Origin of the sequence: Pseudarthrobacter sp. C1 (assembly GCF_034720455.1) — a bacterium.
Taxonomy (GTDB): Bacteria; Actinomycetota; Actinomycetes; order Actinomycetales; family Micrococcaceae; genus Arthrobacter.
This window is the reverse complement of record NZ_JAYESK010000007.1, coordinates 114,369-170,455: the sequence shown is the minus strand read 5'-3', so window position 1 is coordinate 170,455 and position 56,087 is coordinate 114,369. Positions and strand designations below refer to the sequence as shown.

The 56,087-nt window shown below is 66.5% G+C and carries 56 protein-coding genes, 3 tRNA genes and 1 riboswitch (2 of these 60 cut by a window edge); of the genes, 40 read left to right on the top strand and 19 right to left on the bottom strand.

From position 1 onward, the window contains the following. From U7114_RS13680 to U7114_RS13665, 4 genes are all read left to right on the top strand, one after another. Positions 1-182, top strand: the 3' portion of a protein-coding gene (locus U7114_RS13680; RefSeq protein ID WP_323057646.1) for a bifunctional o-acetylhomoserine/o-acetylserine sulfhydrylase. It extends 1,144 nt beyond the left edge of the window; 182 of the gene's 1,326 nt are visible here — the last part of the coding sequence; the start codon falls outside the window, past its left edge; the stop codon is at positions 180-182. Between the two features lie 98 nt (positions 183-280). After that, positions 281-396: riboswitch (SAM riboswitch) on the top strand. A 12-nt stretch (positions 397-408) separates the two neighbouring features. Then, positions 409-1,524, top strand: a complete 1,116-nt coding sequence (gene metX / locus U7114_RS13675) for a homoserine O-acetyltransferase MetX (protein ID WP_157238647.1) — start codon at positions 409-411, stop codon at positions 1,522-1,524. Positions 1,525-1,704: 180 nt separating this feature from the next. Then, on the top strand, positions 1,705-3,087 hold the full coding sequence (locus U7114_RS13670; protein WP_157238646.1) for an MFS transporter: 1,383 nt from the start codon (positions 1,705-1,707) through the stop codon (positions 3,085-3,087). A gap of 98 nt (positions 3,088-3,185) precedes the next feature. After that, complete coding sequence (locus U7114_RS13665; protein WP_323057645.1) at positions 3,186-4,304, top strand: zinc-dependent alcohol dehydrogenase family protein; 1,119 nt, start codon at positions 3,186-3,188, stop codon at positions 4,302-4,304. 38 nt (positions 4,305-4,342) lie between these two features. Here the strand turns inward: U7114_RS13665 and U7114_RS13660 are convergent, their stop codons facing one another. After that, positions 4,343-5,266 carry a LysR family transcriptional regulator gene (locus U7114_RS13660; RefSeq protein ID WP_157238644.1) on the bottom strand — a complete coding sequence of 308 codons (924 nt, stop codon included), beginning with the start codon at positions 5,264-5,266 and terminating at the stop codon, positions 4,343-4,345. Between the two features lie 114 nt (positions 5,267-5,380). On the opposite strand from U7114_RS13660, the gene mmsB reads away from it, so the two are divergent. Together mmsB and U7114_RS13650 are read left to right on the top strand one after the other, a co-directional pair. Continuing rightward, positions 5,381-6,283, top strand: coding sequence for a 3-hydroxyisobutyrate dehydrogenase (gene mmsB, locus U7114_RS13655; RefSeq protein ID WP_157238643.1), 903 nt, complete (start codon positions 5,381-5,383; stop codon positions 6,281-6,283). 12 nt (positions 6,284-6,295) lie between these two features. Continuing rightward, the gene (locus U7114_RS13650; protein WP_323057644.1) at positions 6,296-7,780 is read left to right on the top strand and encodes a CoA-acylating methylmalonate-semialdehyde dehydrogenase; all 1,485 of its coding nucleotides are present in this window, start codon (positions 6,296-6,298) and stop codon (positions 7,778-7,780) included. 97 nt (positions 7,781-7,877) lie between these two features. On the opposite strand, the gene U7114_RS13645 is transcribed toward U7114_RS13650, so the two are convergent. The 4 genes from U7114_RS13645 to U7114_RS13630 form a co-directional block, all read right to left on the bottom strand. Then, complete coding sequence (locus U7114_RS13645) at positions 7,878-8,108, bottom strand: hypothetical protein (RefSeq protein WP_323057643.1); 231 nt, start codon at positions 8,106-8,108, stop codon at positions 7,878-7,880. A 400-nt stretch (positions 8,109-8,508) separates the two neighbouring features. Beyond that, entirely contained in the window at positions 8,509-9,027 is a 519-nt protein-coding gene (locus U7114_RS13640; RefSeq protein ID WP_321215805.1) for a hypothetical protein, read from the bottom strand. Between the two features lie 13 nt (positions 9,028-9,040). Beyond that, positions 9,041-9,376 (bottom strand): DNA glycosylase AlkZ-like family protein, encoded by a 336-nt coding sequence (locus U7114_RS13635; RefSeq protein WP_323057665.1) that lies wholly within the window; start codon positions 9,374-9,376, stop codon positions 9,041-9,043. A 105-nt stretch (positions 9,377-9,481) separates the two neighbouring features. Further along, the gene (locus U7114_RS13630) at positions 9,482-10,279 is read right to left on the bottom strand and encodes an SGNH/GDSL hydrolase family protein (protein ID WP_231754950.1); all 798 of its coding nucleotides are present in this window, start codon (positions 10,277-10,279) and stop codon (positions 9,482-9,484) included. Between the two features lie 151 nt (positions 10,280-10,430). Here U7114_RS13630 and U7114_RS13625 point away from each other — a divergent pair, with 151 nt between their 5' ends. Then, entirely contained in the window at positions 10,431-11,081 is a 651-nt protein-coding gene (locus U7114_RS13625) for an alpha/beta hydrolase-fold protein (RefSeq protein WP_321215808.1), read from the top strand. 42 nt (positions 11,082-11,123) lie between these two features. On the opposite strand, the gene U7114_RS13620 is transcribed toward U7114_RS13625, so the two are convergent. Continuing rightward, entirely contained in the window at positions 11,124-11,351 is a 228-nt protein-coding gene (locus U7114_RS13620) for an RNA-binding S4 domain-containing protein (RefSeq protein ID WP_139028643.1), read from the bottom strand. Between the two features lie 33 nt (positions 11,352-11,384). Between U7114_RS13620 and U7114_RS13615 the strand changes: the two genes are divergently transcribed. From U7114_RS13615 to U7114_RS13605, 3 genes are all read left to right on the top strand, one after another. Next, positions 11,385-12,383, top strand: a complete 999-nt coding sequence (locus tag U7114_RS13615) for a DMT family transporter (protein ID WP_323057642.1) — start codon at positions 11,385-11,387, stop codon at positions 12,381-12,383. A 144-nt stretch (positions 12,384-12,527) separates the two neighbouring features. Next, positions 12,528-13,913: a glycine--tRNA ligase gene (locus U7114_RS13610; RefSeq protein ID WP_323057641.1), complete on the top strand. Its 1,386-nt coding sequence runs from the start codon at positions 12,528-12,530 to the stop codon at positions 13,911-13,913. 2 nt (positions 13,914-13,915) lie between these two features. Continuing rightward, a complete protein-coding gene (locus U7114_RS13605) occupies positions 13,916-14,950 on the top strand; it encodes a GNAT family N-acetyltransferase (protein ID WP_157238637.1) in 1,035 nt (344 codons plus the stop codon). A 76-nt stretch (positions 14,951-15,026) separates the two neighbouring features. Here U7114_RS13605 and U7114_RS13600 read toward each other — a convergent pair whose 3' ends face one another. Both U7114_RS13600 and U7114_RS13595 read right to left on the bottom strand, forming a co-directional pair. After that, positions 15,027-15,851 carry a lysophospholipid acyltransferase family protein gene (locus tag U7114_RS13600; RefSeq protein ID WP_323057640.1) on the bottom strand — a complete coding sequence of 275 codons (825 nt, stop codon included), beginning with the start codon at positions 15,849-15,851 and terminating at the stop codon, positions 15,027-15,029. Between the two features lie 8 nt (positions 15,852-15,859). After that, positions 15,860-16,615 carry an alpha/beta hydrolase gene (locus tag U7114_RS13595; RefSeq protein ID WP_157238635.1) on the bottom strand — a complete coding sequence of 252 codons (756 nt, stop codon included), beginning with the start codon at positions 16,613-16,615 and terminating at the stop codon, positions 15,860-15,862. Between the two features lie 142 nt (positions 16,616-16,757). Here U7114_RS13595 and U7114_RS13590 point away from each other — a divergent pair, with 142 nt between their 5' ends. The 6 genes from U7114_RS13590 to U7114_RS13565 all read left to right on the top strand — a co-directional run bounded on the left by U7114_RS13590 (position 16,758) and on the right by U7114_RS13565 (position 23,063). Continuing rightward, positions 16,758-18,209 carry a YibE/F family protein gene (locus tag U7114_RS13590; protein WP_157242589.1) on the top strand — a complete coding sequence of 484 codons (1,452 nt, stop codon included), beginning with the start codon at positions 16,758-16,760 and terminating at the stop codon, positions 18,207-18,209. Positions 18,210-18,264: 55 nt separating this feature from the next. Further along, a complete protein-coding gene (gene dusB, locus U7114_RS13585; protein WP_321215811.1) occupies positions 18,265-19,443 on the top strand; it encodes a tRNA dihydrouridine synthase DusB in 1,179 nt (392 codons plus the stop codon). Further along, positions 19,427-20,725 carry a deoxyguanosinetriphosphate triphosphohydrolase gene (locus U7114_RS13580; protein WP_157238634.1) on the top strand — a complete coding sequence of 433 codons (1,299 nt, stop codon included), beginning with the start codon at positions 19,427-19,429 and terminating at the stop codon, positions 20,723-20,725. The genes dusB and U7114_RS13580 overlap by 17 nt, the downstream gene beginning before the upstream one ends. 52 nt (positions 20,726-20,777) lie before the next feature. Next, entirely contained in the window at positions 20,778-22,718 is a 1,941-nt protein-coding gene (gene dnaG / locus U7114_RS13575) for a DNA primase (RefSeq protein ID WP_323057639.1), read from the top strand. A gap of 71 nt (positions 22,719-22,789) precedes the next feature. Then, a tRNA-Asn gene (locus U7114_RS13570) sits at positions 22,790-22,862 on the top strand. A gap of 125 nt (positions 22,863-22,987) precedes the next feature. Further along, positions 22,988-23,063, top strand: a tRNA-Asn gene (locus tag U7114_RS13565). A gap of 50 nt (positions 23,064-23,113) precedes the next feature. Here the strand turns inward: U7114_RS13565 and U7114_RS13560 are convergent. The 3 genes from U7114_RS13560 to U7114_RS13550 all read right to left on the bottom strand — a co-directional run bounded on the left by U7114_RS13560 (position 23,114) and on the right by U7114_RS13550 (position 25,027). Next, positions 23,114-23,521: a hypothetical protein gene (locus U7114_RS13560; protein WP_321215813.1), complete on the bottom strand. Its 408-nt coding sequence runs from the start codon at positions 23,519-23,521 to the stop codon at positions 23,114-23,116. Positions 23,522-23,601: 80 nt separating this feature from the next. After that, on the bottom strand, positions 23,602-23,793 hold the full coding sequence (locus U7114_RS13555) for a hypothetical protein (RefSeq protein WP_157238632.1): 192 nt from the start codon (positions 23,791-23,793) through the stop codon (positions 23,602-23,604). Between the two features lie 4 nt (positions 23,794-23,797). Continuing rightward, positions 23,798-25,027, bottom strand: coding sequence for a multidrug effflux MFS transporter (locus tag U7114_RS13550; protein WP_370460766.1), 1,230 nt, complete (start codon positions 25,025-25,027; stop codon positions 23,798-23,800). Between the two features lie 170 nt (positions 25,028-25,197). On the opposite strand from U7114_RS13550, the gene U7114_RS13545 reads away from it, so the two are divergent. From U7114_RS13545 to U7114_RS13520, 6 genes are all read left to right on the top strand, one after another. After that, on the top strand, positions 25,198-26,049 hold the full coding sequence (locus U7114_RS13545; RefSeq protein WP_321215815.1) for a phage holin family protein: 852 nt from the start codon (positions 25,198-25,200) through the stop codon (positions 26,047-26,049). 95 nt (positions 26,050-26,144) lie between these two features. Then, a complete protein-coding gene (locus U7114_RS13540; protein ID WP_323057638.1) occupies positions 26,145-26,768 on the top strand; it encodes a CDP-alcohol phosphatidyltransferase family protein in 624 nt (207 codons plus the stop codon). Beyond that, on the top strand, positions 26,768-27,676 hold the full coding sequence (locus tag U7114_RS13535; RefSeq protein ID WP_157238629.1) for a DMT family transporter: 909 nt from the start codon (positions 26,768-26,770) through the stop codon (positions 27,674-27,676). Before U7114_RS13540 ends, U7114_RS13535 begins: the two co-directional genes overlap by 1 nt. A 166-nt stretch (positions 27,677-27,842) precedes the next feature. Further along, the gene (locus U7114_RS13530; RefSeq protein WP_323057637.1) at positions 27,843-29,039 is read left to right on the top strand and encodes a glycosyltransferase; all 1,197 of its coding nucleotides are present in this window, start codon (positions 27,843-27,845) and stop codon (positions 29,037-29,039) included. Positions 29,040-29,115: 76 nt separating this feature from the next. After that, a tRNA-Ile gene (locus tag U7114_RS13525) sits at positions 29,116-29,189 on the top strand. A 145-nt stretch (positions 29,190-29,334) separates the two neighbouring features. Then, a complete protein-coding gene (locus U7114_RS13520) occupies positions 29,335-30,525 on the top strand; it encodes an acyl-CoA dehydrogenase family protein (RefSeq protein ID WP_157238628.1) in 1,191 nt (396 codons plus the stop codon). A gap of 36 nt (positions 30,526-30,561) precedes the next feature. Here U7114_RS13520 and U7114_RS13515 read toward each other — a convergent pair whose 3' ends face one another. Continuing rightward, positions 30,562-31,131, bottom strand: a complete 570-nt coding sequence (locus tag U7114_RS13515; RefSeq protein ID WP_323057636.1) for a M23 family metallopeptidase — start codon at positions 31,129-31,131, stop codon at positions 30,562-30,564. 470 nt (positions 31,132-31,601) lie between these two features. On the opposite strand from U7114_RS13515, the gene rpsB reads away from it, so the two are divergent. From rpsB to U7114_RS13485, 6 genes are all read left to right on the top strand, one after another. Beyond that, entirely contained in the window at positions 31,602-32,495 is an 894-nt protein-coding gene (gene rpsB, locus U7114_RS13510; protein WP_157238627.1) for a 30S ribosomal protein S2, read from the top strand. 129 nt (positions 32,496-32,624) lie between these two features. After that, positions 32,625-33,461 (top strand): translation elongation factor Ts, encoded by an 837-nt coding sequence (tsf, locus tag U7114_RS13505; protein ID WP_157238626.1) that lies wholly within the window; start codon positions 32,625-32,627, stop codon positions 33,459-33,461. A gap of 141 nt (positions 33,462-33,602) precedes the next feature. Next, positions 33,603-34,340, top strand: a complete 738-nt coding sequence (gene pyrH / locus U7114_RS13500) for a UMP kinase (protein WP_013600472.1) — start codon at positions 33,603-33,605, stop codon at positions 34,338-34,340. Between the two features lie 129 nt (positions 34,341-34,469). Beyond that, a complete protein-coding gene (gene frr, locus U7114_RS13495; RefSeq protein ID WP_321215821.1) occupies positions 34,470-35,027 on the top strand; it encodes a ribosome recycling factor in 558 nt (185 codons plus the stop codon). Then, positions 35,027-35,950, top strand: coding sequence for a phosphatidate cytidylyltransferase (locus U7114_RS13490; RefSeq protein ID WP_157238625.1), 924 nt, complete (start codon positions 35,027-35,029; stop codon positions 35,948-35,950). Before frr ends, U7114_RS13490 begins: the two co-directional genes overlap by 1 nt. Positions 35,951-36,040: 90 nt before the next feature. Continuing rightward, complete coding sequence (locus U7114_RS13485; RefSeq protein WP_323057635.1) at positions 36,041-36,625, top strand: DivIVA domain-containing protein; 585 nt, start codon at positions 36,041-36,043, stop codon at positions 36,623-36,625. Between the two features lie 40 nt (positions 36,626-36,665). Here the strand turns inward: U7114_RS13485 and U7114_RS13480 are convergent, their stop codons facing one another. The 4 genes from U7114_RS13480 to U7114_RS13465 all read right to left on the bottom strand — a co-directional run bounded on the left by U7114_RS13480 (position 36,666) and on the right by U7114_RS13465 (position 40,466). Then, positions 36,666-38,132: a cation acetate symporter gene (locus U7114_RS13480; RefSeq protein WP_323057634.1), complete on the bottom strand. Its 1,467-nt coding sequence runs from the start codon at positions 38,130-38,132 to the stop codon at positions 36,666-36,668. Between the two features lie 7 nt (positions 38,133-38,139). After that, a complete protein-coding gene (locus tag U7114_RS13475) occupies positions 38,140-38,490 on the bottom strand; it encodes a DUF485 domain-containing protein (RefSeq protein WP_157238624.1) in 351 nt (116 codons plus the stop codon). Beyond that, a complete protein-coding gene (locus U7114_RS13470; protein WP_157238623.1) occupies positions 38,487-39,203 on the bottom strand; it encodes a LytR/AlgR family response regulator transcription factor in 717 nt (238 codons plus the stop codon). The genes U7114_RS13475 and U7114_RS13470 overlap by 4 nt, the downstream gene beginning before the upstream one ends. A 66-nt stretch (positions 39,204-39,269) precedes the next feature. Beyond that, positions 39,270-40,466 (bottom strand): sensor histidine kinase, encoded by a 1,197-nt coding sequence (locus tag U7114_RS13465; RefSeq protein ID WP_323057633.1) that lies wholly within the window; start codon positions 40,464-40,466, stop codon positions 39,270-39,272. A gap of 183 nt (positions 40,467-40,649) precedes the next feature. On the opposite strand from U7114_RS13465, the gene U7114_RS13460 reads away from it, so the two are divergent. Then, a complete protein-coding gene (locus U7114_RS13460) occupies positions 40,650-41,030 on the top strand; it encodes a DUF485 domain-containing protein (RefSeq protein ID WP_321215826.1) in 381 nt (126 codons plus the stop codon). After that, a complete protein-coding gene (locus tag U7114_RS13455) occupies positions 41,027-42,643 on the top strand; it encodes a cation acetate symporter (RefSeq protein WP_157238620.1) in 1,617 nt (538 codons plus the stop codon). Before U7114_RS13460 ends, U7114_RS13455 begins: the two co-directional genes overlap by 4 nt. Positions 42,644-42,760: 117 nt before the next feature. Here U7114_RS13455 and U7114_RS13450 read toward each other — a convergent pair whose 3' ends face one another. Both U7114_RS13450 and U7114_RS13445 read right to left on the bottom strand, forming a co-directional pair. Beyond that, complete coding sequence (locus tag U7114_RS13450) at positions 42,761-43,318, bottom strand: hypothetical protein (RefSeq protein ID WP_197432392.1); 558 nt, start codon at positions 43,316-43,318, stop codon at positions 42,761-42,763. A 161-nt stretch (positions 43,319-43,479) separates the two neighbouring features. After that, entirely contained in the window at positions 43,480-43,953 is a 474-nt protein-coding gene (locus U7114_RS13445; protein WP_157238619.1) for an Lrp/AsnC family transcriptional regulator, read from the bottom strand. A gap of 194 nt (positions 43,954-44,147) precedes the next feature. Between U7114_RS13445 and pdhA the strand changes: the two genes are divergently transcribed. From pdhA to U7114_RS13430, 3 genes are read left to right on the top strand one after another with little or no spacing between them, the layout of a single operon-like run. Next, positions 44,148-45,317: a pyruvate dehydrogenase (acetyl-transferring) E1 component subunit alpha gene (gene pdhA, locus U7114_RS13440; protein ID WP_323057632.1), complete on the top strand. Its 1,170-nt coding sequence runs from the start codon at positions 44,148-44,150 to the stop codon at positions 45,315-45,317. Continuing rightward, the gene (locus U7114_RS13435) at positions 45,317-46,327 is read left to right on the top strand and encodes an alpha-ketoacid dehydrogenase subunit beta (protein ID WP_157238618.1); all 1,011 of its coding nucleotides are present in this window, start codon (positions 45,317-45,319) and stop codon (positions 46,325-46,327) included. Before pdhA ends, U7114_RS13435 begins: the two co-directional genes overlap by 1 nt. A gap of 8 nt (positions 46,328-46,335) precedes the next feature. Next, the gene (locus tag U7114_RS13430; protein ID WP_323057631.1) at positions 46,336-47,739 is read left to right on the top strand and encodes a dihydrolipoamide acetyltransferase family protein; all 1,404 of its coding nucleotides are present in this window, start codon (positions 46,336-46,338) and stop codon (positions 47,737-47,739) included. A 46-nt stretch (positions 47,740-47,785) separates the two neighbouring features. Here the strand turns inward: U7114_RS13430 and U7114_RS13425 are convergent, their stop codons facing one another. Next, positions 47,786-48,469, bottom strand: coding sequence for a TetR/AcrR family transcriptional regulator (locus tag U7114_RS13425; protein WP_321216235.1), 684 nt, complete (start codon positions 48,467-48,469; stop codon positions 47,786-47,788). Between the two features lie 211 nt (positions 48,470-48,680). Here U7114_RS13425 and U7114_RS13420 point away from each other — a divergent pair, with 211 nt between their 5' ends. The 7 genes in view from U7114_RS13420 to U7114_RS13390 are tightly spaced (at most 20 nt apart) and all read left to right on the top strand, a layout consistent with a single transcriptional unit that may run on beyond the window. Further along, positions 48,681-50,288, top strand: a complete 1,608-nt coding sequence (locus tag U7114_RS13420) for a carboxyl transferase domain-containing protein (RefSeq protein WP_157238616.1) — start codon at positions 48,681-48,683, stop codon at positions 50,286-50,288. Positions 50,289-50,296: 8 nt separating this feature from the next. After that, a complete protein-coding gene (locus tag U7114_RS13415; protein WP_323057630.1) occupies positions 50,297-52,447 on the top strand; it encodes an acetyl/propionyl/methylcrotonyl-CoA carboxylase subunit alpha in 2,151 nt (716 codons plus the stop codon). Between the two features lie 2 nt (positions 52,448-52,449). After that, positions 52,450-53,625: an acyl-CoA dehydrogenase family protein gene (locus U7114_RS13410; RefSeq protein WP_157238614.1), complete on the top strand. Its 1,176-nt coding sequence runs from the start codon at positions 52,450-52,452 to the stop codon at positions 53,623-53,625. 20 nt (positions 53,626-53,645) lie between these two features. After that, positions 53,646-54,455 (top strand): CoA transferase subunit A, encoded by an 810-nt coding sequence (locus U7114_RS13405; RefSeq protein ID WP_323057629.1) that lies wholly within the window; start codon positions 53,646-53,648, stop codon positions 54,453-54,455. A gap of 2 nt (positions 54,456-54,457) precedes the next feature. Continuing rightward, entirely contained in the window at positions 54,458-55,225 is a 768-nt protein-coding gene (locus tag U7114_RS13400) for a CoA transferase subunit B (protein ID WP_157238612.1), read from the top strand. After that, on the top strand, positions 55,222-55,776 hold the full coding sequence (locus U7114_RS13395) for a MaoC family dehydratase (RefSeq protein ID WP_323057628.1): 555 nt from the start codon (positions 55,222-55,224) through the stop codon (positions 55,774-55,776). The genes U7114_RS13400 and U7114_RS13395 overlap by 4 nt, the downstream gene beginning before the upstream one ends. Further along, a protein-coding gene (locus U7114_RS13390; RefSeq protein ID WP_323057627.1) for a CoA ester lyase crosses the window boundary here: on the top strand, positions 55,773-56,087 show its 5' end (the start). It continues 525 nt past the right edge of the window; the window shows 315 of its 840 coding nt (coding positions 1-315); it begins with the start codon at positions 55,773-55,775; the stop codon falls past the right edge of the window. The genes U7114_RS13395 and U7114_RS13390 overlap by 4 nt, the downstream gene beginning before the upstream one ends.

The window sequence follows — 56,087 nt, the reverse complement described above, 5'->3', positions numbered from 1 at the left end:
TCCGCTCCCTTGTCATCCACCCGGCGTCGACCACCCACAGCCAGCTTTCCCCGGAGCAGCAGGCCGTCGCCGGCGTGACCCCCGGCCTGGTCCGGTTGTCGGTGGGAATCGAACACATCGATGACATCCTGGCGGACCTCGAAGCGGGCTTTCGGGCAGCAAAGGACGCGACCGGGGCCTAGCCGGACGCACAAAGAACCCGAGACGGCGGCACGCCGGGGAAGTCACAACCAGTCACACTCTTGGCAGCAGGCGGGGCCTGTTTCGTACACTCGTACCAGGTCATGAGTGCCAGTGACAGCCCCGGCTTGCTGGCCGGCAACCCTCCTTCCGCGGTGGGGTGCCCCGGGTGAAGACCTGGCCTGCCGGTCATTCGACGGCGGGCAAGCGCGTAGAAGAGGTCTTGCCATGACGGTTACCGTCACCCGAACCACCGTCCCCGAGCACGGAATTGTCCGCTATGCCTCCATTGGGGGGCTGGAACTTGAAGCCGGGGGATACCTCCCGGACGTCACGCTGGCCTACGAAACCTGGGGCACGCTCAACGCCGATGCCAGCAATGCCATCCTGATCGAGCACGCCCTGACCGGCAGCACCCACGTGACCCGCGGCGACACGGACGAAGAAGGCTGGTGGGAACAGCTGGCCGGTCCCGGCGCTCCCGTGGACACGGACAAGTTCTTCGTGGTGTCCGTCAATATCGTGGGCGGCTGCTACGGCTCCACGGGGCCGTCGTCGGCCGCCCCGGATGGAACCCCCTGGGGCTCCCGCTTCCCCCTGGTTACCCTGCGGGACAGTACGGTGGCGGAGGCCCGGCTGGCTGACCAGCTGGGCATCAACAGCTGGTTCGCGGTCCTGGGCGGATCCATGGGCGGCGCCCGCGCCCTTGAGTGGGCCGTGACCTACCCCGAGAGGGTGCAGCGCTGCGCCGTCATCTCGGTGGGCGCCGCGAGCACGGCAGAACAGATCGCCTTCGCGCAGGCCCAGACCCTGGCCATCCGGCAGGACCCCCACTTCAACGGCGGCGACTACTACGGCGGGCCCTGCCCCGAAGCCGGGCTGGCACTTGCCCGGCGCATCGCCCACATCACCTACCGGTCCGCCGCTGAACTGGAGGGCCGCTTCGGCCGGGAACCCCAGGCGCCGGAGTCGCCCCTGAAGGGTGAGGCGCTGGCCGCCCGCGGCCGTTACCAGGTGGAAAGCTACCTGGATCACCAGGGCAGCAAGCTCGTGAAGCGCTTCGACGCAAACAGCTATATCGCCCTCACCGAGGCGCTGATGAGCCATGACATCTGCCGGGACCGGGGGACCCTGACCGAGACCCTGGCGAGATCCACCGCCAGGTTCTTCGTGGCCGCCGTGGATTCGGACCGGCTGTATTTCCCGTCCCAGTCCCGCGAACTTGCCGCGGCCCTGCCGGGAGAAGTGGACGTGCATGTCATTGAGGCGCCGATCGGCCATGACGGCTTCCTGACGGAAATAGGCCAGCTGGGCCATCAGCTTCGGGTGCACCTCTCGGCCTAAGGCCGCCCTCGCAGGCACACTTTTGTGCATTTATGCAGATAGCCTCTGCATGATTCGCCGTTGAGCTTGGCGTTCAGGCGGACCATACTCGTTGGGACCCGGCGGTTCGTGGCCAAAATCACACGTCTCCGCCACAGACTGTCCCAGTGGTGTCGAAGAAGACGCCGAAGGAGTTCATCAATGAGTACGGAAAAGTCCGCCGCGCGGCGGCCCGAGGAAACCGACGTCAAGGCCACAGGCCTGAAGAAAGTCGTCACGGCCTCCATGGCCGGCACCGTGGTTGAGTGGTACGAGTTCTTTCTCTACGCCTCCGCCGCCACGCTGGTGTTCGGCAAGATGTTCTTCCCGAACTCCGGAACCGAGCTGGACGGCATCATCGCAGCCTTCGTCACCTACGCCGTCGGCTTCGTTGCCCGACCCATCGGCGGCATCGTCTTCGGCCACTTCGGCGACAAATTCGGCCGCAAGCAGTTGCTGCAGCTGAGCATCATCCTGGTGGGTGTTGCCACCTTCCTCATGGGCTGCCTGCCGACCTTTGCGCAGATCGGCTACTGGGCACCGGCGCTGCTGGTGTTCCTGCGCTTCGTCCAGGGCTTCGCGGTGGGCGGCGAATGGGGCGGCGCCGTGCTCCTCGTCGCCGAGCACAGCCCGAACAAGTCCCGCGGTTTCTGGTCAAGCTGGCCGCAGTCCGCTGTCCCCATGGGCAACCTGCTCGCCACCGCCGTGCTGTTCACCCTGTCCTCCACCCTCTCCCAGGAAGCCTTCCTCGGCTGGGGCTGGCGCGTAGCCTTCTGGCTCTCCGCAGTGATCGTGATCATCGGCTACTACATCCGCACCAAGGTCCAGGACGCTCCGATCTTCCTCGAGGCCCGCAAGGAAGTCACGGTCGAGAACAAGGGCTACGGTGTTGCCGAAGTCTTCCGTCGGTACCCGCGCGGCGTCTTCACCGCCATGGGCCTGCGCTTCGCGGAGAACATCCTCTACTACCTTGTGGTCACGTTCTCCATCACCTACCTGAAGGTGGTTGTGCAGACGGACACCTCCCGTATCCTGCTCCTCCTCCTGGTGGCGCACTTCATCCACTTCTGCTCAGTCCCGCTGGTGGGCAAGATGTCCGATGCCCTGGGACGCCGCCCGGTGTACATGGCCGGTGCAATCCTCGCCGGAACCTGGGGCTTCTTCGCGTTCCCCATGATGGACACCGGCAATGACATGGTTATCCTGGCGGCCATCACCATCGGCCTGCTGTTCCACGCCCTCATGTACGCCGGGCAGCCGTCCATCATGGCGGAGATGTTCCCCACCCGGATGCGGTATTCGGGCGTTTCCCTGGGCTACCAGGTGACCTCCATCGTGGCCGGCTCGCTCGCGCCGATCATCGCCAGCTCGCTGCTGGGCAGCTTCGGTTCGTCCGTTCCGGTGGCTTTCTACCTCCTGGGCGCCTGTGTGGTGACCGCTATTTCGGTGTACTTCCTCAAGGAAACCCGCGGCATCTCGCTTCATGATGTCGACGCCGCCGACGCCCAGGGCACCGCCGATCTTCTGGCCGCCGCCAAGAAGTAGGCACGGCCAAACGACAAACAGAGCAACCCGACTGCCCGGACCTGCGGCCACGCAGGCCCGGGCAGCTGCCTGTCCACCAACATAAAGTCAGGAACACCATGCGAGCAGCAGTCCTCTATTCCACAGTTCCTCCTGGCACCAGCTATGCCGAAGCGCAGCCCCTGGTGGTGCAGGACCTCGACCGGCCCGAACCCCGGGCCGGTGAATTGGGCGTCACCATCACCTACTCAAGCCTGTGCCACTCGGACCTGTCCGTGGTGGACGGATCCCGCGTCAGGCCGCTTCCCATGGCGTTGGGGCATGAGGCGGTGGGACGGGTTGCCACGGTTGGTGAGGGCGTCACGGACGTTTCCCCCGGCGACCATGTGGTCCTCGTCTTCGTCCCCAGCTGCGGTGCCTGCCGTGCCTGCCGGGCGGGGCGGCCCGCGCTCTGCCACCGGGCCGCCGAGGTCAACGGCTCCGGTGACCTTTTGCACGGCGAGGCGCTGCTGCGCACGCCCGCGGGGGAGCGGATCAACCACCACCTGGGGGTTTCGGCTTTCGCCGATTACGCCGTGGTGGCGCGGGAGTCAGTGGTGGTCATCGCCGACGACGTCCCGGACACCGTGGCGGCGATGTTCGGTTGCGCCGTGCTCACCGGGATGGGAGCTGTCCTGAACACCGCGGCCGTCCAGCCGGGCCAGGCCGTGGCTGTTTTTGGCCTCGGAGCCGTGGGACTTTCGGCCGTCATGGCCGCGTCGCTCGCCGGAGCGTCCGCCGTGATCGCCATCGATCCCAACGTGGGCAAGCACGGGCTCGCCCTGAAATGCGGCGCAACCGCCGTGGGGACCCCCGACGACGCCCCCCGGCTGATTGCCGAAGCCACCGGTGACGGCGTGGACACCGCCGTCGAAGCCGTGGGATCAGCGCGGGTCATCGCATCGTGCCTGGAGCACGTGACGCGCGGCGGCGCCGTGGTCTCCGTAGGGCTGCCGCACCCCACCGCAGAATTGACGGTACCCGCGCTCCAGTTCGCGGGGGCGGGCAAGCGGCTGCTCGGTTCCTACATGGGCGACGCCGTGCCCGGCCGGGACATTCCCCTGTACCTCGAGTATTGGCGCGAGGGCAGGCTCCCCGTTGAGCTGCTGCACACCGACACAAGGCCACTGGCGGAGATCAACGAAGGCCTCGATGCGCTCGCCGCCGGGCAGGTGGTCAGGCGGCTTTTCCAGGCGTGAAGCCGGCCTGGCTGCCTTCAGGCCAGGCTGCCAACAGCCTAGGCTGCCAGCAGGTCCTGGCGTTCCGCCACCTCATGCTGAAGTGCACCGATCACGGCCTGCACCCGGGCGGACCGCAGCGATTCCGGCCGGGCCACCGCCCAGATGGGGACCTGGCGCTGGAACGCTTCGGGGAGCACCGGAACGAACTCCGGGTTGTGCGCCACCATGAAGTTCGGAAGCAGCCCGATGCCTGCGCCGCGGCGCACCGCCTCAACCTGGGCAAAGATACTCGTTGCCTGGAAGCTGGACTTCGGCATCGGCAGCTGCGAGGACCGGTGGCCCAGTTCGGCAACCTGGAGGGCCGACTCGACGTAGGAGACGAAGCCGTGCTGCCCCACGCCGTCGGGCGTCTCCGGCAGGCCGCGCGCGGCCGCGTAGGCGGGGCTGGCGTAGAGCCTGAGGAAGTAGTTGGTCAGGAAGATGGCCTGGGCGTTGCTTACGTCGGTGCGGCCCACCACCACCTCCAGGTCCACACCGGAGCGGTTCTGGCTGACCTTGCGCGTGGCGCTCAGCATCTCCACATCCAGCATCGGGTGCCGCTGCTGGAGCCGGACCAGCGCTGGCGTGACGAATTCGGCGCCGAAACCGTCGGAGGTGCTGATGCGCACCATGCCGGACAGGGCATCCCGGTCCTGGCCCGTGACGGCGGCCAGCGACCCCAGTGTTTCCTCAATGGCTTCCGCCGCGGCGACGGCCGAAGCCCCGAGTTCCGTCAGCTCCCAGCCGTGCGGGCTGCGCTCCAGGGTCCGGCCGCCCAACTGCTTGTCCAGGGCGAGGATCCGGCGCGAGATGGTGGTGTGCGTGGTGCCCAGCGTTTCAGCGACGGCGTTGAAACGCCCCAGCCGGGCTACGGTCAAGAGAATCAGCAGGTCGTCCGGACTTGGAAGCCGCGCCACCGCGTGCCTTTCGTTCGTGTGCATCAGTGCACATACCATCTGTGATTTTTCCCCTTGATTGCACTGTAGCAGGGTGTGATGGTGGACACGGACCTCCCGGCCGCCTTCGGCCGGATGCACAGCAAAGGAGCTTATGCCATGGCAGTTGTCGGTTGGATCGGGTTGGGAAACATGGGCGGTTCCATGTCCGGAAACCTCGCAAAGGCGGGGCACGACGTTCGGGGGTTTGACCTCAACCCTGCGGCGCTTGCCGCAGCCGAGGCCGGCGGGGTGAAGCCGGTGGGGAGCATCGCCGAGGCCGTGGCCGGAGCGGACGTGGTGTTCACCATGCTTCCGAAGGGCGAGCACGCCAAGGCTGTCTACCTGGGCGGGGACGGGGTGCTGGCGCATGCCGACACCCGCACACTGCTGGTGGATTCCTCCACCATCGACATCGCCGCAGCGAAGGAACTGCACGACGCCGCTGCTGCCGCCGGCTTCCGCTTCGTGGACGCCCCTGTTTCGGGCGGGATGAGCGGCGCCAAGGCAGGGACGCTGACCTTCATGGTGGGCGGTGAACCGGGCGCCGTGGCCGACGCGACCACCTACATCGGACCGATGGCCGCCAACATCATCCCTACCGGGGGAGCCACCACCGGCCAGGCGGCCAAGATCTGCAACAACCTGATGCTCCTGATCAACCTGGCCTCCACGGCCGAGGGAGCCGTCCTGGCGGACCGGCTCGGCCTGGACAAGAAGGTGTTCTGGGACATCGCCTCCGTTTCCTCAGGGGACAGCTGGGCCCTGAGGACCTGGTACCCCGTTCCCGGCGTGGTCCCCACCGCGGCCTCCAACAACGATTTCGAACCGACGTTTACGGCCGAACTGGCGAACAAGGACATCGGCCTGGCCATCAGCGCTGCCGAGGACACCGGCACACCGCTCGAAATCGGCAAGCACGTCCAGCAGCTGTACCAGCGCCTCATTGATGCGGGCGAGTCCGGCAAGGACTGCTCCATGATCATCAAGCTCGTTGACGGCTCACTGGATTCAACAAAGTAGAAGAGAGACACCATGCAGACCATCCCGCATTACATCAACGGCAGCCTCGTCACCGATGCCGAGCGCTTCGGCCCCGTCTTCAACCCCGCCACCGGAGAGCAGGACAAGCAGGTGGCCCTGGCCTCCGCGGCCCGGGTGGAGGAAGCCATTGCCGCCGCCAAAGCCGCGCTGCCGGCCTGGCGGGCAACGAGCCTCGCCAAGCGGACCAACATCTTCTTCCGCGTCCGCGAAATCCTGACCCAGCGGAAGCCTGAGCTGGCTGCCATCCTGACCAGCGAGCACGGCAAGGTACTCTCCGACGCCGAAGGGGAGATCTCCCGCGGCCTCGAGAACATCGAGTTCGCCACCGGGCTGTCCCACATGCTCAAGGGCGAACGCTCAGAGCAGGTGTCCAGCGGCGTGGACGTCCACTCGGTCCGGCAGCCCGTGGGCCTCGTTGCCTGCATCACCCCGTTCAATTTCCCGGCGATGGTCCCGCTCTGGATGATCGGCAGCGCCTTGGCCTGCGGCAACACAGTGCTCCTGAAGCCCAGCGAAAAGGATCCGTCGTCAGCCGTGTTCATCGCGGAGGCCTTCGCGGAGGCGGGCCTGCCTGCCGGCGTGCTGAACGTGGTCCAGGGCGACAAGGAGGCGGTGGACGTCCTGCTCGAGCACCCGGACGTCAAAGCCGTCAGCTTCGTGGGCTCAACGCCCATCGCGCAGTCGATCTACAAGCGCGCAGCGGACCATGGCAAGCGGGTCCAGGCCCTGGGCGGCGCCAAGAACCACATGGTGGTCCTGCCTGACGCTGACCTGGACATGGCGGCGGACGCGGCCATTTCGGCTGCCTACGGCTCCGCGGGTGAGCGCTGCATGGCGGTCAGCGTGCTCGTCGCCGTCGGCAATATCGCCGACGACCTCGTCGGGGCCATCAAAACCCGGATGGCCACCCTGAAGATCGGTCCGGGCACCGATCCTGCTTCGCAGATGGGCCCGCTGATCACTGCAGAACACCGCGACAAAGTGGCGTCCTATGTGGCGGGCGCGGAAAACGAGGGCGCCACGGTGGTTGTTGACGGGCGCTCGCAGCAGTTCGATTCAAACGGGTTCTTCATCGGCGTCAGCCTGGTGGACCACGTGAAGCCGGGAATGAAGGTGTACGACGACGAAATCTTCGGCCCCGTCCTGTCCGTGGTCCGCGTGGACACCTACAGTGACGCAGTCCGCCTGGTCAACGACAACGAGTTCGGCAACGGGGTTGCCATCTTCACCCGCGACGGCGGCGCCGCGCGGCAATTCGAGTTCGACGTCGAGGCGGGCATGGTGGGCGTCAACGTGCCCATCCCGGTGCCGGTGGGCACTTTTTCCTTCGGCGGCTGGAAGAACTCGCTGTTCGGGGACACGCACATGTACGGGCCGGAGAGCATCCGGTTCTACACCAGGGGCAAAGTGGTCACCACGCGGTGGCCGGACCCCGCAACGTCGGTGATTGACCTGGGCTTCCCGCAGGTGGACTGAAACCAGCGGCACCCCGTAACAGCAACGCGGGGTCACTTCGCGCCCATCCGCTGCCGGATCTTGGGCCGGACGTGACCTCGCGTTGCTTTCCGTTCAGTTATCGGACCAGAACACCCGAGATCCGGCCTACACCAGTTCCACCCGCTGCTTCACCCTCGTCGACTCCATGCCCCGCCAGCCCGGCGTAGTCGCCCGTACCGCCCTGCAGGCTAATGTGTCCGGAGTTCGTGGAGGTGCCATCGTCTGCAAAGGTGATGAAAACATGCTTCAAGGCATTGAACGTGCAGGTCCCGTCGTCGCAGGTGCAGACGGTTTTGATCAGGATCACCAGTTTCCCGGATGTGCCATTATCGGCGGCAAACGTTTTTGGCGAATTCCGGAACGTCCGCCCACGCGGATCCGGTGCCGAGGGCGATAGCCCCGATGGTTAGTACTGCGACGGCCAATCTCCTGACGGCGGCCATGCTCCACGACCTTTCGAACCTTGTGCTTTTGGAAGGAATCCAGTTAGGGCATCCGTGCCGAATTCCGGGACGGATGCGGGCCCCAAAAACGGGGAGCGGTCGCGTCAAGCTTCAGGGCCGAGACTTTAGGGCCCAGTATCCGCCTGGGGGAGGGGGCTGTTCATAGAATTTGGCCTCCTAAAAGAGCAACGCGGGGTCACTTCATGCCCGACCGTAACGGGATATCGGGCATTAAGTGACCCCGCGCTGCTTTTGCGGGAAGGACTAGCCGTTCATGATTTCGCTGCGGCGGGTCATGTACTCCTCCATGGAAAGTTCCCCGTTGCTGTACTTTTCATCCAGTTCGGCAAGCTTGCGGGCGCGGTAGCCCTGCGGGGCAGACGGCGGCGGGGGAGTTGCGGGTGCTGCGGGCTGCTGCGGGGCTTCAGCGTGGGGGGCCTGCCGGTCGTGGCCCGGGTGCGGCTGCCCGTACGGCGGAAACTGCTGGTCCATGGGCGGGACCGGCTGTACGGGCGGCAGGGGCTGGCCGGGCGGGAGCGGCGCGGGCCGGCCAAGCTGGCGGAATCCGCCGCTGAAGTAGTCCTGCTGGGTGAAGCCGTCCCGGGGCTGCTTGCTCTGCGGGCCGTTGGAGCCGGGGAAGATTCCGCCGCCCGGGAACTGCTCGGGGTACCGTCCGGAGAAGCTTTGATCCTGGTTGCGGCGGGCCACGGACTTCCGGTACATCCGCATGGCCATCGGGATCAGGAATGACAAAATGATGATCCAGAAAAACAAGTTGCTCACGGTGCCGTGCCTCTCATGTGTGTCCTTCCAGCTTAGCCCCGTGGTGGATACGGACGGCCGGGAGCGCGAGGAAGGCGGCGTACCGGTCCACGGCTTCCCGGACTGCCGCTGACAACACTGCCGCTGACAATGGCGGGCGCGGGGAATCACCGGAACCAGGAAGCCGGATATCCAGGTCGCACCCGTCCGGATGCAGCGTATGCCGCCAGGACCCCACCATCCGCCCATCCAGCAAAACCACGTGCATGGGTTGGCCCTGGAAAAGGAAGGCCGGAGCGCCGCCGCCGATGTAATGCCGCGTGGCGGAGGAGCCCATGATGTATTCGTCGTTGCACTGGATCAGGTCGATCCGTGGCCCGGCTTCGGAGGCAAGCGACGGGTTCCCGCAGCATTTGGGCGTGAAGCCGCAGCCGCACTGCCGCGTCGGGTTCCATATCCCGGACGCCTGCCCGCGCTAGCGCCGGGCAGCCTCGGTGCTGCCCAGCGGGCCCTCGCCCGAACCCAACGGAACGCCCGGCCCGAAGACGGGGCCCGGCGTCGGCCGTTTCGCGGTAATGCCGTCACCGGAGGACTGGTTGCGCAGCCGCCGAAGCACCCACGGCACGAAGTACTGCCGGGCCCACACCAGGTCCCCCGAGCGCGCCTCGCGCCATGTGCGGGGCGGAAACGGCTTGGGCTGCAGTGGCTCCAGCGTGTGCTCCACGTTCAACGAGTCCAGCACCATGGCGGCGATGGTGTGGTGGCCCAGGGGGGAGAAGTGCAGCCGGTCCTGGTCCCACATCTGGGGATCGCTGAGCTGGCGGAGGGACCACATGTCCGCGATCACGGCGTCGTGCCTCGCGGCGACGGTCCGCAGGTTTTCGTTGTAGATGGCCACCTTGCTGCGGATCCTGCCGAGCACGGAAGTGCCGGTGTCCGGGCCATTGAAGAGCACCACTGTGGCGCCGCCCATGGCCAGGATCTGGACCACCGAGTCGAGCTTCTCGGCGAGGGTGTCGGGGTCTCCGCCCGGACGCAGCAGGTCATTGCCGCCCGCGGAGAGGGTGACAAGATCGGGCTTCAGCGCAAGGCACGGTGCGAGCTGCTGGTCCACGATCTGCTGCAGCAGCCGGCCGCGGACGGCCAGGTTTGCGTAGGCGAAGTCCGGCTTGGTGCGGCTGAGCTCCTCCGCCACCCTGTCTGCCCAGCCGCGGAACGCGCCCGGGCTCGACGGCTCGGGGTCTCCGATGCCCTCGGTGAAGGAATCGCCCATCGCCACGTAGCGGGTCCAGGGGTGGGATCCGGAATGCGCGGGCGGGGTCTGGATGGCACTTTCTTCAGTCACGGTCCCTATCCTGCCTTTCGCTTCACTGGCTACGCGAACGTAGGTTGTTACCACAAAGTAACTGGTAAGAATGGAAACCATGACTGAAGCTGAAGTATTTCCTGCCCCTGTCGTTTTGTGGTCCCATCCGGAGGACCAGCGCGACGGCAAGCCGCTGCTGGTGCTGCTGCACGGCTACGGAGCCAACGAGCAGGACCTGCTCAGCCTGGCCGACCTGCTGCCCGGCGACTTCGCGGTCGCCTCGGTCCGGGCGCCCATCGCCATGGGCCCCGGGTTCACCTGGTTCCCGCTTACCGCGTCCATCGACTACTCGCTCGAGCGCGTCAAAGCCGCGTCCTCCTACGTGCTCGAGTGGATCGACGCCATCAGGGTGGGGCACCCGTCCGTGTCCCTGCTCGGCTTCTCCATGGGCATGGCCATGGCCACCACGCTCCTGCGGCAGCGGCCCACGGACTTCGCGGCCGTCGTCGGACTCTCAGGCTTCGTGGTGGACGCCGGCGACGATCCCAGCTTCCGGGATGACGAACTGGACGGGAGCATCCCGATGTTCTGGGGCCGTGACCAGCAGGATCCCGTGATCACTCCGGACAAAATCGACTTCACCATGGGATGGGTGCGCAAGCACGTCAAGCTCACCAAGGTGCTCTACACGGGCATGTGGCACGGGATCAACCAGCAGGAAATCGGGCACGTGGGCGAGTTCCTCACCCACGAGGTGCTGAAGAAGTAGGAAGTACGACGGCGGACGGCGGGCCAGTGCCGGACTGCGGCGTCAGGCCGCGGGCGCTACCACGCGCACGGTCTGCCCGTTCACCGTCACGGTGTCCCCGTTGTGCAGCTGCCGGCCGCGGCGGTCGTCGATCTCTCCATTGACCTTGACGAGCCCGTTCTTGATGAGCTCTGCCGCTTCCACCCCGTCCTCCACCAGGTTGGCGAGCTTCAGGAGCTGGCCGAGGCGGATCATGCTGTCGCGGATGGTGATCTCTTCAACATTGCTCATAGAAGCAATGATGCCTGACGTAAGGTGGATTCAATGACCCCCAGCCCCCGCCTGCCGCTGATCGCAGGCCTTCCCCTGGCGGTGGGCGCTGGCCTCGCCATTCCCGTCCAGGGCCGAATCAACGGGGCCCTCGGAGCCCGCCTCAACGACGGCATCGCCGCTGCAGTGGTGAGTTTCAGCACAGGCCTGGTGTTGATGGTCCTGATCTCGCTGATCCTGCCGCGCGGACGTGCCGGACTTGCCCGGATCCTGCCCGCGGTCCGCACCAGGGCCTTTCCGCGCGTGTATGTCCTGGCCGGCGGCATCGGCGCGCTCTTCGTCTTCGCCCAGTCCTTCACCGTGGGCATCCTTGGCGTTGCCCTGTTTACCGTGGCCACGGTCACCGGCCAGACAGTCAGTGGTCTGCTGGTGGACCGGCTGGGCATTGGGCCGGCGGGCAAAAAATCCGTCACGGGGATCCGGATCATTGGCTGCCTGCTGACCATCGCCGCAGTGGCGTGGGCCGTGTCGCCCCGCTTCACTGGATCGTCGGGGATGGCCTCCGCCGGCGCAGGACCGGACGGCGGCGCGGAGGCCCTCCTGGTTCCGCTCCTGCTGCCCGTGGCGGCAGGGTTCCTGATGAGCTTCCAGCAGGCCATGAACGGAACAGCCACCGTCCACTACGGCACGCCGATCGCTGCAACCCTGGTCAACTTCGTGGCCGGCTCCGCCGTGCTGTGGGCCGCGTACGCCATCAAGGTCTCGGTGGCCGGATGGGGCAACCCGCTGCCGCCGGAGTGGTGGTACTACGCAGGCGGTCCCATGGGCTGCGTGTTCATCGGCCTGGGCGCGCTGCTGGTCCGCAGCCTGGGGGTCCTGGTTACCGGGCTGGGCATGATTGCCGGGCAGCTGCTCGGCTCGCTCGCCCTGGATGTTGTGCTGCCAACTCCGGGAACGGTCGTGGCGCCAGCCACGGTACTGGGCACCATCCTCACCCTCGCCGCCATCATCCTGGCCACCCTGCCGTGGCCGCGGGGCGCGCTGCGCAGGTAGCGGCCGGTAGGCTAGGGCACGCAGCTTTTTCGCTTTCCCTTCATCCGCCCCGCCCGGCAGCCAGAGGTATCCCACCGCTGGTTCCACCGGGCCAGCAAACCGCGGACCGCACCCAGCGGCCCTGTAGAAATTGGAGTTACCCCCATGGCAGCAAAATCCGTTCTCGACCAGGTCATTTCCCTCTCCAAGCGCAGGGGATTCGTGTTCCAGGCCGGTGAGATCTACGGAGGTTCGCGCTCTGCCTGGGACTACGGGCCCCTCGGCGCCGAACTGAAGGAAAACATCAAGCGCCAGTGGTGGCAGTCCATGGTCCGCGGCCGCGAGGACGTGGTGGGCCTGGACTCCTCCGTCATCCTGCCCCGCCAGGTGTGGGAAGCCTCCGGCCACGTGGAGGTCTTCTCCGACCCCCTGGTGGAATGCCTCTCCTGCCACAAGCGCTACCGGGCAGACCACCTCGAGGAAGAGTACGAGGAAAAGAAGGGCCGCCCCGCCGAAAACGGCCTCAAGGACATCGCCTGCGCCAACTGCGGCACCCGCGGCCAGTGGACCGAACCGCAGGAATTCTCCGGCCTGCTCAAGACCTACCTCGGTCCCGTAGCCAGCGAAGAGGGCCTGCACTACCTGCGTCCGGAGACTGCGCAGGGGATTTTCGTGAACTTCAACAACGTCCTCACCACCTCGCGGAAGAAGCCGCCGTTCGGCATCGGCCAGATCGGCAAGTCCTTCCGCAACGAGATCACCCCGGGCAACTTCATCTTCCGCACCCGCGAGTTCGAGCAGATGGAGATGGAGTTCTTCGTTGAGCCCGGCACCGATGAGGAATGGCACAAGTACTGGATGAACGAGCGCATGGCCTGGTACACCGGCCTGGGCATCCGCGAGGAAAACCTGCGCTTCTTCGAGCACCCGCAGGAGAAGCTGAGCCACTACTCCAAGGGCACCACGGACATCGAATACCGCTTCGGTTTCCAGGGCTCCGAGTGGGGCGAGCTCGAAGGCATCGCCAACCGCACCGACTTCGACCTCTCCACGCACGCCAAGGCCTCCGGCACGGACCTGAGCTACTTCAACCAGGCCACCAATGAGCGCTACATCCCGTACGTGATCGAGCCCGCGGCGGGCCTGACCCGTTCCTTCATGGCCTTCCTGGTGGATGCCTACACCGAGGACGAGGCCCCCAACGCCAAGGGCGGCGTGGACGTCCGCACCGTCCTGAGGCTGGATCCGCGGCTGGCCCCGGTCAAGGCTGCCGTGCTGCCGCTGAGCCGCAACGAGGACCTGTCCCCGAAGGCCAAGGCCCTGGGCGCGCAGCTGCGCAAGAACTGGAACATCGACTTCGACGACGCCGGCGCCATTGGCCGCCGCTACCGCCGCCAGGATGAAATCGGCACCCCGTTCTGCATCACAGTGGACTTCGACACCCTTGAGGACCAGGCCGTGACCATCCGCGAGCGGGACACCATGAGCCAGGAACGCGTCTCCCTGGACAAGGTGGAGGGCTACCTGGCCGCACGCCTGATCGGCGCCTAGCCATGGCCATCGAATACCGCGAATGGCGGGAAGGTGACGACCTGGCCCTGCTGGAGATCTGGGGCGACCCGGAGACCCAGCAGGCCCGCCAGTTCCGGGGCGCGTTGACCCTGTCCTCCGACGGGGGCGGCGGCACGCCGTGGCGCCGCTGCATCGTTGCCGAGGACGTGATCGACGGCGTCGGCATCCCGGTGGCGGCGGGCGTGGTCTACGAGGCGTCGCTGCACCCTGAACGGCTCTGGGCCTACATCGAAGTGGCGCGCGACCACCGGCGCTCCGGCATCGGTGCCACCCTCCTGACGATGCTGCGCCGCGAAGCCGGCCAGTCGCCGTCGGGCGTGTCCAAACTCCGTGCCAAAGTGGAGCCGGGCACTCCGGGGGCCGCTTTTGCGGAGGCCTTCGAGCTGGCGCCCATCCAGCGTTCCCGGCTGGTGGTCATAGAGCCTGGCGCCCTGCGGCTTCCCGTGTTTCCTGCCAAGGACGACGGCGGCGGGCCATCGAACGATGAAAATGCGGGCTCCGACATCGTGATGGACCTGGCCACGGGTTCCGTGGAACTGACCGACGTCGTGGGCAGGTACTACACCGCCATCCACGGCTGGGATTCACCGGGCGTACTGTCAATGGGCCAGGTGCAGAAGCTCTTCCTGGACGACCTCACCGGCGCCCACGGCGCAATCGTGCTGCGGGCCGAGCCTGAATCGGCTTTCGGGGCAGGCGTTGCACCCAGCAGGAAGGGCAGGATCCGGGCCTTCGCCGTGAGCTACGCAGCGCCCGCCAACCCGGACGCGGCACCCGGCCAGGAAGCCGCCGGACCGGAAACGCCCACGGACGTTTTCGTCGGCCATGAACCCGCCCTCGCCGCGGATGATGCTGCAGAAGCGGTCCGCGACATGCTCGCGCTGATCGCGTACCAGCACCCGGTGATGCTGGAACTGGACGACTCCATGACTGCCCTCCGCGCCGCCGTCGAACCCCTGCTCGAAAGCGGCAAGGCGCGGCTGGCCGGGCCGGAAACCCTCATCGTCTCGGACTAAGCAGCCCGGCCGCAACTGAGTAGCGCCAAGTGTCGTTTTGACCGCCCAAAACGACACTTGGCGCTACTTACTTGGGCTACTTTCTGCGGAAAGTACGACGGCGGCGCGTCAGCACGTCTTCGGCGTCGAGTAGCTGCCGCTCGGGTTCAGTCGGGGCGCTGCCGCCCAGGTGCGCGGGCATCCACCAGGCGCCGGGTTCCGGCAGCAGTGGAAAATCGGCGATGCACTTCCCGATCCCTTCCTGGAGCCTGGCCCGGAGTTCCGCAGTGCCGGCGCCAGCATCGTCACCCGGCGCGAATACCAGCGGCTCACCCACGTGGATCCGGACCGGTGCGCGCCATGTCCTTCCGGCCGAGAAGCCGCGGCCGCGGGTGAGGATCCGGTGGGCACCCCAGACCGCAACGGGGATGACCGGAACGCCGGCTTCGGCCGCCATCCGGACTGCCCCGGTCCTGCACTCGCGCACGGTGAAGCTGCGGCTCACGCCCGCCTCCGGGAACACGCCAAGGTATTCGCCGGCGCGCAGCTTGGCCACCGCTGCGTCATAGGCGTCCGCCCGGCCGGTGTACCCGACCACCACGTGCCCGGCGGCGCTGATGGCGGGCCCGGCAAGCCAATGATCGGCTGCACCCTGGTGGACCAGGAACCGCAGCTCCCCGCGGGACCGTTCCCACAGCAGCAGTTCGGCGGCGGCAAAATCGACATAGCCGAAGTGCGTCACGGCGAAAACGGCGCCGCTGCCCGGAACCACAGACCTGGACGCCCCCGTCCGAGGGCCTGCAAGCGGCAGGTGCTCTGTTCCGCTGCTGATGATCCGGATCCGGAAGATCCGCCGAAGCAGCAGTCCGCAGCGGACGATGACGCGGTAGAAGAGGTCATTGGGTGGCGGGCTCCATGCCATCGAACGTCCTACAGGGTCACCTGGACGGCCGATTCCGGCAGCAGCCTGCTGTAATCCGCAGGCAGGGGAAGCTCAGTCCCGATGCTTTCGGAGAAGGCATTCATCACAAAGCCGGTCGTCAGCGTCTGCCACACCCTGATCTTGCGGAGCATGAAGTGGCCGGCACCCTTAAGGGCAACATACTGCATGCTGGCTGCCTCGGCAGAGGCACGCCGGGCGAACAGCAGGGACGCCGAGGCGCTGGTCCACCTGTCCGTGGTTCCGTGCACAATAAGAACCTTGCGGTTGGCCACCCCGGATGTGGGAGTTGCGGGGTTGAGCCAGGGGGCAAGGGCGACGACGGCCTCCACACTTGGGTGGTCCGCGGCGATCACAGCGGTGAGCCCGCCCATGGAATGGCCTACCAGGAACACAGGCACGTCCGGGTGCTGTTCCCGGATCTTGGCTAGTGCCCAGCGGGCGTCCTGCAGCGGAGACATGTCATGGCCATTCCAGCCGCGAACGCTGTTGCGGAGCGACCACACGGCCAGCCCGTGCTTCCGCCCGGCGCGGTGCAGGTGCCAGGCGAAGGGCACCATCCTTGCCGGACTCAGGTGCCTGGCCTCCACCGGCTCATGGCTCCGGGATTTGCCCCCGTGCAGGACCAGGGCAACTCCGCGGGTGGGCCCTGACGAATTCCGGACGCTGAGCACTGCCTGCCGCGCAGCGCCGGGTGCTTCGGCAGGACGGGATTCGCCGTTTTCCTCAGTACTGCTGCTGGCCATGCCTGGTACCTCCGAGTCCCCGATGATCCATTTATCAACCCTACGGCGCCGGAAGTAGAGTTCAATGTATGAGGTGCTACTGCTGATGGGGTCCGGTCACTCCCACGCTTCCACAGGCCATTCGGAGCCGACGCCGGCAGCGATGGCCGCCCGACGGAAAGCCAACCGCATCCTGGCGGCGGTGCTGATCCCGCTGACGCTGCTCACGCTGGCGGGAATGGCGATGCTCTGGCCCTCGGGCAGCAAAGAGGGCATTTCCCTGGCCAACCCCTACGCTGCCGCCCCCGGGGTCACTTTCGACACCGGAACCATCCAAAGCGTGGTGACGGAAAACTGCATGCAGGGCGCGTCGCAGCAGGGCCAAAGCCAGCAGGGCCAAAACCAGCAGGGTTCGGGCGACCAGGCCCAGGGCCGGCAATCCCAACAGGGATCGGACTGCACTTTCGCGTTCACGGAGCCGGACAAGGGCGGCAGCCCGGTCAAAGTGGTCATCAACCCGGACGTCGCGAAGTCCCATGGGGTGAAGCCCGGGGACCAGATCCGGTACCTGAACCTGTCCAACGCCCCGGGCGCCTCAGCGGCCCAGGGCTCGCCGGCCTTCATTTTTGTGGACTTCGTCCGGACCCTGCCCATCGTCCTGCTCGCACTGCTGTATGCGGCGGTGGTGATCGCCGTGGCCCGCTGGCGGGGCCTGCGTGCCCTGGTCGGGCTCGTCGGCGCCTACTTCGTGCTGGCCAGCTTTATGCTCCCGGGACTGGTGGAGGGGAAACCGCCGCTGCTGCTGGCCCTGGTTGGGTCCACGGTGATCATGATCGGCGTCCTGTACTTCGCCCACGGATTCTCGGCACGGACCTCCACTGCACTCCTGGGCACCATGTTCGGGCTGGGGATTACGGCGCTCCTGGCCGCCTGGGCCACGGGCGCCGCCAATCTCGCCGGGGTGGGCAGCCACGACGCCACTACCCTGGTGAACACCTCTGCCAATATCTCCATCTCCGGCGTCATCCTGTGCGGGCTCATCATCTCCGGGCTGGGTGTCCTCAACGACGTGACCATCACCCAGTCCTCCGCCGTCTGGGAACTCTATGAACTGGCGCCGGGGAGCAGTGCCCGGAAGCTGTTCACCTCAGCCATGCGGATCGGCCGCGACCACATCGCCTCCACGGTGTACACCATCGCCTTCGCGTACGCCGGCGCGGCCCTGCCCATCCTCATCATCGTGATGCTGTACGACCGCCCGCTCGCGGACACGCTCACCAGCGCGGAACTTTCAGAGGAAGTCATCCGGACCCTCGTCGGCTCCATCGGACTGGTGCTGGCCATCCCCGTCACCACGCTGATCGCGGTTCTGGTGGTCAAGGCCACCGGCGTCCGGGCCGGCGCAGAGGCCGCTGCCCCTGCCGTGGAATCGAAGAGGCCGGGCCGGACACCGGCGGACTCAGCCAACGGCAACGGCGGCCACACCATCGTGGACGACGTCGAGGACACAGGCGCCCTCGCAGCCGCCGCACTGGAGGGGCGCTCCAGGCGGTCGGCTGCAGGGGAGGACAGCGGGTTTCCCACCCGGCGGGGACGCCGGGCGGAACGGGGCTGACCGGTCCCACACGGGCACGGCCTCCCGATTTGCCCGGCTTTGCAACAATAGACAGGTGACTGTTGCAGCAACTACTCCTGCCCCCAAGCTGGAACTCCCGCCCCTGAAGCTGGGTCCCATTACCGTGGACACGCCGGTGATCCTGGCACCCATGGCCGGCATCACCAACTCAGCGTTCCGCCGTTTGTGCCGGGAGTACGGCGGCGGCATGTACGTGGCGGAAATGGTCACCTCCCGCGCTCTGGTGGAGCGGACGCCGGAGTCACTGCGGATCATTTCCCACGACGACGACGAAAAAGTCCGGTCCGTTCAGCTGTACGGCGTGGACCCGGTGACAGTAGGGGCCGCCGTACGCATGCTCGTCGAGGAGGACCGCGCCGACCATATCGACCTCAACTTCGGCTGCCCCGTTCCCAAAGTCACCCGCCGGGGCGGCGGCTCGGCCTTGCCCTGGAAGATCGACCTCTTTACTTCGATCGTGCAGACGGCCGTCAAGGAAGCCTCCAAGGGCAACGTCCCGCTGACCATTAAGATGCGCAAGGGCATCGATGACGACCATCTCACGTACCTCGACGCAGGCCGCATTGCGCGCGATGCCGGCGTTGCCGCCGTCGCCCTTCACGGCAGGACAGCCGCGCAGTTCTACTCCGGACAGGCCGACTGGTCCGCCATCGCCCGCCTCCGCGAGGCGCTTCCGGACATCCCGGTGCTGGGCAACGGCGATATCTGGTCCGCGGAGGACGCGGTCCGGATGGTCCGCGAAACCGGCGTTGACGGGGTGGTGGTGGGCCGCGGCTGCCAGGGCAGGCCCTGGCTTTTCGGGGACCTGCAGGCGGCGTTCGAGGGAAGCGACACCCGGCACAGGCCCAACCTGGGCCAGGTTGCGCAGGGCGTCTACCGGCACGCGGAACTGATGGTGGAGACTTTCGGCGACGAAGGCAAGGCGCTGCGGGAGATCCGGAAACATATTGCCTGGTACTTCAAGGGCTATGTGGTGGGTGGTGAACTCAGGACGCGGATGGCGCTGGTGAACAGCCTCGAAGAGCTGCGCGCCGCGCTGGATGAGCTGGACGTCGACTCGCCCTACCCGGGAGGCGACGCCGAAGGCCCGCGCGGCCGCGCCGGCTCACCCAAGAGGCCTGCGCTGCCGAAGGACTGGCTGGAGTCCCGTGCCCTCAACGCCGACCAGTCGCGGGATATCTCGGCGGCGGAACTGGATGTTTCCGGTGGCTGAAACGCGCACTGCCGCCCCCGTCCTGCCGGGCTACGACACCCATGACTCCGCCCGGTGGGTGGAGGAACCGCCCAAGAACGTCTATCGCTCGGATTTTGAGCGGGACCGCGCCCGCGTGCTGCATTCCTCGGCGCTCCGCCGGCTGGGTGCCAAGACCCAGGTGGTGGCCCCGGACACGGACGACTTCGTGCGGACGCGCCTCACGCACAGCCTGGAAGTGGCCCAGGTGGGACGCGAACTGGGCCGTGCGCTCGGCTGCGATCCGGATGTCGTGGACACTGCCTGCCTGAGCCACGACCTCGGCCATCCGCCGTTCGGCCACAACGGTGAGTCCGCGCTGAATGAAGTGGCCCACGCCATCGGCGGGTTCGAAGGCAACGCCCAGACCCTGCGGCTGCTGACCAGGCTGGAACCCAAGGTGCTGACCCCGGACGGCCAGCCCGCGGGGCTGAACCTCACCAGGGCCAGCCTCGACGCGGCCGCAAAGTACCCGTGGTCCGCGCTGGAAGCCCCGGTGATCCACGGCCAGCGGACCAGCAAGTTCGGCGCCTACGAGGACGACCTCCCCATCTTCAACTGGATCCGGGAGGGTGCCCCGGAGCGCCGGTCCTGCCTCGAAGCCCAGGTCATGGACCTCGCCGACGACATCTCCTATTCGGTGCACGACGTTGAGGACGCGATCGTGGCCGGGCATTTCCAGCTGCGCTGGATGGACAACCCGGACCACCGCGCCCGGGTGGTGGGGTACGCCAAGCAGTGGTACCTGCCGCACAACGACCCGGCCGCCATCGACGCCGCCCTGGCCCGGCTCGAGGCCACGGACGTCTGGGTCCGCGAGGCCGACGGCAGCCGGAAATCCATGGCTGCATTGAAGAACATGACCAGCCAGCTCATTGGCCGGTTCTGCCAAAGTGCCCTGGAAACCACCCGTGCCGTCTACGGCCCGGAGAACCTGACCCGGTACAGCGCCCAGCTGATGGTGCCGGACGAAACAGTGATGGAAATCGCCGTCATGAAGGGCCTGGCCACCACCTTCGTGATGACCACCGAGCACCGCCAGCCCATCTACGAGCGCCAGCGCGAGGTGCTCCACGCCCTGGTCACGGCGCTGAGCGCCACGGGCGACCGGCACCTGGAACCAATGTTTGCCGCCGATTGGCGGGATGCGGCCGACGACGGCGCCCGCCTTCGCGTGGTGATCGACCAGGTGGCGTCGCTGACCGACGGCTCCGCGCTCGCCATGTACGAACGCCTGGTGGGCAGCCTGCCGTCATTGTGGTGACCGGAATCAGGCGCGGAACTGGAAGGTCAGTGCCCGGGGCTAGGATGGCTCTGTGCCAGGGCTGATCAAACGCGAAGATATCGACGAAGTACGCCAGCGCACGGACATCAAGGAAGTGGTTGACGGCTACGTCACACTCAAGGGCGCCGGCCTGGGCACCTTCAAGGGCCTCTGTCCCTTCCACGATGAACGTTCCCCCTCCTTCACTGTCCGGCCGCAGGTGGGCCGCTACCACTGCTTCGGCTGCGGTGAAGACGGCGACGTCATCGCGTTTGTGCAGAAACAGGACCATAGCTCGTTCCAGGAGGCTGTTGAGAAGCTGGCCGCCCGGATCGGCTACGAGCTCCGGTACGAGGACGGCGGCACCGGCCCCAACCGGGAGGAAGTGGGCCGCCGGCAACGGCTGCTGGATGCCCACAAGATCGCGGACGAGTTCTTTCGCGCCCAGCTGCTGACCCCCGGGGCTGCGGAGGCGCGGACCTTCCTGCACAGCCGGGGCTTTGACCGGGCGGCAGCGGAACACTTCGGCGTGGGCTACGCCCCGCAGGGTTGGGACGCCCTGCTCAAGCACCTGCGCGGGCGTGGCTTCACGGACGCCGAGCTGAAGCTCACAGGCATGTTCTCCGCCGGGGGACCCGGAAACCAGCAGAGAATCTATGACCGTTTCCGCGGCCGCCTCATCTGGCCCATCAAGGACATCGCGGGGGACACCATCGGCTTCGGCGCGCGCAGGCTCTACGAGGACGACCAGGGCCCCAAGTACCTCAATACCCCGGAGACGACGCTCTACAAGAAATCCCAGGTGCTGTACGGGATCGACCTCGCCAAGCGCAGCATCGCCAAGGACCGCCAGTTGGTGGTGGTGGAGGGCTACACGGACGTCATGGCGTGCCACCTCGCGGGAATTACGACGGCGGTGGCCACCTGCGGCACAGCGTTCGGCACCGAGCACATCAAGATCGCCCGCCGGCTGCTGTCCGACGACGGCACCGGGGGAGAGGTCGTCTTCACCTTTGACGGCGACGCCGCCGGGCAGAAGGCCGCGCTGCGCGCCTTCGAAGAGGACCAGCGCTTTACCGCCCAGACGTACGTGGCCGTGGAGCCCTCCGGCGCCGATCCCTGCGACCTGCGCCAAAGCAGGGGCGACGAAGCCGTGCACGCCCTGGTCCAGTCCCGCCGGCCGCTGTTCGAGTTTGCCATCCGCACCACCCTGAAGCAGTTCAACCTGGACACGGTGGAGGGCCGGGTGCAGGGACTGAAGGCCTCCGTGCCCGTGGTGGCTGCCATCCGCGACGCCTCCACCCGTACGGGCTACTGCCAGGCGCTGACCGGCTGGCTGGGCATGCCGGACCCCAACGAGGTGCTGCGGCTGGTCAATGCCGAAGTCAAAAACGCCGGCAAGCGCGGCGACCAAGGCGGGGCTCCCGGGCCGGGGCCGCGGACCTCCGCCCCCACCGCCCAACCAGGCGGACCCGGCGTGGCTGCAGGGCCGCCGTCGGGCGCTGTTCCTTCCTACCACCGTCCGGACCCCCGGGACCCCGTGGCGTCCATGGAGCGGCAGGCCCTTGAGGTTGCCCTGCAGGAACCATCGCTGCTGGCCGGCGGGATCTGGGAGCGGTTTTCGGCCGCGCGTTTCGCCACCCCTGCCTTCCAGGCTGTCCATGATGCCATGCGTGCCACGGACCCTGCGCTGACCGGCGACCCCGTCCGATGGGTGGAGCAGGTGATGCACGAGGTCCCCGAACCGTTGCGGCCCCTGGTGTCCGAACTGGCCGTGGTGCCGCTGCCCGCGAGCACTGAGGAAGCCGTCCGGAAGTACTGCCGCGACATCCTGTCACGGCTGTTCGAGCTTCAGATCACACGCGTCAAAGCGGATAAGATGGGCCAGCTCCAGCGGCTGGACCCCGCAGCGGATCCGGAAGCGTACCAGCGCCTTAACCGGGAACTGATGATGCTGGAGATGGAACGCCGGTCCCTGCGGGCGGAAACCTAGCTCCGGACCCCCGGCCGCTCCCTCGATTTCGTTTCCAGCCGGGGTCTTTGCTAGGCTGATACCCGCTTCATTCCTCCTTAGCTCAATTGGCAGAGCATTCGACTGTTAATCGAAGGGTTGCTGGTTCAAGTCCAGCAGGAGGAGCGCACAATCCCCGTTCCGGTCCTCCGGAGCGGGGATTTTTTATGCCCCCGAAAGCCGTCCCGGGCGGCCGGGATCGCCGATTTCACTTTGGCTGGAAACCTTTGCTAATGTCATACCTGCTTCATTCCTCCTTAGCTCAATTGGCAGAGCATTCGACTGTTAATCGAAGGGTTGCTGGTTCAAGTCCAGCAGGAGGAGCCACTAAAAAATCCCCGTTCCTCCGGTGTGGAGGGACGGGGATTTTTGCCTTCCTAGACGAAGTCCATTTCCACCTGCAGGAAGCGCTCCGCTTCGGCGATGGCAGCGATGAACGCCTCCTGCTCGGTGGGGGACTTCCGTGGCTGGCGGGGGTTCCACTCATGGGGCGCCGAATGGATCCGGACGAAGCCGGTTTCCGGCGGGGCGTAAAAGATTCCAAAGCGCTGCACGGGCCATTCGGGGGATGTTTCCGGAGCCACCAGCAACGCGGCCTTGAAGGCGGGGTTGTACCACTGGGCGATGGGACGGCGGCGGTCCTCGGTGAACAGGCCTGCCGCGTAGAGGGCGGCGGACTGGCTGCCGCCCTGGGCACACAACCGCTCCCACCACAGTGGCAGTATCCGGTTATCGCACCGTTGCCACGTGGCCGGAAGCGGCGGTTGATCCTGCCAGTTGGGCACGGACAACATTTTATCGCGCGGGCGGGGTTCGGCGGCAGGGGCCGGCACCGGCACAGGTCGCAAGCCCGGGCGCAGCAGAGTCAGGGACGGTTCCAGGGGCCGGGGTTGACCCGGTACAGCAGGGCCGAGCCGGCCACCATCCCCAACACAATTCCCATGGCAGGATTCCCCAGGGCGCGGCCGGCGAAATAGCCCGCGACGGCGCCGATCACCGCCCCGAGGAAGAGTCCCCTGCGGTTGCGGTGCGGCTTTCGTCCGGCGGTGTCCTTCATCGTGTCAATGGATCGATGGGACGGTGCGCGGCCGGACTACCAGCCAGAGCGCCGCGATGGCCAGCAGGATGCACACTGCCTGCACCGCTCCCATCGGAGCAGCGCTGGTGATGCCCAGCCAGCCAACCACGGGGGAGATGAGGCCGGCCATCATAAAGGTCGAGAAGCCCAGCAGGGAGGCTGCAGTACCCGCCTGGGCAGCGTGGCCGGCCAGGGCGAGCACCTGGACGCAGGGAAACATGAAGCCCGTACCCATGATGTAGAACCACAGCGGAACCATGACTCCCCACAGGCCAAACCCCAGCTGGTCGAACACCACGATCAGCATGGCCATCAGGAACATCCAGGCTGTGGCGCCGGCAAGGATCCACTGCGGCGGCACCCGACGGATGAGGCGGGAACTCGTTTGGATGCCGGCAACAATGCCCAGCGAGTTGATGCCAAAGAGCAGGCCGTACTCCTGGGGCGAGAAGCCGAAGATGTCCTGGAACAGGAACGGCGAGGCTGAAAGGTACGTGAACAGGCCGCCGAAATTCAGGCCGGCCACCAGCAGCAGGCCGACAAACACGCGGTCGCCGAAAAGGATCCGGTAACGCTGGCGGACCGTCATGCCGCCATGCCGGCGATTTTCCGGGGGAAGGGTCTCCCGCACCAGGAACAGCGAGGCGATGATCACCAGCGTGCCGTAGGCGGCAAGGAACACGAAGATCCCGGGCCATGCCATTACCAGGAGCAGCTGTGAGCCGATCACGGGGGCCAGGATCGGCGCCAGGCCGTTGACCAGGGACATGCGGGAAAACATCTTCACCATCGCGTAGCCGGAGAAAAGGTCCCGGACCATCGCCATGGCCACGACACCGCCGCCGGCAGCACCCACGCCCATCAGGACGCGGAATATGCCCAGGGCGGTGATGTCCGTGGAGAGGGCAGCCCCCAGGGACGCCGCGATGTGCAGCGCCGTGGCCAGGATGAGGGGCGTCCGGCGGCCGAACTTGTCGCTGAACGGGCCCACCACGAGCTGTCCGATCGCAAAGCCCACGGTGGTTCCCGCCAGGGTCAGCTGGACCTGTGCCTCGCTCACTCCCAGGCTCGCCTCCAGGGCGGGGAACGCAGGAAGGTAAAGGTCGATCGTGAACGGACCCAGGGCGGTCAGGGCACCGAGGAGGAGGATGTACAGGAGTTTCCGGCGGCGGCTCAACAGATCGCCCGGATTGCTGGGGATGGTCACGGAGATCAATCCTAGGCCCGCAGCGGCCAACTTTGCAGCGTTGTAGGAGGTGCCGCCCGGCAAGCCCCGAAGTTCGTCCTTAACCTGAATGATAGTTTTGGTGCGGGGACTGTGCGGCTGCACTTTCCCGCAGCACACGGAAGCCGATTCGACCCATGACCAGTAAGGCGGAACCGATGAGCGGACGTCACAGCGGGCGTACCAGCCAGGGATTGCGCATCACAGCGCTCCCAGGGACGCTAAAACTCCTTTTCCGGTTGGCGCCGCGCCAGCTCAATGACGAAATTGCCTTCGCGAAGATCGAGCTCAAGCGCAAGGGAATCCAGGTCGGAGTAGCCGCTGCGTTCTTCGCCGTAGCCCTCGTCTTCCTTTTGTTCCTGGTGGTGGGCCTTATCGTTGCGGCCATCATGGGCCTGGCAACCATCATGCCCGCCTGGCTGGCCGCGCTCCTGGTGTCGGCGGCCTTCCTGCTGATAGCACTTATCGGCGGCCTGATCGGTGCAAGGAAATTCAAGAAGGCCATGCCGCTCCTCCCGGAGGAGACCATCCGCGGCATCAAGCACGATATCGGTGTGGCCAAGGAAGGTTCCGCCTTCAACGCCGCAGTCCTGGATCCGCAGAGTCCGGAAGGCAAGGCCGCCAAAGCCGCGAAGGATGAAGCCGCGGCCAAGGCCAAGGCCGAGAAGGCGGCCAAAGCGGCTGAGCACGACAAGGAATTCCCGCACGCATCCGAGCCGGAGCTGGCCCGCCGCCTTAACCAGCGCCGCCACCACCTCACCGAAGTGCGCGACGAACTCGGCACTGAACTGGATGTCAAGACCCAAGCCCGGTACCTGCTGGCCTCCGCCCAGGACAAGCTGCGCGAAGGGCAGGCCTTGGCCGGCCACGGCCGGGATGTTGCAGGGCGGAAGTTCGCCGCCCTGTCCGGGTCCGCCGACCTTGACAAGCGCTGGAAGCCGCTGGCGGCCTTCATCGCCGCGGGGACTGTCTTCCTGGTGCTGGTCCGGAAGCTCCTGCGAACGTACTAGGGCAGGTGGCGGGCCCGTCCCGGTAACCCGCAGAAGGTCCATCGCTGGAACGGCAAGGCGCTCGCAGGGGGCGGCAGGAAGGAAAGGGGCACGGGGTGAAGTTCATTGGTGCCGGCTCCCGTCCCGGACGCCCCCAGGTGGACCATGACCGGGTGTTCACCATTCCCAACCTGCTCACCGTGGTGCGCTTCATGGGCGTCCCGCTCTTCATCTGGCTTGTCCTGGCGCAGAAGGAATACGGTGCCGGCGTAGTGGTCCTGGCGGTTATGGCCGGCACGGACTGGATTGACGGCTACATCGCCCGCCGCTTCGACCAGACCTCCAAGCTCGGCCGGGTCCTGGACCCCATCGCCGACCGCCTCGCCCTGATCGCCGTGGCTGTCACGCTGGTGATTGCCGGCGTCGTCCACTGGCTGTACCTGGCCGCGCTGGTAGTCCCGGACGCCGTCCTGCTCGCCCTGACGCTGTCCTTCTTCCGGGGGCACCCGGACCTCCCCGTCAGCGTGGTGGGCAAGGTGCGCACCGGCCTGCTGCTGCTCGGGACGCCGATGCTGGTCCTTTCACGGCTGGATACGGGATTCTCCGGCGAGCTGTTCGTCGCCGCCTGGATAGTGCTCGGGCTTGGCCTGATTGGCCACTGGATTGCCGCCTACAACTATTTCTGGGCCATCCTGCGAAAGGGCCGAATGCAGGCACAACACGACGACGGGACCACCTGATGGTGTGGATGGCGGTGGTGCTTGCGCTGCTGGGCGCCTTCTGCCTGGCCCTCGGCGCACAGCGCCAGGGAAGCGCCGTCAAGGCGGACACCGGCGGCCTTGCCCTGAGCTCCAACGGCTTCCTGCGACTGCTTCGGAATCCCCGCTGGGTGTTCGGCCTCCTGCTGCTGTGCGCCGGCATGGCCATGAATGCCGTGGCACTCGTATCCGCCCCGCTCACGGTCGTCCAGCCCATCGGCGCCATCGCCCTGGTGATCACCACCATCATCAATGCACGGGACCAGGACCTCACCATCAACCGGGCAACGGTGGTGGCCATCGCCGCCTGCGTGACGGGCTCCGCGCTCTTTGTCCTCCTGGCGGTCAACGTCACCCAGGAAAACCACCACGTGAGCGTGGAGGACGAGCTCACGATCGTGCTGCTGCTTGCCCTCGCCGTTGGAGTTTTCGGCACGCTCGCCGTCATGTTCAAACACCGGATCAATGCCTTCGTCTACATCCTGGGCGCCGGGGTGCTCTTTGGCTTCGTAGCCGTCCTCACCCGGATCATCGGCAAGCATCTGCTCGACCCGAACGGGCTGTTCCTGCTGAACGTTCAGTGGTACTCCGTGGTGGCCCTAATCGCCGCCGGCGGGCTGGGGTCCTGGTTTGTCCAAAACGCCTATTCCTCCGGCCCGCCGGACCTCGTGATCGCAGGACTCACGGTGATTGACCCCCTGGTGGGCATCGCGATCGGCATTGTGATCCTCGGTGAACTGCGCCCGGATGTCCACGCCGTGATGGCCATTGCGATGGGAACCGCGGCCTCCCTTGCTATCGTTGGGGTGATCGCCCTTTCCAGGCACCACCCCGAGGTCACGAAGCGCAAGAAGGACGCGCGGAAGGCCGTGGGCCGGGCGGTGCGTTAGCCGGCTGTCCAACACATCTTGTCCAGCAAATACTGTCCAGCAGATTTCCACCCCAGATCCAGATCCCGTCAACCCAAATTCACCACGAGGCCAGGCACCAGTGTGCATCGGCCAGCCGTGCTGCCAGTTCATGCTGTCCGCACCGTGACCATCAGGAGCTCTCCACGTGACCACGCCCGCCGACCAGCGTCCCCTGACCATACTGATTGCCGCGGACACGTATCCGCCCCATATCAACGGAGCAGCCCAGTTCGGCTACCGCCTGGCCAAGGGAATGACCGGCCGGGGACACGACGTGCACGTCCTGGCCTGCCGCGCGGACAACGGAAAGAGCTTCACCGAGTTCCGCCCGGAAGGAACGGTCCACAGGCTCCGTTCCCATGGGGTTCCCACACACGAATACTTCCGGATCTGCCTCCCCTGGGAAATCAAGAAGGAAATCAGCCTTCTTTTCGACCGCGTGCAGCCGGACGTGGTGCACATCCAGAGCCACTACATGATCGGCGAGCACGTCCTGTACGAGGCCGTGAAGCGCGGTGTGCGGATCGTTGCCACCAACCACTTCATGCCGGAAAACCTCAACCCGTTCCTGCCGTTTCCGCAGTGGTTCAAGGACATCATCGGCCGTATCTCGTGGAAGGACATGGGGAAGGTCATGGGTAAGGCGGACGTAGTCACCACGCCCACCCCGCTGGCGGCAAAGGCCATGCACCAGCACGCCTTCCTGCGCAAGGTGTTGCCGCTGTCCAACGGCATCGACTCCGCAGCCTACGAACTGCAGCCGGGGGAGCAGATCGATCCCCACCCGTACCCAACGGTGATGTTCGCCGGCCGGCTGGCCGAGGAGAAGCACGTGGACGTGCTGATCGAGGCCATCAGCAAGACCCCGCCGGAACTGAACGTGCACCTGGAGGTTGTTGGCGGCGGCGAGGTGCGCTCCGCCCTGGAGGAGCTCGTCGATCGGCTCGGGCTGCGGGACCGGGTAAAGTTCCTCGGGCTCGCCACCGACGAGGAGCTGCGGAAGGCCTATATCCAGGCGGACCTCTTCTGCATGCCCGGAACTGCCGAGCTGCAGTCGCTGGTGACGTTGGAGGCGATGTCTGCTTCCACCCCGGTGGTGCTGGCGGATGCCATGGCGCTGCCGCATCTGGTGCGTGACGGCGAGAACGGGTACCTCTTTACCCCCAACGACAGCGACGACCTCGCCAAGAAGATCACCCGGATCCTGGAGCTGCCGGCCGCTGAGCGCGCTGCCATGGGCCATGCCAGCCGGCAGATGGTGGAGCCGCACAGCATCCAGGGAACGCTGCAAACCTTTGAGGACCTTTACCGGGGCGCGGCGTTCGAGGACAAAGTGGTCTGAACGCTTTCCCGGGTTTGCTAGAGTGTTTTTGCCCTGCAGGATCGCATCGCTTTTGAGGCGGGCCGCCGCGGGTTTCGGGGCTATAGCTCAGCTGGTTAGAGCGCGGGACTCATAATCCTAAGGTCCTCGGTTCAAGTCCGAGTAGCCCTACATCTGCGGAAAACCGCGGCCGACGACCATCGTCGGCCGCGGTTTTCTTCCTTTAAGGCCACAATGTGCGGTATGTTACTCATCAGTAACTTACCGGGCTTCTTCCACGGAGCACGGGTCACCGCTGATCACTTGTGAGGTAACCATGTCAACAGCCGCTGCAGGCCTCAATGACCTTCCCTATGCTGACGGCGACTTCTTCGCCTTCGAGCAGCTGCTCAACGGAAAGGAACAGGACCGGCTGGCAGAGGTCAGGGAGTTCCTGGCGCGGGAGGTCAAGCCCATCGCCGTGGACTTCTGGAACCGTGGCGAATTCCCGATGGACCTCATCCCCAAGCTGGCCGACATCGACCTGGTCAGCCCGGTACGCCGGCAGGGCTATTCCAACCTCTTCGCGGGCCTGGTCCACGCCGAGGTGACCCGGGCCGACGCCTCCATCTCCACCTTCATGGGCGTCCACGACGGCCTGTTCACCGGCTCCATCGAAGCCCTTGCATCCCAGGAACAAAAGGACGCCTGGCTTCCTGACATTTACGCCCTGAAGAAGATCGGCGCCTTCGGGCTGACCGAACCGCTGGGCGGCAGCGACGTTGCCGGCGGAACCCGCACCACCGCCCGCCGGGAGGGCGGCAGCTGGATCCTCAACGGAGCAAAGCGCTGGATCGGCAACGCAACGTTCTCCGACTGGGTGGTCATCTACGCCAGGGATGTGGACGACAACCAGGTCAAGGGCTTTCTCGTGGACACCACGCTGGAGGGCTTCAGCGCCACCAAGATCGAGAACAAGATCGCACTGCGGACTGTCCAAAACGCCGACATCACCCTGGACAACGTGCTGGTCCCGGACTTCTTCAAGCTGGCACACGCCAACAGCTTCCGCGATGTCAACAAGGTCCTGAAGGTCACCCGGCTGGGCGTCGCCTGGCAGGCCGTGGGCCAGCAGCTGGCCGCCTTCGATGTGGCCCGGCGCTACGCCGTTGAACGCCACCAGTTCGGCCGGCCGCTCGCATCCTTCCAGCTGGTCCAAAGCCAGCTGGTGCAGATCCTGGGCAATGCCGTCAGCTCCATGGGCATGATGGTCCGGCTCTCGCAGCTGGAGGACGCAGGTCAGGCGCGCGACGAGCAGTCCGCCCTCGCCAAGGCCTTCACCACGGCGAGGATGCGCGAGAGCGTGGCGATCGGCCGGAGCATCCTGGGCGGCAACGGCATTGTGACGGACTTCGAGATGGCCAAGATCTTCGCCGACGCTGAAGCCATTTACTCCTATGAAGGCACCCACGAGATCAACACCCTGGTCACCGGCCGCGCCATCACCGGCATCTCCGCGATCGTCTAGCCTTGCCGGCCTGCCGCGGCGCCCCCGGGCCGGGCATCAGGGCGGCGCTTCGAGCGGCAGGAGGATGGACGGCCGCAGATCCATGACGAACTGCAGCGGATTGACGTAGTCGTCCCCGCGCCGCACACCCCAGTGCAGGCAGGGCGCTGCCGGGCAATGCCCCGGAAGTACCGTGCCGACAGGCTGCCCGGCTGCAACCGCGCTGCCTGGCGCCAAGGTGCTAGCAACCGGCTCAAAGCTGCTCCGCAGCCCGTTGCCATGGTCGATGGTGATTACCGGGCGGTCCACCACCACTCCCACGAAGCTGACGGAGCCCGCGGCCGGCGACGTGACGTGTGCGCCGTCGGACGCTGCTCCCAGGTCCACGCCCCGGTGGCCGCTGAGCCAGGGCTTCGGGGGCGGGTCAAAATCCCGCAACACCAGGGGGCGGGGGCTGAGGGGCCATTGCCAGGAGGGTGTGGCCAGGCCGGCGGTGGGGTCCGGATCCGCCTTCACCATGGCTACCGGGGGTTCAACGTAGGCCGGCGCCGCGGCGAGTGGCTCCCCGGCCGGGGACAGCGAAGCGGGCACCAGGAGGAACGCCGCGAGCAGCAATGGTGGTCTCATGCCACCAGCGTGCGCCCGCCCTGAATCATGCGGCGAGTGGCGGGTGCGGCTATGTGGATAAGGCGCGGGCCGGCGCCGTTCCTGTCCTCGTCAGTGTCCTCTGGCCGAGGGTGCCTGTAGTACACTTGATGGAGCAGTTTGCTGCGCCCTCAACGCCTTCCGTCCAGCGGCTATCCAGTGGTTCTTCCAACGGTATATGTTCCTGTCCGGGCGGCGTCGGCACATCTCATTCAGGAGTGTGGGGGAGCGGCAGCTGACTACGCGCATCCAGCCCTCCATCAGCAACGCCCAGGCCAAGCTGGCGGAGGATCAGGCCTCTTGCGGTCGGGACTCCGGTCCCGATGGGGAGCCTGATGGATGCCAGGAGCACGGCCCGTCCGGGCCACGCTAATCAACCGTCAACTATTGGCAGGGTAAGAAGCCTCCGGGTTTTCTCATGAATGACCTGCCGGAAAATAAGGAGCGTCGGAATGCCCGTCGTAACCATGCGCCAGCTGCTTGACAGCGGCGTCCACTTTGGACACCAGACCCGCCGTTGGAACCCGAAGATGAAGCGCTTCATCTTCACCGAGCGCAACGGCATCTACATCATCGACCTTCAGCAGTCGCTGTCCTACATCGACCGCGCCTACGAGTTCGTGAAGGCCACCGTTGCCCACGGCGGCACCGTCCTCTTCGTCGGCACCAAGAAGCAGGCCCAGGAAGCGATTGCCGAGCAGGCAACCCGCGTTGGCCAGCCCTACGTCAACCAGCGCTGGCTCGGCGGCATGCTGACCAACTTCCAGACGGTCGCCAAGCGCATCCAGCGCATGAAGGAACTCGAAGAGATCGACTTCGACGACGTCGCCGGTTCCGCGTACACCAAGAAGGAGCTGCTGCTCCTGAAGCGCGAACTCACCAAGCTGGAGTCCAACCTCGGCGGTATCCGCAACCTGACCAAGGCACCGTCCGTGCTCTGGATCGTGGACACCAAGAAGGAACACCTCGCCGTCGACGAGGCCAAGAAGCTGAACATCCCGGTTGTTGCCATCCTGGACACCAACTGCGATCCGGATGAGGTCGACTTCCCGATCCCGGGCAACGACGACGCCATCCGCTCCGTCAACCTCCTCACCCGCGTTGTTGCAGACGCCGTTGCCGAAGGCCTCATCGCGCGCAACAGCCGTGGCACGGGCGCTACTGAAGCTCCGGAAGAGCCGCTGGCCGAGTGGGAGCGCGAGCTCCTCGAAGGCAGCAAGGCCGAAGCTGCAGCTCCGGCAGAAGAAGCTGCCGCACCCGCCGCCGCTGAAGCTGCCGCACCCGCTGCCGCTGAAGCTGCTGCTCCGGCGGAGGAAGCTGCGGCTCCTTCCGAAGAAGCCAAGTAACACAAGTAGATCCGGATTTTCCGGCGCCGTCCTGCGGCAGCCGGAGCTGCTGACAGGATGGCGGCCCGCCACGGGCTGCCGTCCTGTCGGTCCGTACACCACAACAAATTTCTAGACAGAGGGGTTCACATGGCGAACTACACTGCCGCGGACATCAAGGCCCTGCGCGAGCGCACCGGCGCCGGCATGATGGACGTCAAGAAGGCTCTTGACGAGGCCAACGGCGACGCCGAGAAGGCCATCGAGATCATCCGCATCAAGGGCCTGAAGGGCGCCACCAAGCGCGAAGGCCGCTCCACCGCTGAAGGCCTGGTGGCCGCAAAGGTCAGCAACGGCGTCGGCGTCATGATCGAGGTCAACTGCGAGACCGACTTCGTTGCCAAGGCTGACAAGTTCATCCAGCTGGCGGACAAGGTCCTGGCTGTTGCCGTCGAGTCCGGCGCTGCCGACCTCGAGACCCTGCTCGCCGCTGATGTTGACGGCAAGCCCCTCTCCGAGGTCGTCGTCGAAGAAGGCGCCGTCCTGGGCGAGAAGGTTGTTGTCCGCCGCATCTCCCGCATCGAGGGTGCAACGGTCGACGCTTACCTGCACAAGACCTCCAAGGACCTGCCGGCCCAGGTCGGCGTGCTGTTCGCTGTTGACGGTGAAGGCGAAGCTGCTGCCACCGCAGCCCACGATGTCGCAGTCCACATTGCTGCCATGGCCCCGAACTACCTGACCCGCGAGGACGTTCCGTCCGACCTGGTGGAGTCCGAGCGCCGCATCGCCGAAGAAACCGCCAAGGCCGAGGGCAAGCCCGAAGCCGCCCTCACCAAGATCGTGGAAGGCCGCGTTACCGGCTTCTACAAGGGTGAGGTCCTGGTTGACCAGGCATTCGCCAAGGACGCCAAGAAGTCCGTGGCACAGGTCCTCGCTGAGGCCGGTGTCAAGGGAACCGCGTTCACGCGTTTCCGCGTCGGCTCCTAGCCGAAGCTGCAAGGGGGTGGCCACTTCGGTGGCCGCCCCTTTTGCATGCGCGGGGGAAGGCACCGTCCGGGACAGGCCCGCATGGGACCTTTGGCCGCGCAGCAGGATAACCTTTTTAGAGTTCACCAACGGGAAGGCATCATGGAAGCCGTCAACACTGTAATCCAGCCAGAGAAAAGTCGACGCCGGGTCCTCCTGAAGCTCTCCGGCGAGGTCTTTGGCGGCGGGAAGCTGGGCGTTGACCCGGAGACCGTCCGCGACGTCGCCAAGCAGATCGCCGCAGCCGTGCCCCAGGTGGAGGTGGCCATCGTCGTGGGCGGCGGCAACTTCTTCCGCGGCGCCGAACTTTCCCAGAGCGGCATGGACCGCTCCCGCGCCGACTACATGGGCATGCTCGGCACCGTGATGAACTGCCTTGCCCTCCAGGACTTCCTGGAACAGGCCGGCGTCGAAACCCGGGTCCAGAGCGCCATCACCATGGGCCAGGTCGCCGAGGCCTACATTCCCCGCCGCGCCATCCGCCACATGGAAAAGGGCCGCGTGGTCATTTTCGGTGCCGGCGCCGGGCTGCCGTACTTCTCCACCGACACCGTCGCGGCGCAGCGGGCCCTCGAGGTCCACGCCGACGTCGTCCTGATGGCCAAGAGCGGTGTGGACGCCGTCTACACCGCCGACCCCAAGAAGGACCCCACAGCAGAGCGGCTGGAAACCCTTAGCTACGACGATGCGCTCCGCCGGGACATCCGGGTCATGGACCAGACGGCCATGACCATGTGCAAGGACAACAACCTTTCCATGGTGGTCTTTGGGATGGAAGGCGAAGGCAACGTCACCCGCGCCATCCTCGGCGAAAAGCTGGGCACCCTGGTGACCGCCTAGCTGCGGCTAGGATGTTTTCAGGACAGTTCCGTCCGTGCCTTTAGGGGCATGGACGGACCAGCAACAGAGAACCACGTTGTGTGCAGCGACCCGGCCACCCGGCCTGCACCAGGACCTTCAGGAGAGACCGTGATCGAAGAAACCTTGCTCGAAGCCGAAGAGAAGATGGACAAGGCAGTAGAGGTAGCCAAGGAAGACTTCGCTTCCGTCCGCACCGGCCGCGCCAACCCGGGCCTGTACAACAAGGTGCTGGTGGAGTACTACGGCTCGCCCACGCCGCTGCAGCAGCTTGCCTCGTTCGCCATCCCGGACGCCCGCACCATCCTCATCACCCCCTTCGACAAGACCGCCCTGCGCGACATCGAGCGTGCCCTCAGCGATTCCGAGGTGGGCGCCAACCCCTCCAACGACGGCAACGTCATCCGGATCACCATCCCGGAGCTGACCAAGGAACGCCGCAAGGAATACGTCAAGATCGTCAAGACCAAGGGCGAGGACGCCAAGGTGTCCATCCGCAACATCCGCCGCAAGGCCAAGGAAACCCTGGACAGGCTGGTCAAGGACGGCGAGGCAGGGGAGGACGAGGGCACCCGCGCCGAGAGGGAGCTGGACAGCCTCACCAAAGCCCACGTGGACGGCATCGATGAGCTGCTCAAGCGCAAGGAAGCAGAGCTGCTCGAAGTCTGATGGGCCAGGCAGATCAGGCCCCGGCAGCCAGGGCGCGCATACGGGGGAAGCAGCCCAGGAGCAACCCGACGCCAAAGGCCGGACGTAACCTTCCGGCCGCCGTCGTGGTGGGTCTGGCCATGTTGTTTGCCGTGCTGGGTGGCCTGTTGCTGCTCCCGCTCGGCTTCGTTGCGGTAACCACCACCTTCGCTATCTTCGGCGTCTGGGAAATCTACCGCGCCCTGGAGGCAAACGGGACCAGGATGCCCATCGTGCCGGTCATGACCGGTACGGTGGCCATGCCTTTTGCCGCCTACCTCGGGGGCATAGAAAGCCTCCTGTTCGCCATGCTGCTGAGCTCTGTGGCGGTGCTGCTCTGGCGATCCGTCGAGAGCGCCGCAGGCTCGGCCAACAGCATCTTCGCGGGCGTCTTCACACTGGGCTGGGTACCGTTCTTCATCAGCTTCGCCGTGCTGCCGCTGCACGCCGCCGGCGGTGCCACCCCGCTGGGGCTGTGGCCGGGCGGAACGATCCCCCAGGGCGCCTGGCAGGTGGCAGTGATGCTCCTGCTGGTGGTTTCCAACGACACCTTCGGCTACCTGGTGGGGGCGTCGCTGGGCAAGCACCCCATGGCACCCAAAATCAGCCCCAAGAAGTCCTGGGAAGGATTCGCCGGGTCCATCGGCGGGGCCATGCTCATCGGCATCCTTGCCTGCCTGTTTGTACTCGACAAACCCTGGTGGGTGGGCATCGTCCTGGCGGTTGGCCTGGTTGCCGCTTCCACCGCCGGAGACCTCGCTGAATCGATGGTCAAGCGCGAACTGGGCATCAAGGACATGAGCAGCATCCTGCCCGGGCACGGGGGAGTCATGGACAGGCTGGACTCGATCGTCTTTGCGTCGCCGGCAGCGTTCATCCTCTACGGGCTGGTGGCCGGTGCCTGACACAAACACCGCCGGAACGGCAGATCACCCCCGGGCACAAATAAGCTGGTGCGGAAGTACTACGGCTGAAGAGCATTGAAGGAAGCAAAAGTGGCATTGGACATTCATCGGCAGATCCCTGCATCCTTTGAACGCGTGAAGCGCGGTGAGTATGGCTACAACGCCAAACAGGTGGACCAGTTCCTGCAGCGTGCCCGGGTGTCATTGGAGACCCCGGAATCAGCGGCCCAGCCCATCAACAGTTCAGACGTCAGGGCTGTCTCCTTCGATCCCGTCAAAGGCGGGTATTCGGCCGCGGTGGTGGATGCCGCGCTGGACCGGCTTGAGGACGCCTTCGCCCGCCGGGAGCGGGACGAGCTGATCGCAGCCCGCGGCGAAGAGGCCTGGCTGCGCGAGATCGGAAACCTTTCCGGCATCCTCCGCGGGCGGCTGCACCGCCCCGACGGCGACCGCTTCCGCCGCCCCGCCAAGAAGAAAGCGCGCAGCTACAACACGGCCGACGTCGACCGGCTGTGCCGCGAGCTGATTGCCTACCTTGAGCAGGACAAGCCCCTCAGCGTGGACAGTGTGCGCCGGGCAGTATTCCGCCCGGCCGTGGGCAGGGACGGGTACGAGGAATCGCAGGTGGACGCGTTCCTGGACCGCGTCGTGGAGCTGATGGCTGCCATCGACTGAGCCGCCGGCCAGCCGCCGGCCAGCCGCCCTGCAGGGGAGCTCAGCGCTCGGTGGCGAGCGGGCGCTCCGGGGTGTGCAGCCGGGTCATCACCCTGGCCATGGTTCCCGGGATCCGCTGCACCGTTGCGCGGGACACGATGACCATCACGGCGAAGGCCGTGGGAACAGTCCACGCTGCCGGCTGGGCGAGCCAGCCGGGCGTGTTGGCTGCCCCGGCCAGGGCGCCGATGACCATTGCCCCGCCGCACAGGACTCCGCCGGTCAGCATGCCGGCGATGGCACCGGCGTCGGTAAGTCCCCGCCACCAGATCCCCAGCAGCAGCACCGGGCACACCGTGGAGGCGGTAAAGGCGAAGACCAGCCCCACGCTCCCTGCCAGGGCGGAGGAGTCGGTCATGAACGCAAAGCCCAGGGGGACAACGGCCGAAATGACGGCTGCGAGCCGGAAGCCGCCGACGCCTGCGCCCAGGACGTCCTGGCTGATGACGCCGGCCAGGGAAACCACCAGCCCCGAGGTGGTGGAAAGGAAGGCCGCGAAGGCCCCCGCCACCACCAGCGCGGACAGCAGGTCGCCCGCCGTCCCGCCCACGAGTTCTCCCGGCAGCAGCAGCACCATGGCGTCCGCCTGGCCGGCGCGCGCCAGGCCGGGAGCGAACATCCGCCCCACGAGCCCGTAGGCGGTGGGAAACAGGTAGAACACGGACAGCAGGCCCAGGACGATCAGCGTGGTGCGGCGGGCGGACTGGCCGTCGGGGTTGGTGTAGAAGCGCACCAGCACATGCGGCAGGCCCAGGGTTCCAAAAAGCAGGGCCACCAGCAAGGACACGTTCTGGTACAGCCCGGCAGGAGCCACGCCGGTGGGATTGACCGCAGGCGCAGCGAGGGCAGGCGCCCCGGTGTCCGCGAGCACGAAGATGATGAACAGGATGGGAACGGCCAGCGCGGTGAGCTTCAGCCAGTACTGGAACGCCTGGACGAACGTAATGGAGCGCATGCCGCCTGCCACCACGGTGAGGCATACCACGATCACCACCGCAACGGACCCCACCCAGGACGGCAGCCCGGTGGTGATGCGGATGGTGAGGGCGGCGCCGTGGAGCTGCGGCACGATGTACAGCCAGCCCACCAGCACCACCACCAGGCTGGTGACTTGCCGCACCGGCCGGGAGTCAAGCCTGGCCTCGGTAAAGTCGGGGATGGTGTAGGCGCCGGACCGCCTCAGCGGCGCCGCCACGAAGAGCAGCAGCATCAGGTACCCTGCCGTGTACCCGACAGGGAACCACAGCGCGTCCGTTCCGGACAGCAGGATGAGCCCGGCGACACCCAGGAAGCTGGCAGCGGACAGATATTCGCCGCCGATCGCGGACGCGTTCCACCATGGCCGGACCGTGCGGGAGGCGACGTAGAAATCACCCGTGGTCCGCGATATGCGCAGGCCGTAGAAGCCGATGACGGCGGTGGCCAGGGAGACACCCACCAGGGCAGCTATTGCGATGCCGGGGTTCACGGTTCCCTCACTGGTCCTCGGCCAGGTCGCGGTACCGTGCCTCGTTGCGCGCCGCCGTCCGGATATACAGCCAGGCGCTGAGCCCGATCACCGGGTAGATCCCGGCCCCCAGCAGGAGCCAGGCGAACGGAATGCCGGCCACCGGGGTTTCGGCCAGCCCGGGGACGGCAGTGAGCAGCAGGGGGAAGGCGGCAAGGATCACCAGGAAGCCTCCGGCCACCACCAGGGCCAGCCGCAGCTGGGACCGGATCAGGGACCTGACGAAAACCTGTCCGACTTCGGAGTCCTGGGCGGCTTCCCGCGTCTCCTTGGCCGGCCGCACCGCAGTCCGCGGCGCCGTTACGCGCACCCTGGTCATGTATTGGGCCTGATCCGGGTGGCCTCGAGCTTCTCCCGTACCGTGGGCAGGTGGCGCCTGCTGATCGGCAGGCCCGCGCCCGCCACCGTGACGCTGGGACCGTCGGCCGCGAGCTTCATCGAGGTCACGTGCTTCAGGGCCACCAGGTAGGAGCGGTGCGTCCGGATGAATCCGGCGTCCGCCCACTGCTGCTCAAGGTCGGCCAGCGGAACCCTGATCAGGTAGCTGGCCTCGGCGGTGTGGAGGCGCGCATAGTCGCCCTGCGCCTGGACGTAGGTGACGTCGTCGCGCCTGATCATCCGCGTGGTCCCGCCCTGGTCAACCGTGATCATCTCAGGGGCGGCGCCGCCGTCGCGCAGTTCACTGATGCGCCCCACGCAGCGGGCCAGGCGCTCGGCCCGCACCGGCTTGAGCAGGTAATCCACCGCAGCGAGTTCAAAAGCGTCGAGCGCGTGGTCCTCGTCCGCCGTCACGAACACGACGGCGGGCGGCCGGCTGCTCCCTGCGATGGCGCGGGCAATATCCAGCCCGGACATCGCGGGCATGTGGATGTCCAGGAAGACGGCGTCGACTGAGGCGGAGGAGAGGGCGTGGAGGGCTTCGCTGCCGGAGGTGGCCCGGAGGACCGTTCCAACGCGTTCGTCCCTGCCCAGCAGGAACGCCAGTTCCTCAACGGCGGGCAGCTCATCATCAACGACGAGGACGTTAATCATGCTCCTAGGGTAGCTTTCCGGAGCCTGCGGCTGGCGCCGGAGGTGGCCGGCACGGGCCGGGGCCGGTCACGCATCGTGGCCCGGCTGCGACTTGGGTACCCGCATGGTGATCAGGGTTCCTTCTCCGGGGGCGGTCTCGATCACCAGCCCGTGGTCGTTGCCGTAGACCTGGCGGAGGCGGGCATCGACGTTCCGCAGGCCCACATGCTCGCCGTCGGTGTGGCCGGCCAGCATGGACTGGAGCTGGGCAGGGTCCATGCCCACGCCGTCGTCCTCGATGGTCACCTCGGCGAAGGCACCGGCGTCGTTGGCCGTGATGCTGATGTGCCCGGGCCCCTCCTTGGCTTCGAGCCCGTGCCGGACGGCGTTCTCAACCAGCGGCTGCAGGCTCAGGAACGGGATGACGGTGCTGAGTACCTCCGGCGCCACGCGAAGGCTCACCTGGACGCGCTCGCCGAACCGCGCCCGTTCCAGGAGCAGGTACCGGTCGATGCAGCGCAGCTCCTCGGCGAGCGTGGTGAAGTCCCCGTGCCGCCGGAAGGAATAGCGGGTGAAGTCGGCGAACTCCACCACGAGCTCCCGGGCCCGGGCGGGATCCGTATTGATGAAGGACGCGATGGCGTTGAGCGAGTTGTAGATGAAGTGGGGGCTGATCTGGGCCCGCAGCGCCCGCACTTCGGCCTCCATCAGCTGGGTGCGTGAGGCGTCCAGCTCCGCGAGCTCCACCTGTACCGCCACCCAGTCCGCCACTTCGCTGGTGGCCCGGACAAGTCCCGCGCCGGCGGTCGGGGCGAACGCTGCGACGGCGCCCACCACCCGGGAGCCGGCCCGCACCGGCGCGATCACGGCAGCGAGCGGGCCCCCGGTGGTGTCCGTGGCGGGGCCGGCGTCCCCGGCCGGGAGCACGGCCGTCCGGCCGCTCGCCAGGACACCGGCGGCGAGGTCCATCAGCCGCGGTTTGAGGTCTTCACCGGCACCGTCCCATGCCAGCACGCCGGAGGTGTCCATGATCGCCAGTGCGTCGCAACCCAGCAGGGCACGCAGCTGGCGGCCGGCCTTGGCTGCGCCCGCGGGGTTGAGCCCGCGGCGGAGGTGCTGGCCCGCCTGGGAGGCGGCGTGCAGCGTGTGGTAGGTGGCGCGCTCGGCGTCGGTGCCCAGGTCCCGGAAGGACCGGAGCACCTTGAGTCCCACGCCGACGACGACGGCGATGGCCATGGCGATGACGGCCACGGCTGCGGCAGTCAGGAGGGGGGAGTCCGGCATGGTGCCCAGCGTAGCCGCGGGTGCCGTTTGTCGCAGCATCCCAACCGTTGAGCGACCGCCTGCGGGCTAAGTCTGGATTGTGGCACCCCGCACGCAGCAGAGTGATTGCAGTCACATTTGCGGTGCCCCGTTTCCGGGGCCTGCCGTTGGGTGTGTCCAGGCAAGTCTCAACGAGGAGGAACGATGGGTAACGATGCCCACACTCCGGACGCAGCGGCGTCCGTGGACTTCGAGCAGGTCCAGTCGACGGAGCAGTTCAAGGAACTGCGCAAGCGTCACCGCAGCTTTGTCTTTCCCATGGCAGTCGCATTCCTGCTGTGGTACTTCGCATACGTCCTGCTCGCCGACTACGCCGTGGACTTCATGTCCACGAAGGTCTGGGGCAACATCAACGTGGGCCTGATCCTCGGCCTGCTCCAGTTCGTGTCCACGTTCGCCATCACCGGGTGGTACGTCAGCTACTCCAACCGGCGGCTGGACCCCATCGCGAAGGAGATCCGGGACGAGATCGAGGGTCACGAATTCGACAAGCACGGCAACCGAGTGAGCGGAGTTAACAAATGATCGGCATCGCCACAGCGGTGGACGTGGCCGCCCTCAAGGACACCACGCTGCTGAACATGGGGATTTTCGGGCTGTTCGTGGCCGTGACCATGGTGATCGTCTTCCGCGCCAGCCGGAACAACAAGACCGCCGCGGACTACTACGCGGCAGGACGTTCCTTTACCGGCTCGCAAAACGGAACCGCCATCGCAGGAGACTACCTCTCGGCCGCCTCGTTCCTGGGCATTACCGGCGCCATCGCCATCAACGGCTACGACGGCTTCATGTACTCCATCGGCTTCCTCGTGGCCTGGCTCGTGGCCCTGCTGCTCGTCGCCGAACTCCTCCGCAACACCGGCAAGTTCACCATGGCCGACGTCCTGTCCTTCCGGCTGAAGCAGAGGCCGGTCCGCATCGCCGCCGCCATCTCCACCCTCGCTGTCTGCTTCTTCTACCTCCTCGCCCAGATGGCAGGCGCCGGAAGCCTGATTTCACTCCTGCTCGGCATCAGCGACTGGGGCGGGCAGTCCCTGGTGATCATCGTCGTCGGCGCCCTCATGATCATGTACGTCCTCATCGGCGGCATGAAGGGCACCACCTGGGTGCAGATCATCAAGGCGATCCTGCTCATCGCGGGCGCCGCCGTCATGACACTGTGGGTCCTGGCCATCTACGGCTTCAACCTCTCCAACCTCCTGGGCGCCGCAGTGGAGACGGCCAACAACCCGGCCGTCCTCAACCCCGGCCTGCAGTACGGCAAGACCGAAACCTCGAAGCTCGACTTCATGTCACTCGGCCTTGCCCTGGTCCTGGGCACGGCCGCCCTGCCGCACGTGCTCATGCGCTTCTACACGGTCCCCACGGCCAAGGAAGCCCGCAAGTCCGTGGTCTGGTCCATCTGGCTGATCGGCCTTTTCTACCTCTTCACCCTGGTGCTGGGCTACGGAGCGGCCGCCCTGGTGGGGGCCGATACCATCAAGACCGCACCGGGCGGCGTGAACTCGGCTGCCCCGCTCCTGGCCTTCTATCTCGGCGGACCGCTGCTGCTGGGCTTCATCTCGGCCGTGGCGTTCGCCACCATCCTCGCCGTCGTGGCCGGCCTGACCATCACGGCTGCGGCTTCCTTTGCCCACGACATCTACGCCAGCGTCATCTCCAAGGGCAAGGCCGACGCCGACACTGAGGTGAAGGTGGCCCGGCGCACCGTCGTGGTCATCGGCGTCCTTGCCATCCTGGGCGGGATCCTCGCCAACGGACAGAACGTGGCGTTCCTGGTGGCGCTCGCGTTCGCCGTCGCCGCCTCCGCCAACCTGCCCACGATAATCTACTCCCTGTTCTGGCGCAGGTTCACCACCCAGGGTGCGGTCTGGAGCATGTACGGCGGCCTGGGCTCCGCGATCGTCCTGATCATCTTCTCGCCGGTGGTCTCCGGTGCGGCCACCTCGATGGTCAAGGACGCGAACTTTGCGCTCTTCCCGCTGAGCAACCCCGGCATCGTCTCCATTCCGCTGGCGTTCCTGCTGGGCTGGCTGGGCACTGTCCTCGACAAAAAGCGCGAGGACACCGCCAAGCAGGCCGAAATGGAAGTCCGCTCCCTCACCGGGGTGGGCGCCGAAAAGGCCACCAGCCACTGACCTGCGCCAGCCGCCGGCCTTCATCAGCCGCCGGCCTGGGGCACAAGCAGCGAACGGAAGAGCCTCCGTACCGGGAACATTCCCGGTACGGAGGCTCTTCCGTTCCTGCCGAAGCCGCTAGCCTGCGGGCCTGAGTTTGATGTTGGTCATCTTGAGCTCGTCGGCTCCTTCAAAGCGGTAGGCGAGGTCCACCTCTTTGCCCTCGCAGGTGATGAGTCCGACGATGTCTGCCGACTTGGTCCCGTTCTCGGTGCCGACCTTAAGGTCGTTGTACGCCGGTTTGCAGGATTCGTCCATCTCCAGGCTTTTGATGCCGGAAATGAACGCCTCCTTGGACAGCTGCTCCTTCAGCGCCGGGTCGAGGTACTCGTCGTAGGCTTTGGAGCTGTCCCCGGCGATCACCAGCTTTGTGAAGCCGTCCGCCAGGCCGCGAGCCTGGTTGGTGGCGCTGCCCGCTATGTTGACCAGGATGATGATCCCAAGGACCACCAGCAGCAGGACGCCGCCGGCGCCGGCCAAAATGATCCACAGTTTCCGCCGGTTCCTGGGCGGCGGCTGTCCGGGGAGCCCGAAGGGTGCGGCGTCCGGGTCCTGCCCGAAGTGCGGCTGCTGCGGCAGTTGCCGGGACCCAAGGCCGGCGCCGCCCGGCTGGTACGGTTCCTGAGGAGTGCTCAAAATGGAGCCTTTCGGGAAAAGTGGTGCTGCGCACCGCTCGGTGGCGGAGATCCTGTGCCGGCCCCGCCAATTAACTGGCACCAGCCTATAGTGCGGGCCGCCGGCGTCGTACTCCAGCCCGCCTCCCGCCGTCGTACTTCCCGTTGATTCGGGACAGCCTGCTAGCCGCGTTCTGAACCACGGTCAAGCAGGGGCTGCACGCGGAAGGGAATGAGTTCGCCCATGGCCAGGGCCGTGTCAGTCCTGTCCACGCCTGCGCACGCCAGGATCTTCCCGTTGATCCGGAACAGGTCCTCGGCGTCCAGTGCAACCACCCGGAGCAGCAGGTCCGCCGACCCCGTCAGGCCGTAGCCCTCAAGGATCTCGGGGATGGCTGCAAGTTCCTTCGCCAGCTGGGCGAGCCGCTGCTGCTGGACATGGACGGAGATGAAAGCCATCAGCGGGTAGCCCAGGGCGGCCGGGTTTATCCGCCGCTCGAAGGACAGGAAGACGTGCCTTTTTTCCAGCTGTGCCATGCGCGCCTGCACGGTATTGCGGGACAGGCCCAGCTTCTGGGCCAGGGCCACCACCGTCTTCCGGGGATCCTGGGCCAAGGCCGAGAGCAGGCGGGTGTCGGTGCCATCCAGGGCTTGCATAATGCGCAACGTTAGCACGGTCCCGCGCCGCCCCGCAGAGCATTTTGCTCAATGATCGCGCCGGTGGTTGTACCTCCTGAGCATTGTGAGTAGGGTCACAATATCCGGGGCAAAGACGCCCGGGCGGCCGGCGGCGAGCGGGACCACAAGTCCCAAAACCGCAGGTCAACCACGTGAGAAGATTGCGGGCTATCGTGTCTACAGACCAAACGGGCCAGGGCGGTTCCACCGCCTCCACCAGCGCCCGGTACCCCCATGGACAGGGACGTGACCTGGTCCAGTTGGTCCCCCCTTCCGGCGAGCGGGTCAGCCATCCGGAGTTCGACTACTGGGTCAGGGACATCACTGACGAGCAATTGTGTTCCCTTTATGAGGACATGACCGTCATCCGGCGCATCGACGTCGAGGCAACGGCCCTGCAGAGGCAGGGCGAGCTAGGGTTGTGGCCGCCGCTGCTGGGACAGGAGGCGGCGCAGATCGGTTCGGGCCGCGCGCTGCGCAGCGACGACTTCGTCTTCTCCAGCTACCGGGAGAACGGGGTGGCTTACTGCCGCGGAGTGGACCTGACGGACCTCGTGCGGGTGTGGCGCGGCAACGCGTCCTCGGGCTGGGATCCCTACACGGTCAACATGGCCACCCCGCAGATCATCATCGGCGCCCAGACCCTGCATGCCACCGGCTACGCCATGGGCATCCAGAACGATGGCGCAGATTCCGTGGCCGTGACCTATTTCGGCGACGGCGCCACCAGCGAAGGCGACGTCAACGAGGCAATGGTGTTTGCCGCAAGCTTCCAGGTGCCCGTGGTGTTCTTCTGCACCAACAACCACTGGGCAATCTCCGAGCCTGTCCGGCTCCAGTCCCACATCCAGCTCGCGGACAGGGCTGCCGGGTTCGGCATCCCCAGCCTGCGCGTGGACGGCAACGACGTCCTGGCGGTCATGGCGGCAACCCGGGTGGCCCTGGACCGGGCACGGCGCGGCGGCGGCCCAACCTTCATCGAGGCGGTCAGCTACCGGATGGGCCCGCACACCACGGCGGATGACCCCACGCGCTACCGCGACGCCAACGAACTCGAGGACTGGGCTGCCAAGGACCCGATCAGCCGGATTGCCGCCCTCTTGGACCGGAAGGGCCTGCTCACCGAAGAACTGCAGCAGCAGGTGAAGGACAAGGCCGACGCCGTGGCGCACGAGATGCGCACGGGATGCACCACCATGCCGGACCCGGAGCCGCTGGACGTCTTCAAGCACGTCTACAGCACACCCAATTCCTGGCTGGACCGGCAGCAGGACCACTACGCCCGCTACCTGGCCTCCTTCGGTGATCCCGCAGGGGCCGTCTCAGAAGAAGGTGCACGCTGATGACCCAGATGACCTTTGCCCGTGCCATCAATGCCGGCCTGCGGAAGTCCCTCGAGAACGATCCCAAAGTGGTTCTCCTGGGCGAGGACATCGGCACCCTCGGCGGCGTGTTCCGGGTTACCGACGGGCTGCAGAAGGACTTCGGGACGCACCGGGTGGTTGACACGCCACTGGCTGAATCAGCCATTGTGGGCACCGCCGTCGGCCTGGCCTACCGCGGCTACCGCCCGGTGGTGGAAATCCAGTTCGACGGTTTCGTCTACCCCGCATTCGACCAGATCGTCAGCCAGGTTGCCAAGATCCACTACCGCACCCGCGGGGCCGTGAAGATGCCCATCACCATCAGGATTCCGTTCGGCGGGGGCATCGGCTCGCCCGAGCACCACTCCGAATCTCCGGAGGCATACTTCACCCACACGTCAGGCCTCCGCGTGGTGACCGTTGCCAATCCCCAGGACGCCTACACCGTGATCCAGCAGGCGATCTCCTGCGACGACCCCGTGCTCTACTTTGAACCCAAGCGCCGCTACCACGACAAAGGCGAGGTTGACGAGGCCCTGGACCCTGCCGCCGCGGAGCCCATGGGCCGGGCAAGCGTCCTGGCCACTGGCACCGACGTCACGCTGGTGGCCTACGGCCCGCTGGTCAAGACCGCCCTCGATGCAGCTTCCGCGGCCGCCGACGAAGGGATTTCAATCGAGGTCATCGACCTTCGCTCGCTGGCGCCGGTGGACTATGACACGGTTGTTGCCTCCGTGCGCCGGACCGGGCACCTGGTCATTACCCACGAGGCCGGGCAGTCGGGCGGCCTGGGCGCAGAAGTGGCAGCGAGCATTACCGAGCGGTGCTTCTACTACCTGGAAGCCCCGCCGGTCCGCGTCACCGGGTTCGACATCCCCTACCCCTACTCCAAACTTGAAATGCACCATTTGCCAGGCCTGGACCGAATCCTCGACGGCGTGGACCGTGCCCTTGGCCGGCCGAACTCCCTCAGCGGGCTGGAAGGATGAGCGCCACCATGATCAAGGAATTCCGGCTGCCGGACCTGGGCGAGGGACTCACCGAATCGGAGATCCTCAGCTGGAAAGTGGGAGTGGGCGATACCGTCAGCCTGAACCAAGTGATTGCGGAAGTTGAAACGGCCAAGGCAGTGGTGGAGCTCCCGTCCCCGTTTGCCGGGGTCGTCAAGGAACTGCACGAACAGCCGGGCACCGTCGTGGAGGTGGGCAAGCCTATCGTCTCCTTCGAGGTGGCGGACGACGCCGGGCAGGCACCTTCGGGCGGAGCGCGGGAGGCCGCGCCTGAAGCGCCGAAGCGGGAACCGAACCTGGTGGGCTACGGCGCCGTCCCCGAAAGCACCGGCCGGCCCGCGCGGCGGCCGCGGAACTTCCCGGTGGCAGGGAATGTGGCAACCCGTGTCCAAACCAAACCTGTCGAAACCAAACCTGTTGAACCCAAACCTGTTGAACCCAAACCTGTCGAAACAAGCCCTGTCCAAAGCGAACCTGCGGGCGAGCGCCCCCGGTCCACGCCGCCGGTCCGGAAGCTGGCGAAAGACCTCGGGGTGGACCTGGCATCGGTGGCCGGCACCGGTCCGCAGGGGCTGATTACCCGCGAGGACGTGCACCACTTTGTGGAGGGCACGTCCACCGGCGTTGGTGCAGGCGCTGTCACGGGCCACGATGCTGCCACTCCGACCGCCGGGCAGGCGTATCCGGGTGGACGGGAATCCCGGACCCCCATCAAGGGCGTCCGGAAGCTCACGGCCGCCGCCATGGTGCAGAGTGCTTTCACTGCACCGCACGCCACGGAATTCCTGACCATCGACGTCACTCCCGCCATGGAGCTGCTGGCCAGGCTCCGGGACGGCAGGGAATTCGCGGGATACAAGCTGACCCCGCTGACCCTGGCGGCGAAGGCACTGCTGATTGCGCTCCGGCGCAATCCGTCGCTCAACTCTCACTGGGATGAGGAAAACCAGGAGATCGTCACTTTCAACTACGTCAACCTCGGCATAGCGGCCGCCACGCCGAGGGGCCTCACGGTGCCCAACATCAAGGACGCGGACTCACTCTCCCTGGCCCGGCTGGCAGAAGCACTGACAGCGCTCGCAGAAACCGCCCGGGCCGGCAAGACCTCGCCGGCGGACCTGTCCGGAGGCACCATCTCCATCACCAATATCGGCGTCTTCGGTATAGACGCCGGCACCCCCATCCTGAACCCGGGGGAAGCGGCGATCCTGGCACTCGGAGCCGTGCGGAAGATGCCCTGGGAGCATCGCGGGGAAGTTGCACTGCGCCAGGTGATGACCCTGAGCCTGTCCTTTGACCACCGGCTGGTGGATGGTGAGCAGGGTTCGCGTTTCCTCGCCGATGTGGGTGCCATCCTGGCCGACCCCGGCATGGTCCTCACGATGGTCTAGGTCACGGACGGCCCTGGCCCGCTTGAGCGTTGCTGCCCGGCACCGCTTATGCGGTCCGGGGCCGTTCGTGGGACGTGGCGTCCACCAGCAGCGCAGCCAGCGCCATGCTCTCGAGCAGCGGACGGGCGGTTCCGGCGGCCACCTTCCGGCCGTGGCTGCGGACCGAGTGCGGGGTGGAGTTGATCAGGCCAAATGTGGCATGGGCCCTCATCCGGAGCTCTGAACCGTCCGTCGCGGGATGGAGCCTGGCGAGGACGTCCACCCAGACCTCCACGTAGCTGCGCTGGAGGATCCGCACCGCCTCCTGGTCCTGTTCGGACAGGCTGCTGAAGTCCCTGTCCTGGACGCGGATGACGTCCGGCTTGCCGAGGGCAAAATCCACCTGGAACTCCACCAGTCCCCGCAGGGCGGCCAGGGGATCGGCATTGTCCGCCACCACCCGGCGCCCGCCGTCGAGCAGTTCCTGGCTGACAGTGACCAGCAGGTCGGCCAGCACCGCCTGCTTGCCCGGAAAGTGGCGGTACACGGCCGGGCCACTGACGCCGGCGGCAGCACCGAGGTCCTCCAGGGACACCCGGTTGAAGCCGTGCAGGGCAAAGAGTGACGCGGCAGCGGACAGCAGCGCCTGGCGGCGGTTCTCCTTCGCCCTGCTCCGCTGCGTTGTACTGCTCCGCTGCGTTGTACTGCCGCGCTGGGTGGTGGCGCTGCGCTGCTGGGTGTTGCCGGGCAGCGCAGTATTGCCGCGCTGGGTTGTACTGCTGCGCTCGCCGGCCGGCGCCGCGTCGGTGCTTCGCACGATTCCTCCTCGGACCCGGAGAGTCTAGCAAGGCAGTCCCTGTGTTGGACATCACAGTTAATCGAGACTAACCTGAATTTCAGTTACTCAGTACTAACCGAGTTGGCTTTTCGCCGGCCGGTCCAAAGATGAACAGGATGCGTCAATGGAGACCCTTGCCACCCGGCTCGATCCTTCCGGCGGGGCCTTCGCGGCAAACCGCGAAGCACAGCTGGAGCTGGCGGAGGACCTGCGGAAAAGGCTGGCGGACGCTGCGCTGGGCGGGCCGGAGAAGTCCCGGCAGCGCCACGTGGCCCGGGGGAAGCTGCTGCCGCGCGAGCGGATCGACCAGCTGCTGGATGAGGGCAGCCCGTTCCTTGAGATTGCCCCGCTGGCCGCCAACGGAATGTACAACGACGAGGCCCCCGGCGCCGGCGTCATCGCCGGCATCGGGCTGGTCCACGGCCGCCACGTGCTGGTGATTTCGAACGACGCAACGGTCAAGGGCGGAACGTACTATCCGCTGACCGTCAAGAAGCACCTGAGGGCCCAGGAGATCGCCCTCGAAAACCGGCTGCCCTGTATCTACCTGGTGGATTCCGGCGGAGCGTTCCTGCCGAAGCAGGACGAGGTCTTTCCGGACAAGGAGCACTTCGGCCGCATCTTCTACAACCAGGCGAGGCTGTCCGCGGCCAAGGTTCCCCAGATCGCCTCGGTCATGGGCTCCTGCACCGCCGGCGGCGCCTACGTGCCGGCCATGAGCGATGAAACGGTCATCGTCCGGAACCAGGGCACCATCTTCCTTGGCGGGCCGCCGCTCGTGAAGGCCGCGATCGGCGAGATCGTCACTCCGGAGGAGCTTGGCGGCGGAGAGGTCCACTCAAGGATCTCGGGCGTGACTGACCACCTGGCCGAAAACGACGAACACGCGCTGCAGATCATCCGGGACATCGTGTCCACCCTCCCGCCGCCGGCCCCGCCCGCCTGGGAGGTGGAGGCCGCCGTCGAACCATCAGCAGACCCTGACGGGCTGTACGGTGCCGTGCCGACGGACGTCAACGCCCCGTACGACGTCCACGAGGTGATCGCCCGGCTGGTGGACGGCAGCCGGTTCCACGAATTCAAGAGGGAATACGGCACCACCCTGGTGACCGGCTTCGCCCGGCTGCACGGGCACCCGGTGGGCATCGTGGCCAACAACGGCGTGCTCTTCAGCGAGTCGTCCCTCAAGGGCGCACACTTCATCGAGCTCTGCGACCAGCGCGGCATCCCGCTCGTTTTCCTGCAGAACATCTCCGGCTTCATGGTGGGCAAGGACTCTGAACAGGGCGGCATCGCCAAGAACGGGGCCAAGATGGTGACGGCCGTGGCTACTGCCCGGGTGCCCAAACTGACGGTGGTCATCGGCGGTTCCTTCGGCGCCGGCAACTACTCCATGTGCGGCCGCGCCTATTCGCCGCGGTTCCTGTGGATGTGGCCGGCAGCCCGGATCTCGGTGATGGGCGGCAACCAGGCCTCAAGCGTGCTGGCCACCGTAAAGCGTGACCAGTACGAGGCTGCCGGCCAGGAGTGGTCCGCCGAGGACGAAGAGGCCTTCAAGGCGCCCATCCGCCAGCAGTACGAGGACCAGGGCAGCCCGTATTACTCCACCGCCCGCCTCTGGGACGACGGCGTGATTGATCCAGCCGACACCCGCACCGTGCTGGGCCTGGCATTGGACGTCGTGTCCCGCACGCCGCTGCCGGAAACCTCCTTCGGCCTCTTCAGGATGTGAGCCAGCATATGACCACCCCTTCCTTCACCGGCACCGCCACGGCAAGCAGGCCCATGTTCAGCACAGTCCTGGTGGCCAACCGTGGCGAGATCGCCTGCCGCGTGATCCGCACCCTCCGGGCCATGGGCATCCGGTCAGTTGCCGTTTACAGCGATGCCGACGCCGGCGCGCGCCATGTGCGCGAGGCTGACACGGCCGTTCGGATCGGCCCCGCCGCGGCCACGGAGAGCTACCTGAAGATCGAGGCCATCATCGATGCGTGCCGCAAGGCCGGGGCGGAAGCCGTGCATCCGGGCTACGGCTTCCTGAGTGAGAACGCCGACTTCGCCCGCGCCCTGGACCGGGCCGGCATCACCTTCATCGGCCCCGGCATTGATGCGCTGAGAATGATGGGGGACAAGATCCGCTCCAAGAACCACGTGGCCGGTTACGGCGTCCCCGTGGTTCCCGGAGTAGCGGAGCCCGGCATGACGGATGAGCAGCTGGTGCAGGCGGCCGGCGGCGTCGGGTTTCCGCTGCTGATCAAGCCTTCCGCAGGCGGGGGCGGCAAGGGCATGCACGTGGTGGAACGCCCGGCAGACCTCCCCGCGACGCTGGCCACCGCCCGGCGGGTGGCTGCCGGCGCCTTCGGCGACGACACCCTTTTCCTGGAACGGCTGGTATCCACCCCGCGGCACATCGAGGTGCAGGTGCTCGCGGACAACCACGGCAACGTCATCCACCTGGGCGAGCGCGAATGCTCGCTGCAGCGGCGCCACCAAAAGGTCATCGAAGAGGCGCCGTCGCCCTTGCTCGAAGCGCACCCGGACGGCGCAGCCCTTCGCGCCCGCATCGGCGAGGCAGCCTGCAATGCAGCCCGCAGCGTTAACTACAGCGGTGCCGGGACCGTCGAATTCCTCGTCTCGGACGACGCGCCGGACCAGTTCTACTTCATGGAGATGAACACCAGGCTGCAGGTGGAGCATCCCGTCACCGAAATGGTCACCGGCATCGACCTCGTCGAATGGCAGGTGCGGATCGCCGCCGGCAGGGCACTCACCATCCGGCAGGCCGACGTCGAACTTAACGGGCACGCGGTGGAAGCACGCGTATACGCGGAGGTTCCCGAGAAAAACTTCCTGCCCTCCACCGGGACAGTGCTCCTCCTGGATGAACTGCCCGGGCAGGCGGCCGGCAGGGTGCGGGTGGATTCGTCCCTGGCGGAAGGACTGGAGGTCTCGTCCAGCTACGACCCCATGATCTCCAAGGTGATCGCGTGGGGGGAGGACCGTACAGCTGCCCTGGACACCCTGGACGCGGCGCTCGCGGGTTATACGGCGCTTGGGCTGGACACCAACGTCGAATACCTGAGGCTGCTGATCAACGATGCCGATGTCCGCGCGGGACACCTGGACACGGGGCTGATTGAACGCAAACTGCCGTACCTCGCCTTCCGCCGCGTTGGCGAGGCCGAACTGGTGGCGGCGGCGCTCTTCACCATCCAGGCGGAGGAACAGGACAGCACACCCCTGCCGCCGGGCCCCTGGCAGGCCCGCAACGGATGGCGCCTTGGCACACCGGCGCCGCGCCGCGTCAGCCTGGGAACGTCCGACGGCGGCGTGGCCACCGTGCGCGGCAGGAACGCGGCCGGCCCGGTCGGGGACGGGGCTGTCCCCGAAGGCACTGCCCTGGTGGCCGTGGACGGCGGGCCGCCCCGTCCGGCACGGCTGGAAATGATTTCCCGCCGACGCGTTGCGCTGACGTTCAACGGGCGCACCACCACGTACGCCGTCGTGCCGGGACCTTCAGCGCTCTTCCTTGGCAGCGAGGGCTGGTCCTGCCGGCTGGAAGTCCTGACGCGTGAGTCGCGGCTGGAGCGAGTACTTGCAGCGATTCAGCGGGAGGAGGGTGCTGCCGACCCTGCGGTGCGCTCACCCATGCCGGGAACCGTGGTGTCCGTTCCGGTCACCGACGGTGCGGACGTCACGGCCGGGCAGGTGCTGGTCTCGGTGGAGGCGATGAAGATGGAGCACCAGCTGCTGGCTCCGCTCGACGGGACAGTGCACCTCAGCGTCCGGCCCGGGGACCTGGTGAAGGCGGACCAGGTCCTGGCGACCGTCCACCCCCGCACCGCAGATACAGACACAGATACAGCCTTACTTAATGGCGAAGGAGCCTAGACATGGCAGGTTTTGAACTCAGCGAGGAATACCAGGACCTCAGCGACACCGTCCGGGACTTCGCGGACACCGTGGTGGCACCCGTTTCCGCGAAGCACGACGAGGAGCACAGCTTCCCCTACGAAGTGGTGAAGCAGATGGGCGAGATGGGGCTGTTCGGCCTGCCTTTCCCCGAGGAGTTCGGCGGAATGGGCGGCGACTACTTCGCCCTTGCCCTGGCCCTGGAACAGTTGGGCCGGGTGGACCAGTCCGTGGCAATCACCCTCGAGGCAGGGGTGTCGCTGGGCGCCATGCCCATCTACCGTTTCGGGACGGACGCGCAGAAGCAGGAGTGGCTGCCCATGCTGGCATCCGGCCAGGCGCTGGCAGGTTTCGGCCTGACTGAGCCGGAGGCAGGATCGGACGCGGGCGGCACCAAGACCCACGCCCGGCGCGAGGCTGACGGCGGCAGGACAGAGTGGGTGATCAACGGCAACAAGGAGTTCATCACCAACTCCGGAACGGACATCACGCGCCTGGTCACCGTCACCGCCGTCACCGGCCGGAAGGAACGGGGAGACGGCTCAGTGCAGAAGGAAATTTCCACCATCCTGGTGCCCACCGATACCCCTGGCTTCAAGGCGGAGAAGCCCTACAACAAAGTGGGCTGGAACGCCTCGGACACCCATCCGCTGACCCTGAAGGATGTCCGGGTCCCGGAGGCCAACCTGCTGGGAGTGGAAGGGCGCGGCTACGCCAATTTCCTCTCCATCCTGGATGAGGGCCGCATAGCCATCGCGGCACTCGCCACCGGCGCAGCCCAGGGCTGCGTGGACTTGTCGGTCAAGTACGCCCGGGAGCGGAGCGCCTTCGGGCAAAACATCGGCAAGTACCAGGCCATTTCGTTCAAGATCGCGCGCATGGAGGCCCGCGCCCACACCGCCCGCCTTGCCTACTACGACGCGGCGTTCCGCATGCTTGCCGGCAAGCCGTTCAAGACCCAGGCCGCCATCGCTAAGATGGTCGCAGGCGAGGCAGCCATGGACAACGCGCGGGATGCCACCCAGGTATTCGGCGGCTATGGCTTCATCAACGAGTTCACCGTGGCAAGGCACTACCGCGACTCCAAGATCCTTGAAGTGGGGGAGGGCACCACGGAGGTCCAGCTGATGCTGATCGCCCGCGAACTGGGACTGTAGCCGGCCTGAGAGGATCACTGATGATTGACAAGGTTGTTGCCAGCGCTGACGAAGCCGTCGCGGACATACCGGACGGAGCGTCCCTGGCCGTGGGTGGATTCGGCCTCTGCGGTATCCCGGTGACCCTCATCGATGCGCTGCACCGGGCAGGAACGGCGGACCTCGAAACCGTCAGCAACAACTGCGGCGTGGACGACTGGGGCCTGGGCATCCTGCTCCGGGACGGCCGGATCCGCCGCACCATCAGCTCCTATGTGGGCGAAAACAAGGAGTTTGCCCGCCAGTACCTGGCCGGCGAACTGGAGGTGGTGCTCACCCCGCAGGGCACCCTGGCCGAGAAGCTCCGCGCTGGCGGCGCCGGCATCCCGGCGTTCTACACGAAGGCGGGAGTTGGCACGCAGGTGTCCGACGGCGGCCTGCCGCAGAAGTACGACGCCCACGGCGGGATCGCGGTTGCTTCCGCGCCGAAGGAGGTGCGGTCCTTCGGCGGAGTGGACTACGTCCTTGAGGAGTCGTTGACGCCGGACTTCGGGCTGGTCCACGCCTGGAAGGGCGACCGCCACGGAAACCTGGTGTTCCATGCCACCGCAATGAACTTCAACCCGCTCTGTGCCATGGCCGGCAGGATCACCATCGCCGAGGTGGAGGAACTGGTGGAGCCGGGGGAACTGGACCCGGAACACATCCACACTCCGGGAATCTTCGTCCAGCGGGTGGTGCTGGCCGCCAACGCGGAGAAGCGCATCGAGAAACGGACCGTTGCCCTTCCCCGGCCAGGCACTGGAGCGCCCGGAACCGGAACCGGCACCAACCAGCAGGCAGGAGCATAGCCATGGATCCCAACAGCCCCTACGCTCCACGGCCCGAAGGCGTGCGCCCCGAATACCGCCGGGCGGCAGCCCAGCAGCACGAGGTCCAGGCAGACGGGACTGCCGCCAAAGGCTGGACCCGCAACGAACTCGCCGCCCGCGTGGCGAAGGAGCTCAGCAACGGCCAGTACGTCAACCTGGGCATCGGCATGCCAACCCTGATCCCCAACTACATTCCCGACGGCGTGGAAGTGGTGCTCCACTCCGAAAACGGGATCCTCGGCGTCGGCCCTTATCCCGCGGAGGATGCCGTTGACCCGGACCTCATCAACGCCGGCAAGGAAACTGTCACGGTCAACAAGGGTGCCGCTTTCTTCGACTCGGCTTCTTCCTTCGGAATGATCCGCGGGGGCCATGTGGACGTGGCTGTCCTGGGCGCCATGGAAGTTGCGGCCAACGGTGACCTGGCCAACTGGATGATCCCGGGCAAGATGGTCAAGGGCATGGGCGGCGCCATGGACCTGGTGTTCGGCGCCAAGAAGGTCATCGTGATGATGGAGCACGTGGACCGCAACGGAAACCCGAAGATTGTCCAGCAGTGCTCCCTGCCCCTGACCGGCAAGGGCTGCGTGGACCGGATCATTACGGACCTGGCGGTCATCGACGTTGTTGCGGACGGGTCCGGGTCCAGGCTGGTGCTGCGCGAACTGGCACCCAACGTCTCGGTGGAGGACGTGGCCGCCGCAACCGGGGCAGACCTGTTCGAAGAAGACCGGGAACTGACCGTATGAGCGGCGGTGACGGCGCCGCGGCGGGATCAACCGGCGGCGAGCCGCAGGTGATTGAGCAGCGCGGGCTGTACTTCGAGGAGCTGCAGGAGGGCGTCACGTACGCCCACCGTCCCGGCCGCACCGTGACGGAGGCCGACAATGTCCTGTTCACCACGCTGACGATGAACACGCAGGCGCTGCACCTGGACGCCGCCTGGAGCGCCGGCCAGCCGTTCGGCCAGCGGCTGGTGAACTCGATGTTCACCCTGGCCACCATGGTGGGGCAGTCCGTCTCGCAGCTGACCCAGGGCACCATCATCGCCCAGCTGGGCCTGGCCGATGTCTCGTTCCCGCATCCGCTCTTCCATGGCGACACCCTCTACACCGAGACGGTGATCAGCGGAAAACGGCTCTCGGGTTCCCGGCCGGGGCAGGGGATCGTCACCATGGAGCACACCGGCCGGAACCAGGACGGGACGGTGGTGGCACTGGCCACCCGAAGCTGCCTGATGTGGACCCGCGAGGCCCATGCCAAGCAGGAGGAGCACGGACAGGAGACAATGCAGTCATGACCTTTGTGATGGGCCCCGCCCTGCTCTTCTGCCCTGCCGACCGGCCGGAGCGCTACCAGAAGGCGGCCCGCAGGGCCGACGCCGTCATCCTGGACCTTGAGGATGCGGTGGCTCCCGCCGATAAGCAGCGCGCCCGCGGTGCCATCCTGGCCCAGCTGGGAACCACCGGCGTGGAGCCGGAGCTGGAACCCAGCTGCACTATCGTGCGGGTGAATCCGGTGGGCACCGAGGACTTTGAGAAGGACCTTCACTGCCTCGCCCACACCCCTTACCGGACGGTCATGCTTGCCAAGGCGGAAACCGTCCAGCAG

Excerpts from the sequence above, each read along its gene's own strand:
- metX (WP_157238647.1), top strand. The coding sequence starts at position 409 with ATGACGGTTACCGTCACCCGAACCACCGTCCCCGAGCACGGAATTGTC.
- U7114_RS13670 (WP_157238646.1), top strand. The coding sequence starts at position 1,705 with ATGAGTACGGAAAAGTCCGCCGCGCGGCGGCCCGAGGAAACCGACGTC.
- U7114_RS13665 (WP_323057645.1), top strand. The coding sequence starts at position 3,186 with ATGCGAGCAGCAGTCCTCTATTCCACAGTTCCTCCTGGCACCAGCTAT.
- U7114_RS13660 (WP_157238644.1), bottom strand. The coding sequence starts at position 5,266 with ATGCACACGAACGAAAGGCACGCGGTGGCGCGGCTTCCAAGTCCGGAC.
- mmsB (WP_157238643.1), top strand. The coding sequence starts at position 5,381 with ATGGCAGTTGTCGGTTGGATCGGGTTGGGAAACATGGGCGGTTCCATG.
- U7114_RS13650 (WP_323057644.1), top strand. The coding sequence starts at position 6,296 with ATGCAGACCATCCCGCATTACATCAACGGCAGCCTCGTCACCGATGCC.
- U7114_RS13630 (WP_231754950.1), bottom strand. The coding sequence starts at position 10,279 with ATGGGCGATTCCTTCACCGAGGGCATCGGAGACCCCGAGCCGTCGAGC.
- U7114_RS13625 (WP_321215808.1), top strand. The coding sequence starts at position 10,431 with ATGACTGAAGCTGAAGTATTTCCTGCCCCTGTCGTTTTGTGGTCCCAT.
- U7114_RS13620 (WP_139028643.1), bottom strand. The coding sequence starts at position 11,351 with ATGAGCAATGTTGAAGAGATCACCATCCGCGACAGCATGATCCGCCTC.
- U7114_RS13615 (WP_323057642.1), top strand. The coding sequence starts at position 11,385 with ATGACCCCCAGCCCCCGCCTGCCGCTGATCGCAGGCCTTCCCCTGGCG.
- U7114_RS13610 (WP_323057641.1), top strand. The coding sequence starts at position 12,528 with ATGGCAGCAAAATCCGTTCTCGACCAGGTCATTTCCCTCTCCAAGCGC.
- U7114_RS13605 (WP_157238637.1), top strand. The coding sequence starts at position 13,916 with ATGGCCATCGAATACCGCGAATGGCGGGAAGGTGACGACCTGGCCCTG.
- U7114_RS13600 (WP_323057640.1), bottom strand. The coding sequence starts at position 15,851 with ATGGCATGGAGCCCGCCACCCAATGACCTCTTCTACCGCGTCATCGTC.
- U7114_RS13595 (WP_157238635.1), bottom strand. The coding sequence starts at position 16,615 with ATGGCCAGCAGCAGTACTGAGGAAAACGGCGAATCCCGTCCTGCCGAA.
- U7114_RS13590 (WP_157242589.1), top strand. The coding sequence starts at position 16,758 with ATGGCCGCCCGACGGAAAGCCAACCGCATCCTGGCGGCGGTGCTGATC.
- U7114_RS13580 (WP_157238634.1), top strand. The coding sequence starts at position 19,427 with ATGTTTCCGGTGGCTGAAACGCGCACTGCCGCCCCCGTCCTGCCGGGC.
- U7114_RS13555 (WP_157238632.1), bottom strand. The coding sequence starts at position 23,793 with ATGAAGGACACCGCCGGACGAAAGCCGCACCGCAACCGCAGGGGACTC.
- U7114_RS13545 (WP_321215815.1), top strand. The coding sequence starts at position 25,198 with ATGAGCGGACGTCACAGCGGGCGTACCAGCCAGGGATTGCGCATCACA.
- U7114_RS13535 (WP_157238629.1), top strand. The coding sequence starts at position 26,768 with ATGGTGTGGATGGCGGTGGTGCTTGCGCTGCTGGGCGCCTTCTGCCTG.
- U7114_RS13520 (WP_157238628.1), top strand. The coding sequence starts at position 29,335 with ATGTCAACAGCCGCTGCAGGCCTCAATGACCTTCCCTATGCTGACGGC.
- U7114_RS13515 (WP_323057636.1), bottom strand. The coding sequence starts at position 31,131 with ATGAGACCACCATTGCTGCTCGCGGCGTTCCTCCTGGTGCCCGCTTCG.
- rpsB (WP_157238627.1), top strand. The coding sequence starts at position 31,602 with ATGCCCGTCGTAACCATGCGCCAGCTGCTTGACAGCGGCGTCCACTTT.
- tsf (WP_157238626.1), top strand. The coding sequence starts at position 32,625 with ATGGCGAACTACACTGCCGCGGACATCAAGGCCCTGCGCGAGCGCACC.
- pyrH (WP_013600472.1), top strand. The coding sequence starts at position 33,603 with ATGGAAGCCGTCAACACTGTAATCCAGCCAGAGAAAAGTCGACGCCGG.
- U7114_RS13490 (WP_157238625.1), top strand. The coding sequence starts at position 35,027 with ATGGGCCAGGCAGATCAGGCCCCGGCAGCCAGGGCGCGCATACGGGGG.
- U7114_RS13475 (WP_157238624.1), bottom strand. The coding sequence starts at position 38,490 with ATGACCAGGGTGCGCGTAACGGCGCCGCGGACTGCGGTGCGGCCGGCC.
- U7114_RS13470 (WP_157238623.1), bottom strand. The coding sequence starts at position 39,203 with ATGATTAACGTCCTCGTCGTTGATGATGAGCTGCCCGCCGTTGAGGAA.
- U7114_RS13465 (WP_323057633.1), bottom strand. The coding sequence starts at position 40,466 with ATGCCGGACTCCCCCCTCCTGACTGCCGCAGCCGTGGCCGTCATCGCC.
- U7114_RS13460 (WP_321215826.1), top strand. The coding sequence starts at position 40,650 with ATGGGTAACGATGCCCACACTCCGGACGCAGCGGCGTCCGTGGACTTC.
- U7114_RS13455 (WP_157238620.1), top strand. The coding sequence starts at position 41,027 with ATGATCGGCATCGCCACAGCGGTGGACGTGGCCGCCCTCAAGGACACC.
- U7114_RS13445 (WP_157238619.1), bottom strand. The coding sequence starts at position 43,953 with ATGCAAGCCCTGGATGGCACCGACACCCGCCTGCTCTCGGCCTTGGCC.
- U7114_RS13435 (WP_157238618.1), top strand. The coding sequence starts at position 45,317 with ATGACCCAGATGACCTTTGCCCGTGCCATCAATGCCGGCCTGCGGAAG.
- U7114_RS13430 (WP_323057631.1), top strand. The coding sequence starts at position 46,336 with ATGATCAAGGAATTCCGGCTGCCGGACCTGGGCGAGGGACTCACCGAA.
- U7114_RS13420 (WP_157238616.1), top strand. The coding sequence starts at position 48,681 with ATGGAGACCCTTGCCACCCGGCTCGATCCTTCCGGCGGGGCCTTCGCG.
- U7114_RS13415 (WP_323057630.1), top strand. The coding sequence starts at position 50,297 with ATGACCACCCCTTCCTTCACCGGCACCGCCACGGCAAGCAGGCCCATG.
- U7114_RS13410 (WP_157238614.1), top strand. The coding sequence starts at position 52,450 with ATGGCAGGTTTTGAACTCAGCGAGGAATACCAGGACCTCAGCGACACC.
- U7114_RS13405 (WP_323057629.1), top strand. The coding sequence starts at position 53,646 with ATGATTGACAAGGTTGTTGCCAGCGCTGACGAAGCCGTCGCGGACATA.
- U7114_RS13400 (WP_157238612.1), top strand. The coding sequence starts at position 54,458 with ATGGATCCCAACAGCCCCTACGCTCCACGGCCCGAAGGCGTGCGCCCC.
- U7114_RS13395 (WP_323057628.1), top strand. The coding sequence starts at position 55,222 with ATGAGCGGCGGTGACGGCGCCGCGGCGGGATCAACCGGCGGCGAGCCG.